General features: G+C 67.7%; 47 protein-coding genes (2 of these 47 only partly in view). 24 read left to right on the top strand and 23 right to left on the bottom strand.

Annotated elements, in window-relative coordinates; all coding sequences use genetic code 11:
• Positions 1–550, bottom strand: partial view of a hypothetical protein gene (locus SD37_RS23260; RefSeq protein WP_044855058.1) — the start only. The gene continues 791 nt to the left of window position 1, outside the view; the window shows 550 of its 1341 coding nt (coding positions 1–550); the start codon lies at positions 548–550; the stop codon falls past the left edge of the window.
• Between the two features lie 135 nt (positions 551–685).
• On the opposite strand from SD37_RS23260, the gene SD37_RS23255 reads away from it, so the two are divergent.
• Positions 686–1576 (top strand): SAM-dependent methyltransferase, encoded by an 891-nt coding sequence (locus SD37_RS23255; RefSeq protein WP_236725091.1) that lies wholly within the window; start codon positions 686–688, stop codon positions 1574–1576.
• A 149-nt stretch (positions 1577–1725) separates the two neighbouring features.
• On the opposite strand, the gene SD37_RS23250 is transcribed toward SD37_RS23255, so the two are convergent.
• Positions 1726–2304, bottom strand: coding sequence for a hypothetical protein (locus SD37_RS23250; protein WP_236725090.1), 579 nt, complete (start codon positions 2302–2304; stop codon positions 1726–1728).
• 188 nt (positions 2305–2492) lie between these two features.
• Positions 2493–3593 (bottom strand): winged helix DNA-binding domain-containing protein, encoded by a 1101-nt coding sequence (locus SD37_RS23245; RefSeq protein WP_044854914.1) that lies wholly within the window; start codon positions 3591–3593, stop codon positions 2493–2495.
• Between the two features lie 166 nt (positions 3594–3759).
• On the opposite strand from SD37_RS23245, the gene SD37_RS23240 reads away from it, so the two are divergent.
• The gene (locus SD37_RS23240) at positions 3760–4440 is read left to right on the top strand and encodes a hypothetical protein (protein ID WP_044854915.1); all 681 of its coding nucleotides are present in this window, start codon (positions 3760–3762) and stop codon (positions 4438–4440) included.
• 140 nt (positions 4441–4580) lie between these two features.
• Here SD37_RS23240 and SD37_RS23235 read toward each other — a convergent pair whose 3' ends face one another.
• Positions 4581–5906 (bottom strand): hypothetical protein, encoded by a 1326-nt coding sequence (locus SD37_RS23235; RefSeq protein ID WP_052675085.1) that lies wholly within the window; start codon positions 5904–5906, stop codon positions 4581–4583.
• A gap of 326 nt (positions 5907–6232) precedes the next feature.
• Positions 6233–6676, bottom strand: a complete 444-nt coding sequence (locus SD37_RS23230; RefSeq protein ID WP_044854916.1) for a histone-like nucleoid-structuring protein Lsr2 — start codon at positions 6674–6676, stop codon at positions 6233–6235.
• Positions 6677–7079: 403 nt separating this feature from the next.
• Here SD37_RS23230 and SD37_RS42770 point away from each other — a divergent pair, with 403 nt between their 5' ends.
• The gene (locus tag SD37_RS42770; protein WP_145926708.1) at positions 7080–7385 is read left to right on the top strand and encodes a hypothetical protein; all 306 of its coding nucleotides are present in this window, start codon (positions 7080–7082) and stop codon (positions 7383–7385) included.
• On the opposite strand, the gene SD37_RS43875 is transcribed toward SD37_RS42770, so the two are convergent.
• Complete coding sequence (locus tag SD37_RS43875; protein WP_236725089.1) at positions 7348–7500, bottom strand: hypothetical protein; 153 nt, start codon at positions 7498–7500, stop codon at positions 7348–7350. The genes SD37_RS42770 and SD37_RS43875 overlap by 38 nt on opposite strands.
• A 187-nt stretch (positions 7501–7687) precedes the next feature.
• Between SD37_RS43875 and SD37_RS23225 the strand changes: the two genes are divergently transcribed.
• Positions 7688–9961, top strand: a complete 2274-nt coding sequence (locus SD37_RS23225; RefSeq protein WP_145926707.1) for a WD40/YVTN/BNR-like repeat-containing protein — start codon at positions 7688–7690, stop codon at positions 9959–9961.
• A gap of 126 nt (positions 9962–10087) precedes the next feature.
• The gene (locus SD37_RS23220) at positions 10088–11701 is read left to right on the top strand and encodes a PHP domain-containing protein (RefSeq protein WP_065912939.1); all 1614 of its coding nucleotides are present in this window, start codon (positions 10088–10090) and stop codon (positions 11699–11701) included.
• Between the two features lie 22 nt (positions 11702–11723).
• Here the strand turns inward: SD37_RS23220 and SD37_RS23215 are convergent, their stop codons facing one another.
• Entirely contained in the window at positions 11724–12581 is an 858-nt protein-coding gene (locus tag SD37_RS23215; protein ID WP_044854917.1) for a LysR family transcriptional regulator, read from the bottom strand.
• 95 nt (positions 12582–12676) lie between these two features.
• Between SD37_RS23215 and SD37_RS23210 the strand changes: the two genes are divergently transcribed.
• Positions 12677–13216, top strand: coding sequence for a cysteine dioxygenase family protein (locus SD37_RS23210; protein ID WP_044854918.1), 540 nt, complete (start codon positions 12677–12679; stop codon positions 13214–13216).
• A 130-nt stretch (positions 13217–13346) separates the two neighbouring features.
• Positions 13347–14555 carry an FAD-dependent monooxygenase gene (locus tag SD37_RS23205; RefSeq protein WP_174567849.1) on the top strand — a complete coding sequence of 403 codons (1209 nt, stop codon included), beginning with the start codon at positions 13347–13349 and terminating at the stop codon, positions 14553–14555.
• 44 nt (positions 14556–14599) lie between these two features.
• Here the strand turns inward: SD37_RS23205 and SD37_RS23200 are convergent, their stop codons facing one another.
• Positions 14600–15025 carry a nuclear transport factor 2 family protein gene (locus SD37_RS23200; RefSeq protein ID WP_044854919.1) on the bottom strand — a complete coding sequence of 142 codons (426 nt, stop codon included), beginning with the start codon at positions 15023–15025 and terminating at the stop codon, positions 14600–14602.
• A gap of 105 nt (positions 15026–15130) precedes the next feature.
• Between SD37_RS23200 and SD37_RS23195 the strand changes: the two genes are divergently transcribed.
• The 5 genes from SD37_RS23195 (at position 15131) to SD37_RS23175 (ending at position 20345) form a co-directional block, all read left to right on the top strand.
• Positions 15131–16372, top strand: coding sequence for a sensor histidine kinase (locus SD37_RS23195; protein ID WP_044854920.1), 1242 nt, complete (start codon positions 15131–15133; stop codon positions 16370–16372).
• Entirely contained in the window at positions 16369–17031 is a 663-nt protein-coding gene (locus tag SD37_RS23190; RefSeq protein WP_044854921.1) for a response regulator, read from the top strand. Before SD37_RS23195 ends, SD37_RS23190 begins: the two co-directional genes overlap by 4 nt.
• A gap of 103 nt (positions 17032–17134) precedes the next feature.
• Positions 17135–18280 carry a glycosyltransferase 87 family protein gene (locus SD37_RS23185; RefSeq protein WP_044854922.1) on the top strand — a complete coding sequence of 382 codons (1146 nt, stop codon included), beginning with the start codon at positions 17135–17137 and terminating at the stop codon, positions 18278–18280.
• Positions 18281–18285: 5 nt separating this feature from the next.
• Positions 18286–18672: a VOC family protein gene (locus SD37_RS23180; RefSeq protein ID WP_044854923.1), complete on the top strand. Its 387-nt coding sequence runs from the start codon at positions 18286–18288 to the stop codon at positions 18670–18672.
• A gap of 275 nt (positions 18673–18947) precedes the next feature.
• The gene (locus tag SD37_RS23175) at positions 18948–20345 is read left to right on the top strand and encodes an RICIN domain-containing protein (protein ID WP_236725088.1); all 1398 of its coding nucleotides are present in this window, start codon (positions 18948–18950) and stop codon (positions 20343–20345) included.
• Positions 20346–20414: 69 nt separating this feature from the next.
• Here SD37_RS23175 and SD37_RS23170 read toward each other — a convergent pair whose 3' ends face one another.
• The 3 genes from SD37_RS23170 to SD37_RS23160 form a co-directional block, all read right to left on the bottom strand.
• Complete coding sequence (locus tag SD37_RS23170) at positions 20415–21443, bottom strand: LacI family DNA-binding transcriptional regulator (RefSeq protein WP_037305644.1); 1029 nt, start codon at positions 21441–21443, stop codon at positions 20415–20417.
• A 585-nt stretch (positions 21444–22028) separates the two neighbouring features.
• Positions 22029–23525, bottom strand: a complete 1497-nt coding sequence (locus SD37_RS23165; RefSeq protein ID WP_083255056.1) for a glycoside hydrolase family 43 protein — start codon at positions 23523–23525, stop codon at positions 22029–22031.
• Positions 23526–23539: 14 nt separating this feature from the next.
• Entirely contained in the window at positions 23540–24577 is a 1038-nt protein-coding gene (locus SD37_RS23160; RefSeq protein ID WP_083255055.1) for a glycoside hydrolase family 10 protein, read from the bottom strand.
• Between the two features lie 354 nt (positions 24578–24931).
• Between SD37_RS23160 and SD37_RS23155 the strand changes: the two genes are divergently transcribed.
• From SD37_RS23155 to SD37_RS23140, 4 genes are all read left to right on the top strand, one after another.
• Positions 24932–26551: a glycoside hydrolase family 43 protein gene (locus SD37_RS23155; protein WP_044854924.1), complete on the top strand. Its 1620-nt coding sequence runs from the start codon at positions 24932–24934 to the stop codon at positions 26549–26551.
• A 26-nt stretch (positions 26552–26577) separates the two neighbouring features.
• The gene (locus tag SD37_RS23150; protein ID WP_083255054.1) at positions 26578–28977 is read left to right on the top strand and encodes a ricin-type beta-trefoil lectin domain protein; all 2400 of its coding nucleotides are present in this window, start codon (positions 26578–26580) and stop codon (positions 28975–28977) included.
• Positions 28978–29103: 126 nt separating this feature from the next.
• Positions 29104–30219, top strand: coding sequence for a substrate-binding domain-containing protein (locus SD37_RS23145; RefSeq protein ID WP_044854925.1), 1116 nt, complete (start codon positions 29104–29106; stop codon positions 30217–30219).
• A gap of 113 nt (positions 30220–30332) precedes the next feature.
• Positions 30333–31688 (top strand): extracellular catalytic domain type 1 short-chain-length polyhydroxyalkanoate depolymerase, encoded by a 1356-nt coding sequence (locus SD37_RS23140; protein ID WP_236725087.1) that lies wholly within the window; start codon positions 30333–30335, stop codon positions 31686–31688.
• Here the strand turns inward: SD37_RS23140 and SD37_RS23135 are convergent.
• The 5 genes from SD37_RS23135 to SD37_RS23115 all read right to left on the bottom strand — a co-directional run bounded on the left by SD37_RS23135 (position 31639) and on the right by SD37_RS23115 (position 35978).
• Entirely contained in the window at positions 31639–32499 is an 861-nt protein-coding gene (locus SD37_RS23135) for a class I SAM-dependent methyltransferase (RefSeq protein WP_044854927.1), read from the bottom strand. The genes SD37_RS23140 and SD37_RS23135 overlap by 50 nt on opposite strands.
• A complete protein-coding gene (locus SD37_RS23130) occupies positions 32492–32758 on the bottom strand; it encodes a MoaD/ThiS family protein (RefSeq protein ID WP_044854928.1) in 267 nt (88 codons plus the stop codon). Before SD37_RS23130 ends, SD37_RS23135 begins: the two co-directional genes overlap by 8 nt.
• Positions 32755–33924, bottom strand: a complete 1170-nt coding sequence (locus tag SD37_RS23125) for an acyl-CoA dehydrogenase family protein (RefSeq protein ID WP_044854929.1) — start codon at positions 33922–33924, stop codon at positions 32755–32757. The genes SD37_RS23130 and SD37_RS23125 overlap by 4 nt, the downstream gene beginning before the upstream one ends.
• Before the next feature lie 149 nt (positions 33925–34073).
• Positions 34074–34400: a hypothetical protein gene (locus SD37_RS23120; protein WP_044854930.1), complete on the bottom strand. Its 327-nt coding sequence runs from the start codon at positions 34398–34400 to the stop codon at positions 34074–34076.
• A gap of 357 nt (positions 34401–34757) precedes the next feature.
• Positions 34758–35978, bottom strand: a complete 1221-nt coding sequence (locus SD37_RS23115; protein WP_083255300.1) for a cytochrome P450 family protein — start codon at positions 35976–35978, stop codon at positions 34758–34760.
• Between the two features lie 344 nt (positions 35979–36322).
• On the opposite strand from SD37_RS23115, the gene SD37_RS23110 reads away from it, so the two are divergent.
• A complete protein-coding gene (locus SD37_RS23110) occupies positions 36323–37090 on the top strand; it encodes a dioxygenase family protein (RefSeq protein ID WP_044854932.1) in 768 nt (255 codons plus the stop codon).
• Positions 37091–37529: 439 nt separating this feature from the next.
• On the opposite strand, the gene SD37_RS43870 is transcribed toward SD37_RS23110, so the two are convergent.
• On the bottom strand, positions 37530–37691 hold the full coding sequence (locus SD37_RS43870) for a hypothetical protein (RefSeq protein ID WP_236725086.1): 162 nt from the start codon (positions 37689–37691) through the stop codon (positions 37530–37532).
• A 176-nt stretch (positions 37692–37867) separates the two neighbouring features.
• Here SD37_RS43870 and SD37_RS23100 point away from each other — a divergent pair, with 176 nt between their 5' ends.
• On the top strand, positions 37868–40174 hold the full coding sequence (locus tag SD37_RS23100; protein WP_236725085.1) for a PQQ-dependent sugar dehydrogenase: 2307 nt from the start codon (positions 37868–37870) through the stop codon (positions 40172–40174).
• A 196-nt stretch (positions 40175–40370) separates the two neighbouring features.
• Complete coding sequence (locus SD37_RS23095) at positions 40371–42794, top strand: glucan 1,4-alpha-glucosidase (RefSeq protein ID WP_044854934.1); 2424 nt, start codon at positions 40371–40373, stop codon at positions 42792–42794.
• Positions 42795–42816: 22 nt separating this feature from the next.
• Here the strand turns inward: SD37_RS23095 and SD37_RS23090 are convergent, their stop codons facing one another.
• Positions 42817–43374: a cupin domain-containing protein gene (locus SD37_RS23090; protein WP_044854935.1), complete on the bottom strand. Its 558-nt coding sequence runs from the start codon at positions 43372–43374 to the stop codon at positions 42817–42819.
• A gap of 105 nt (positions 43375–43479) precedes the next feature.
• Here SD37_RS23090 and SD37_RS23085 point away from each other — a divergent pair, with 105 nt between their 5' ends.
• The 3 genes from SD37_RS23085 (at position 43480) to SD37_RS23075 (ending at position 47322) form a co-directional block, all read left to right on the top strand.
• Positions 43480–44046, top strand: a complete 567-nt coding sequence (locus SD37_RS23085; protein ID WP_044854936.1) for a TetR/AcrR family transcriptional regulator — start codon at positions 43480–43482, stop codon at positions 44044–44046.
• 99 nt (positions 44047–44145) lie between these two features.
• A complete protein-coding gene (locus SD37_RS23080; RefSeq protein WP_236725480.1) occupies positions 44146–46965 on the top strand; it encodes an AfsR/SARP family transcriptional regulator in 2820 nt (939 codons plus the stop codon).
• A 123-nt stretch (positions 46966–47088) separates the two neighbouring features.
• Positions 47089–47322: a hypothetical protein gene (locus SD37_RS23075; protein WP_044854938.1), complete on the top strand. Its 234-nt coding sequence runs from the start codon at positions 47089–47091 to the stop codon at positions 47320–47322.
• Between the two features lie 365 nt (positions 47323–47687).
• Here SD37_RS23075 and SD37_RS23070 read toward each other — a convergent pair whose 3' ends face one another.
• A complete protein-coding gene (locus SD37_RS23070; RefSeq protein WP_236725084.1) occupies positions 47688–48197 on the bottom strand; it encodes a VOC family protein in 510 nt (169 codons plus the stop codon).
• A 51-nt stretch (positions 48198–48248) separates the two neighbouring features.
• Between SD37_RS23070 and SD37_RS23065 the strand changes: the two genes are divergently transcribed.
• On the top strand, positions 48249–49607 hold the full coding sequence (locus SD37_RS23065; RefSeq protein WP_044854940.1) for a hypothetical protein: 1359 nt from the start codon (positions 48249–48251) through the stop codon (positions 49605–49607).
• A 43-nt stretch (positions 49608–49650) separates the two neighbouring features.
• Here the strand turns inward: SD37_RS23065 and SD37_RS23060 are convergent, their stop codons facing one another.
• From SD37_RS23060 to SD37_RS23040, 4 genes are all read right to left on the bottom strand, one after another.
• Positions 49651–49998 (bottom strand): hypothetical protein, encoded by a 348-nt coding sequence (locus tag SD37_RS23060; protein ID WP_044854941.1) that lies wholly within the window; start codon positions 49996–49998, stop codon positions 49651–49653.
• Positions 49999–50059: 61 nt separating this feature from the next.
• Positions 50060–51034 (bottom strand): helix-turn-helix domain-containing protein, encoded by a 975-nt coding sequence (locus SD37_RS23055; RefSeq protein ID WP_044854942.1) that lies wholly within the window; start codon positions 51032–51034, stop codon positions 50060–50062.
• Positions 51035–52022: 988 nt separating this feature from the next.
• Complete coding sequence (locus SD37_RS23045) at positions 52023–55133, bottom strand: NACHT domain-containing protein (RefSeq protein WP_044854944.1); 3111 nt, start codon at positions 55131–55133, stop codon at positions 52023–52025.
• Positions 55134–55668: 535 nt separating this feature from the next.
• Positions 55669–57060 carry a serine/threonine-protein kinase gene (locus tag SD37_RS23040; protein WP_052675087.1) on the bottom strand — a complete coding sequence of 464 codons (1392 nt, stop codon included), beginning with the start codon at positions 57058–57060 and terminating at the stop codon, positions 55669–55671.
• A 428-nt stretch (positions 57061–57488) separates the two neighbouring features.
• On the opposite strand from SD37_RS23040, the gene SD37_RS23035 reads away from it, so the two are divergent.
• Positions 57489–57671, top strand: partial view of a helix-turn-helix domain-containing protein gene (locus SD37_RS23035; protein WP_052675088.1) — the beginning only. Its footprint extends 483 nt past the window's final position; only the first 183 of its 666 coding nucleotides appear in the window; its start codon is at positions 57489–57491; its stop codon lies beyond the right edge, outside the window.

Genomic DNA, 57671 nt, shown 5'->3' with positions numbered 1-57671 from the left:
GCCAGCGACCGGCCCGCTCTCGCAGTTCACCGGCCCTGCGCACGTCCCAGAGGTGACGATGGAGGTCGAGGCGGAATCGGCGATCGGGGCGGGGATGCGGATGGAGACCCGCTCCGGCTCCACGCCGGGACGGCATCCACAGCGCCAGGCTGATCCGCTGACCGGCATCCGCCCACGCCGGTGGTGTCCGCGCCACCAGGTGGATCGCGCCGCCGCTGTCGGCCGTCGAACGGTACCGGGCCAGGGAAACCGTGAGCCCGGGTCTCAGCAGGCCGTCCGGAGCGATTCTCGGAAAATGCCAGCGAAGCAGGTCCGGGGCCAGATGACGAAGATCGGCGCGGATCTTTGCCGCCAACTCGGTGCCGTGGGCGCGACCCACGGCCCGGAGGTTCAGATCCACGTCGACACGCGCCGCTGCGCAGGCGCCCGCCCAATCACCCACCTTCCGGCGGGCTGTCGCTGACCCGATCATCGACGGCGGCACGGCGAACTCGCGCACGCGCGCCCAGAAAAGGAGGCGGAAATCCTCATTCGCGGTCAAAGGGTGCATCAGCACTCACCTTGGGCGAAGAGAACCTCCGATCGGCTTGAGTAGGTGATCATCGCGCCAAGCGTAGCAGTACCGGCACGATCCAAGTAACCGAAAGAGAGGACAACGCATGACTTCCAGGCAGGATGGAGACTCGTGGGATCTGGCGTCCGGTGTCGGCGCGACCGCCACCCTGGCCGCGGTGGCGCGGGCGATGGCGGCGCGCACGATCGTCCGCTCATCGACGACCCGTTCGCCGAACCGCTTGTCCGGGCGGTCGGCGTGGACATCCTCCCCCGGCTCGCGACCGGGGAAGCCGAACCCGGCGATCTGGTCGCGCAGATGGTGATCGACGGAGCCAAGGCACGGACCAAGTTCTACGACGAGTTCTTCGTCGAGGCGACGAACGCGGGCATCACGCAGGCCACGATTCTGGCCTCGGGACTGGATTCCCGCGCGTACCGGCTGCCCTGGCCGGCCGGGACCGTGGTGTACGAGGTCGACCAGCCACAGGTCGTCGAATTCAGGACCCGCACACTGGCCGGGCTGGGGGCCGTGCCCACCGCCGACCGGAGGGTGGCCGCGGTCGATCTGCGCGACGACTGGCCCGGCGCCCTCCGCGCCGTCGGATTCGACCCTGCCCAGCCGACCGCGTGGAGCGCCGAAGGCCTGCTGGGCTACCTGCCGCCCGAGGCACAGGATCGCTTGCTGGACACCATCACCGACCTCAGCGCGCGGGGAAGCCGAGTGGCCACCGAAAGCAGGCCCAATCCTCGGCCTGGCGACGACGACAAGGTGAAGGACGGCCTGAACCGCATCTCCGAACGCTGGCGTGCGCACGGTTTCGATCTCGACCACGCGAGCCTGCGCTATTTCGGCGAGCGCAACGAAGCGGCTCCTTATCTGACCGATCGCGGCTGGACGCTGAACACCATCACCATCCTGGACCTGTTCGCCGCCAACGATCTCTTGCCGATCAAGGATGACGTCCTGCGCCCGGGCGGCGTGCTCTACGTCAGCGGCGTCCTCGACGAGACCACGAAATAGCGGTTCACCGGGCCGGTCCGTCCAGCCATGTCACCGGACTGGACGGAAAGCCACGCGAAAACCGATGTCCACCACGGAAAGGGCTCGACCGCGCCGAATCGCTGAGCGGTCGGCCTCGTGGTGTCGTTCGCGTTGGCCGCGTGCGTTCCTCACACCGTGACGCCCGGACTCCACCCACTGGCGGACACCACGAGAGTGATCGGACGGCGAACCTCGTCGGTCTCGTCCGAGGTTCGCCGTCGCGAGACGATGTCCCGCTGCTCGTCCGTCAACCGCCCGCCGGTGGCGATGCAGGCTCGCACGATGGACCGCACCTCGGGGTCCGCCGAGTCCGGCCGCACATCCCGCTCCCACAGTTTGAGCGCGTGCAGCGCGGCGCGGCGCGACACGTCCGGGGTGGAGGCATACCAGTGCCCACCCATCCCGCTCGGTGGTGGCTCACCGGGGGAGGGCGCACGCCGGCCGCGTCGCTTCTGCCTCAGGCGCGCGTCGATGTACGAATCGAGCTCCTCGCGCCACACCGCGCGGCTGGCCTCCAACGCCTCGATCGCCCGCAGCAGAGCCGATTCGTGGTGCTGATACGGCCCGGCCAGCTCACTGAGGAAGCTCAACGTCGCCAGGTGGCCGATCGGGTGATACATGCCCACGCACGAACACAACGCCGCGACCCGCCGACCATGCGCCAGCCGCCCATCACGCACCCTGCGTGCCCGCTCGGTGAACCCCATCGGCAGACAGTACCGGCCACAGTGTCCCTCTGGTGTCGTTTCGCTGGGGCTGCCGCCCGCCCGATCCGGCGTCTCCCGGACCCGGCTGTCCGGGGTTCCTACCGGGCTGCGGCGACAACTGACGGGATCCCTGTCAGTGCCAGCGGCGCTCCAGGTCTCGGTGAACTCGGCGAACGGTGGGTCCGCGATCAGGAGGCCGCGACGATCAGCGCCTGATCGCCTTCACCGTCGGTGAGGAACGACGAAAGTGCTTGTCCCTCTTCGGTGACCGCGGTCTCCTCGGCTCGGGAAAACCGGCGCAGTGGCGTGACGATCACGGCCCCGGCGTCGACGTTCCAGGTCGCGGAGACGCGTCCGTCGACCAGGACGACGCGGGCGCCAGCGACCGACAGGCCGCGGTGTTCGTCGTCGATGATCCGGCCGCGGTCGTGGTAGCCGAGGATCGCGTTGTCGAACGCCGGCAGGAATCGCACCGGTGCGGGGGTTTCGGGGTCGGGCCGCGGTGCGTCCGGCAGGTCCAGCAGTTCCCTGCCGCGTTCGTCGCGGAAGCCGATCAAGTGGTCGCGCAGGGCGGCCACCGCGGACGGCAGTCCGGCGAGCCCGCTCCAAGCGCGGAGATCGGCCGTGGCAGCGGGGCCGAACGCCGCCAGATAGCGCAGGACGAGCGCTTGGCCGACCGGATCGGTGCCGTCGTCCGGTGAGGGCGGGTCGATTTCGCGGCCGAGCCACGAGGAGAGCAGCCGATAGCGGGCTCCGGCCTTGGTGCGCCACAGGCCGCGCGGCGGAAGCTGCGTCACCGGGAGGAGACCGGCGATGAGCAGTTCGCCCAGGGGGCGCGGTCCCGCTGACGGCCAGCGTTCGGCGAGCGTCCTCGCGAGTTCGGTCATCGTGCGGGGTTCGTCGTCGGCCAGCACCGCCCTGCCCGCCGCGGCGAGCTCGTCGAGGTCGATACCGTCGAGTTCACGGCGGTAGGTCCCGAGTACTCGCTGGCGCAACATGGCGTCGTGACGTGAACGCCAAGCCAGAATGTCCTCGGCGGTGACGAGGTGGACGGTGCGCCGCATGAGGTGCGTCCGCACCACGCGTCGCCCGGTCACCAGATCCGAGAGTGCCGCCGGCCGGAAACCGCTCAGCCGGGACCAAAGCCCGACGAACGGTTCCTGTGGTTCCTGCGCTTGCAGGCCGCACAGGTGCGTGACGGCGTCGAGTGCCGTCAGGTCGGCGCGACCGAGCAACAGCTGCCGGGCCAGCGTCGCGCGGTTGAGTGCCCGGGAGTCGAGAACGGTCATCGTGGCCCGGCGTGATCGGTTCGCATGGGAGCACTGTCGCAGGAGAAGCGGTCAGGAACTGTCCTCGTTTCCGTGGGACACACATCCGGGGGAACCGGGTCGTCCTCGACGGCGTCTGAGTGACACTCAATGTGACGGTGTCACATCACCTGACGGAGGGCATCACATGTCAACTCGGTTCTTGCCCGTACTCGCCGCGGGGCTCGCTCTGCTGGTCACCGCGTGTTCCGGCGGCGGTGGGGGAACGGCGGCGACCACCGGCGACCCGCCGTCCGACGCGTCGGCGACGGCCGAGTCCGGCCCGAAGTACACGCAGTTCGCCGACTTCCCCGGCCAGGCCGTCGTCACCACGGAACCGGGTTTGGACCTGGCGATACAGGTGAAGGCCATCGACGTCGTCTGGACGCCCGAACTGGCCGGCGTCTCGGCGAAGGCGGGAAAGCACTACGTCGCGGTGTATGTGGCCGTGACCGGAGAGCTCGCCGATCGTGGCGTGCAGCGGGCCAAGATCAGGTATCTGCAGCTTCGTCGTAACAACACGGCCGGGGAGAAGTGCGACCCGTACGAGCCGGACAAAGTCCCCCAGTACTGCTTCACCGAGGCCTATCCCGCCAGCGACCTCAAGGTCAAAGTCGTGGACAAGACCTGGCGTGAAGCCAGCTGGTCGGCGGACTCCCTGATGGGCAGGAACCTCGATCGGGGCGAGACCGCGATCGGCGTGGTGGGATTCAGTCTGGAGGACGGCGCGAACACCGACGGTCTCCAACTCTGCGGGCCGACCAAGGAGATCGAGGTCGACGTCGATCGTTTCCCGTGCGTCCCGATCCCGAAGCCGGAACGCGTGTGAAGACGGCCACCGGCCGTTCGGCCCAGGCGCTCGAGTGAGTGCTCGGCTGCGTGTGTCATGAGGGGTCCCCATAGGACACTTTTCGTCCTATGGGGACCCCCTATGACACACCGCTGCCGTTGTTTTTCCTGGCCTATCCGTCAGCAGGTGCAGACGCCGCCGTTGTTGATACCGGCGACACCGTTGCCGCCCGCGAGACCGCTGGCGCCGGACGGCGTGGAGATGGTGTCCGCGCCGTCGTTGATGGTTCCGGAGTTCCCGAGACCACCGGCGCCCGCGGCGCCGCCGAGTCCACCGGGACCACCGGGGCCGTTGCAACCGGTACCGCCGTTGCCGCCGCCGGCGCCGTTACCGCCCTTGCCGCCGGTGGCGGTGATGGTGTCGATGCCGGTGCCGCCGGTGAGCGTGCCGGAATTCCCGATCCCGCCTGCGCCACCCGCGCCGCCGACACCGCCGGCTCCGCCTGGCTGGACAGCGGCGGAACCGTTGCCGCCCTTACCACCTGCACCACCGTTGCCGCCGAGCCCGCCATTGGCCTTGAGCGTGTCGACTCCGGCACCACCGCTGATGGTCCCGGCGTTCCCGACGCCTCCGGCGCCACCCGCGCCACCGACCCCGCCGGCTCCGCCGCCGTGGCCGCATCCACCGACGCCCCCGGCCGCGCCGGTACCACCGGCACCGCCGTTGGCGGTGACACTGTCGAGCCCGGAATCGACGAGATCTCCGGTGAAGGTTCCGGAGTTCCCGGCGCCACCGGCCGCACCCGCACCACCGATACCCCCGGCGCCCGCGCCACCGGCGACGAGGCCGCTGTTGGCGCCGACCCCACCGAGACCGCCGTTGCCGCCCCTACCCGCGGTGAAGACGGCGGTGTCGTTGCCCGGGCCACCGGTGACGTTTCCGGCGTTGCCGGCACCGCCGATCCCGCCGACGCCACCGTTACCACCGGCGCCGCCGGCTCCGCTGGCGAATCCGGCCCCGCCCTTGCCGCCGTTGCCTCCGTTGCCGCCGGCACCGCCGGTGACGGTGATGCTGTCCGTGCCGGCACCGCCGTCGATGACACCGGTGGTCCCCACGCCGGCCCCGCCGACGCTTCCGGCCCCACCGTTTCCGCCCGCGTTGCCGGCGGGAGTGCCCGCGTTACCATCGGCTCCCGCGGGACCGTTGGTGCCCGTGGTACCGGCGACACCGGTGACCCTGATCGTGTCGTTGCCGGCCAGGCCGTTCACCGTGCCGTTCACGGCACCGCCGGTAATGGTGATGATGTTGTCCCCAGCGGTGCCGTTCAGTACCTGACCGGCGGGAATCCCTGCGGTGCAGGTGAAATTGGCGCCGCTCTGGGTACAGCCCGGCGGAAGAGCCCACGCCTGCGCGGGCACCAGAAGTGCGAATCCCGTCGCGGTACCCAAACCGATCAGGGCCCGGCCGACCCGGCCTGCCGTGCTGATACGTGCTGTCGATCTCATGATCAACCTTCCACCTGAGTGAGGGCCCGGGCTGATGCCACGGACCTGCGAGGTGGTGTGATGACCGAGAGTCTGGGGCCATTGCCCGGTGCCGCCTATCTGAAGGCACCGGATCTACCAATACCCTCGACCTGGCCGACCCTTCGCTCTTTCGGCTGTGCTGGCAAGGCAAACCACGTCCGGCCACCCATCCGTGGCCAGGTTCCCCCTAATGCCAACAGAAACCCGCAGCCCCGACGGAAGCGTCCCGACGTTCGGGGGCGACTCGCCACCCCACCCCAGAGACAACGAGCCCGCGTGGTGCCGGTCCCGCTCAGGAGGAATTGTCAGCTGTCGGTCTTCTTCTTCCGCGGCGAGCGTTTGCGGACGGGCTTCGCCGGTGTCTCCTCGACCGGTTCCGGTTCCACGTCATCGACCGCCCCGGCGCTGTCGAACGCCTCATAGATCTCGTTCGGGATCCGCCCACGGTCGGCGATCGCGTAACCGTTCGCCGACGCCCACGCCCGCACCTGCTGATTACGCTCACGATCCGTGGACGTCACGGCACGGGACGGTCCAGCCGTGGACTGGCCCGCGGCGACCCTCAGCTTGCGCCCGCCCGTGCGGGTACCCGCCGCGACATAACGCTCCAGCTCGCCACGCAGCGCCTGCGCGTTCTTGTCGGAGAGGTCGATCTCGTACTGCACACCGTCGAGCCCGAAGGGCACCGTCTGCGTCGCCTCACCGCCATCGAGGTCATCGATGATCTCGACACTAACCTTCTGAGCCATCCGCACAGCCTTTCACCGAATAGTGCGACGCCCCTACGCGCCACCGAACGTCCGCAGCCTAACCACACACCTAGCCAACGTGGCGGCCGGACACATTCTTGTCACAAAAAACAAAGCCAGTGAGACTCTTACCCATCAACTCGCGAAAGGAAACCTGGTCGATCTTGGGCCTCGGCATTCGAGGCGCCAAAACCGGAGAAGGCGGTTTTCCTGACGAGCGGTCGCGTTGAAGGTCTATTTGCGACGTTGGAGTGATTTTCACCCGGACGCTTTGCTCCAACGGCGTGGTGATGTCGGCTGGAACTCCCATTTCCGTGCTCGGTGGTGGAGGCTGCTCGCTGTCCTGGTGGCGGCGGCCGGACCCCCCGTCGCCAGTGTCCTGTCGCGTCGAGGAGTTCTGACGATGGCCGAACCCGCTCCACCCCGGAACGTGCTGTTCGAAACCCGCGACCACGACCGCGCGAGCGACTATCTGACCGGCATCTACGGTGGCAACATCCGCTTGGACGGACGCAAGAAGGGCACTTTCCGTCTCGCCCGGCTGGGCACCGAAACGTTCACCATCAGCACCGCCACCCAGCTGCCCGCCCTACCGGACCCTGCGACGCGACGGCCGCTGACCCGGGACACCCGGCCATGGGCACGGACGGCTGGCGCGGGATATGCGGCGGTCACGGCTGTTGTCCTTCCTGGTGGATGGTGTGGGTGAGCACATGGATCGGCACGCCGTCGCGTCCGAGTTCCTGGTCCGGTCGGTCGTCCGGCCCGGTGATGTACCCGTCGACCGACATGGACATGTACAGCCGTAGCGGTGTCCTGCGCATCTCGAACCCTTCCTCCGGTCAGCTCTCATCCGTACGTCGATCGCGCGGCGCCGGATTCGACAACCTCTAGTGGAAACCGCTTTCCTCAATCGAGCCTGAACGGCGGATGTGCCCGCCGGGCCGAAGGCTTACGGTAGGAGTGGGAGCGCTCCCATATCTGTGAACCCTGTCGATCGGAGGACTCTCGATGAAGAGGGCTCTAGCCGGGATACTCGCGGTGACGATGACGGCGAGCCTGATGGCCGTCGTGCGGACCTCGGCCGTCGCGCGACCAGCGGCGGATCCAGCCGCCTGGAGCAACGCCGAGATCGCGGGCGGCGGCTTCGTTCCGGGCATCGTGTTCAATCAGACCGAACGGGACTTGATCTACGCGCGCACCGACATCGGCGGCGCGTATCGATGGAACCAGGCGACCGGCCGGTGGATCCCGTTGCTGGACCACATCGGGCGGAGCGACTGGGGGCACAACGGCGTGGCCGCGCTGGCCACCGATCCGGTGGAACCGAACCGGGTCTACGTCGCCGCCGGGATGTACACCAACAGCTGGGATCCCGGTAACGGGGCCATCCTGCGGTCGGCGGACCGGGGGAGCACCTGGCAGAAGTCGGCCTTGCCGTTCAAGCTCGGCGGGAACATGCCGGGCCGGGGGATGGGCGAGCGCCTGGTCATCGATCCGAACCGCAACAGCGTCCTCTATCTCGGCGCGCCGAGCGGCAACGGGCTCTGGCGCAGCACCGACCACGGGGCGACCTGGAGCAAGGTGACCTCGTTCCCCAATCCCGGCAACTACGCGCAGGATCCCGGCGATCCCAACGGTTATCTCAGCGACAACCAGGGCATCGCCTTCGTGGCCTTCGATCCGCGCACCGGTTCCCGCGGGAACGCAACCCAGACGATCTACGTCGGGGTGGCGGACAAGGAGAACATCCTCTACCGCAGCACGAACGGCGGGACGAGCTGGGAGCGGGTGCCCGGGCAGCCGACCGGGTACGTGCCGCACAAGGGGGTTCTCGACCCGGTCAACCGTGCCCTGTACGTCGCGACGAGCGACACCGGCGGGCCGTACGACGGCGCCAAGGGCGACGTGTGGAAGTTCGGCACGGCGTCCGGGGTGTGGACTCGCGTCAGCCCGATTCCGTCGACCAGTTCCGACGACTACTTCGGATACAGCGGCCTGACCCTCGACAGACAGCGGCCGGGCACGCTCATGGTCGCCACCCAGGTTTCCTGGTGGCCCGACGTCATCTTCTTCCGCAGTACCGATGGTGGCGCGTCGTGGACGCGGATCTGGGACTGGACGAGCTATCCCAACCGTGAACTCCGGTACACACAGGACATCTCCGCCGTTCCGTGGTTGAACCTCGGCGCGAATCCGTCTCCGCCGGAGGTGTCACCGAAGCTGGGATGGATGACCGAAACGATGGAGATCGACCCGTTCGACTCGAACCGCATGATGTACGGGACCGGTGCGACGATCTACGGGACCACGAATCTGACCACTTGGGACAGTGGCGGGAAGATCACGATCAAGCCCATGGTCGCCGGGCTGGAGGAGACCGCGGTGCTGGACCTGATCAGTCCACCGGCCGGGGCGCCCTTGCTCAGCGCGCTCGGCGACATCGGCGGATTCCGCCACGACCGGCTCGACAAGGTGCCGTCGAAGGTCTTCCTCTCACCGGCCTTCACGACCACCACCAGTCTCGACTATGCCGAACTCGCCCCGTACTCGATCGTGCGGGTCGGTGATTTCGACAAAGCCGCGCGCCCAGGCGACAACCGGGTCGCGTTCTCCACCGACGGCGGATCGAACTGGTGGCAGGGCGCGGAACCGGCGGGTGTCACCGGCGGCGGTACGGTCGCCGCCGGGGCCGACGCCAGCCGGTTCGTCTGGAGCCCCAAGGGAACAGGCGTGCATTACGCGTCCTGGTACGGCAGCTCGTGGACCGCGTCGACCGGGATACCCGCCGGTGCCGTCGTCGAGTCCGACCGGGTCAACCCCAGGAAGTTCTACGGTTTCGCGGCCGGACGGTTCTACGTGAGCACCGACGGCGGAGCGAACTTCACGGCGAGCGCCGCCACCGGGCTTCCCGCTGCCGCACGGTTCAAGGCGGTGGCCGGTCGCGAGGGCGACATCTGGCTCGCCGGGGGAGCGGGGATCTGGCACTCGACCGACTCCGGCGCCTCGTTCACCAAGGTGGCCGGCGTGGCGGAGGCGGACAACATCGGGATGGGCAAGGCCGCACCGGGCAAGACCTATCCGGCCCTCTACACGATCGCCAGGATCGCGGGCGTCCACGGCGTGTTCCGTTCGGACGACGCCGGGGCCAGCTGGGTCCGGATCAACGACGACAGGCACCAGTACGGCAACATCGGCGACGCGATCACCGGTGATCCGCGGGTGTACGGCCGGGTCTATCTCGGCACGAACGGGCGGGGGGTGGTGGTCGGGAACCCCGTGTGACGGCACGTCATGGCCTCGCGGCGTTCATCTCCTGGTCGCGCGATGGTTCATGAATAGTTCTCATGTTGACTAACGTGGTGCCGACGGGCGATCGCTCGCATCTGATCGTCGAGGAGCCTTGTGAACATGGGAAACACCGGCAGGCGCGGGGTTTTGATCGGCACCGGGCTGGCGGGTGTCGGCGCCGTCCTCGGCGCCGCGCCCGCCTCGGCCGAGAACGGGCGGCGCGAACCGCGTGACGGCTATCTGTGGCTGGCCGGTGACCACCACATCCACACGCAGTACAGCAACGACGCCATGTATCCGGTGGCGACGCAGGTCCAGCGCGCGATCGCCGGGAGCCTGAGCTGGCTGACCATCACCGACCACGGCAACGTCCCGTTCGCCACCCACAGTGTCCCGCCGCTGGTGGCCGACATCGCCGCGGCGCGACGCGGGCACGGCGAAGACATCCTCGTGTTCACCGGGCTCGAATGGAACATCCCGGCGGGCGAGCACACCACGCTCATGCTCGCCCCGGGGCGCGGCGAGGCGGCCCTGTTGCAGGAGTTCGTGAACCGGTACGACGCGCGGGTGAACGGTACCCGCGACGGCACGCCCGCCAACGAAGCGATCGCGTTGCAGGCCTTGAGGTTCTTGAAGGACGCCGTCGCCGCGGGACGGGTCGACGACGCCTTGGTGCTGCCGAACCACCCGTCGCGGCTGGGGATCAACTCGCCGCGCGAGACACGCGACTGGCGTGACACGGCACCGGGAATCGTGATCGGCATGGAGGGCGCGCCCGGCCATCAGGCGGCCGGGCTGCCCGCGCCGGGGATGGCGCGGGGGCGGGGGTTGTACGACTCGGCACCCGGGACGTTCTCGTTCCCGGGGTATCCGTTGGAGAGTTACCGCACCTGGGGTGGATTCGACTGGGCGACCGCCACCGTGGGCGGCCTCTGGGACAGCTTCCTGGCCGAGGGCAAGCCGTGGTGGATCACCACGACCTCGGACGGGCATCAGGGTTGCGGGGATTGGGTGAAGAACCCGGTCGACCCGCTGAACCAGACGTCCTACGACACCATTCCCTACGACGACGCCGGGCACACGTTCGCCACCACCGGCCGGTTCCCCGATCCCGTCCACGCCGGTCGTCCGGTCACCGAGTACAGCTCGTTCCCGCCCGGCGCCTACAACAAGACCTGGGTCGGCGCCACCGGCTATGGCCACCGCGAGGTGATGCGGGCGATGCGGGCCGGCCGGATGTGGGTCTGCCTCGGCGATCTCGTCGCCGGTCTGGACGTGCGGCTGCGCCCGGCCCGGTCGCATCGGCCTGGCGTGCCCATGGGCGGCACGATGACGGCCCGTCCCGGCGACGTCGTCGAAGCGGTGATCAAAATCGACCTCGCGGACCGTGCCAACTTCGCGGGCCTGGTCCCGAAACTGGCGCGGGTGGACCTGATCGTCGGCAAGGTCACCGGCCCGGCCGCGGACCGCGCGGTGTTCCACACGCCGCACACCAAGGTCGAGAAGTCGTGGGAAATCCGCGAACGGACCGGCACGGTCGAACTCGTCCACCGGTTCACCGTCGACGGGCCGTGCTATCTCCGGGTGCGCGGCACGGACGGCAAGCGTGTCGCTCCCGGCTACCACGGCTCCGCTGTCGACCCGGCAGGTCCCGCGCTCGACGTCGTGGGCCAGGCCGACCCTTGGGAAGACCTGTGGTTCTACTCCAACCCGATCTTCGCCACCACGGGATGAGCCGCGTTCGTCACATGCGGGGTCAGACGCTGGCCTGGATGGCGTGGATGAGGGCGGTGGTGGCGGGCGGGTCCGGCGGGTCGCCGTAGGTGACGGCATAGATCTGGCGGGGGTATTCGGGTAGTTCGGTGGTGTGGATACCGGGCGTCCGGTGCGCGCGGAGGGCGAGCCCGGGCAGGGTGGTGACGCCCATACGCGCGGCGACCAGCGCCTGCATCACGACGATGTCGTCGCTGACCAAGGTGATACGCGGCGTGAAGCCGGCGCACCGGCATACGGTGATCAGTTCCTCCTGACATCGGGCGCATCCGCCGATCCAGGTGGAGTCACGGTGGTCCGCGATGGTCTGCCCGGGCTCGTAGGTGGCCAGGTAGATCGGGTCGTCGAACAGATGGACCAGCCGGAGCCCCTCCTCCTCGCGCGGAGTGTCGTCGTACCGGAAGATCAACGCGACGTCGATCTCGCCCGCGCGCAGCATGCGCAGCGCTTCGACCGGGTGGACGTCGACCAGGCCCAGCTCGATCCCGGGATGGGCACGGGCCAGCGTCGCGGCCGCCTTCGGGACGACGGTGCTCAGGATCGACTGGAACCCGGCCATCCGGACCCGCCCGGCCCGAAGTCCGACCTGTGCGGCGAGTTCGGTCGCGGCGGCGTCGACCCGGCCGACGATCTCGGCGGCGCGGGCGGCCAGCAGCCGCCCTTCCGGGGTGAGGCGGATGCCCCGGCCGATCCGCTGGATCAGCTTCGCGCCGGTGGCCGCTTCCAGCCGAGTGAGGTGATGGCTGACCGCCGGCTGGGTGTAGTGCAGTTCCTTCGCCGCTTCGGTCACCGACTCGTGCCGGGCAACGGCGGCCAGCACCGTCAGCTGGGTCAGGTTCATTCATAAAGAATACTTATGTGAAGCCGAAAACCTTGGCATTGGACGGCATGACAGCGGTGGCGCCACGATGAAAAGCCTGCGACGGAAGGAGAAACATGACCACCGCATCGGAGACCACCGGCACGCGGTCCAGACCCGGTCTGGCGGAACTGATCGACCGGATCCGCCAGTGCACCCGGCGGGGAGCCGACCCGGGCACGACCGCTCGTCTGGTGGCCGACGTCCTCGGGGAACTGCGCCCCAGCGCGCGACTGCTCACGGCCGCGGAACGAGCGGGTTCCGCCGACGGATACACCCGTCATACGCTGCACGCCGAATCCGCGTTTTCGATTTCCGCCGTGGTGTGGCGTCCCGGCCAGCTCACCGAGATCCACGACCATCTGGTGTGGTGTTCGTTCCTTGTCCTGCAAGGCGCCGAAACCGAGAACATCTTCGACATCGACGGCGACAGGCTGGTCCAGCTCGGTCAGCGGCAGCGCCCCGCCGGTTCGGTCAGCGGCGTCGCGCCCCCCGACGACATCCACCAGGTGCACAACACCGGCGACACGGTCGCCATCACCCTGCACGTGTACGGCGCGGACCTCAGCCGGGGGACCAGCGTCCGCCGCACTTACCGGTTGAGCACCGCCTCGTGAGTGGTAATGACGGTTAAAACCGTCATTACCACTCACGACTCTCTGGTGCCGGAAGCCGCGAGATCATCCGCGAGAGGCGGAGTTCGCCGTACACTCCACCGCGTTGTCCGGATGGTGATTGGGGGCCGCGGTGAGCGGTTGCAAGGTGTTGGTGGCCGGGGCGAGCATCGCGGGGCCCGCGCTGGCCCATTGGTTGCGGCGGCGGGGAGCCGAGGTGACCGTGGTGGAGCGGGCCCCGGGGCTGCGTCCCGGCGGCCAGGCGGTGGACGCGCGCGGGGTGACCAAGGAGGTCATCCGGCGGATGGGGCTGGACGCGGCGGTGCGCGCGGCCTGCACCGACACGGCGGGCGCGTACACCGTGGACGCCGACGGGAACGTGCTGGAGACCTACCGCGCCGAGGACGACGGCGGCGACGGATTCATCGCGGACATCGAGATCTTGCGCGGAGACCTGTCCCAGGTGCTCTACGACGACACCCGTGACGGCGTCGAATACCTTTTCGGCGACCGGATCGCGGAGCTCGCCCAGGACGCGGACGGGGTCGACGTGACCCTCGCGAGCGGCGGACGGCGGCGCTTCGATCTGGTGATCGGGGCCGACGGCCTGCACTCGGCGCTGCGCGGGATGGTCTTCGGGCCGAGGGAGCGGTTCGTCCGCCACCTCGGGCTGGTGCTGGCTTTCTACAGCGTGCCCAACGAATTCGGGCTGGATCGCTGGCTGATCGAGTACCAAGACAAGGAGTCCGGACGCTCCGCCTTGCTGCGGCCCATCCAGGACGCCACCCGGGCGATGGCCATGTTCTCCTTCCCCGCGGCCGATTTCGACGTCGACTACCGCGACATCGAGGGCCAGAAGCGCCTGCTGCGTGAGCAGATGGACGGGCTGGGCTGGTCCACCCAGCGCATCCTCGCGCAGCTGGACGACACCCCGGACTTCTACCTCGACCAGGTCGCCCAGGTGGTGATGGACCGCTGGTCGGACGGACGGGTGGGCCTGATCGGCGACGCGGCGTTCAGCTCGTCGCCGATGTCCGGACAGGGCACCGGGCTGGCCATGGTCGGCGCCTACCTGCTGGCGGGAGAACTCGCCGCAGCGGACTGGGATCCCAAGGCAGGGTTCGACGGCTATGAGTCGCGGATGCGCCCGTTCGTCGAAGCCAACCAGGAGATCGGCCGGATGCACGTGCAAGTCCTCAACCCCTCCGGGGCGGACGCCGAGCCGGGCGCGGAACCCGACATGGAGGCGTTCATGCCGCTGATCGAGCGCGCGCTCAACGGCGTCGAACTGCCCGACTACGCCGGCGTGCCGGACTCCGGGGCCACGTCGGCGCGGACATAAAGAAGCGCGGATGTCCCCTGCGTCTCGCAGGGGACATCCGCGTCTCAAGCGTGGCCCTCGCCGAAGACCATGCGGTGCCCGCGAGCGGTGTCCATGTACTCGCGGACGCGGTGGACGAGGCCGTCCCGGAGTTCGAAGACGAAGCAGTAGTCGTTGGCGTAGTGGTTGCCGTTGGCCAACGTCGCCGTCATAGTCTCCTCCACGATCACGCGCTCGCCGTCGGCGTGGAACCCGTGGAAGGCCACCGCGACGTCACTCACGAAGAAGCGCGGGAAGTCTTCGGCGAGGAACTGCACGATCGCCTTCCTGCCCACCAAATGGGCCGGGCCCTCCAGCGCGACGGCGGTGGCGTTTCCCGGGGGCGCCTTCCACTCGGCGTCTTCGGTGAAGACTGCGGAGATCTGGTCGGCGTCGTGGCTGGCGAAGGCCTTCCAGGCGTTCTGGACGATCTCTCGGCTCTGCTGTGACATGCCGCGACCCTATGCGGGCAGGAACGGGAGGGGCTGGCGGATTTCCGACGCCACCACAAGCGCGACTACGCAGCGTGAGTCGATCCAAGGGTAGGGTCATACCCGATGATCGACCGAAAGCGCCTGCGGGTGTGGTGGGACGCGCTGCTCTACACGGCGTTCACGGGGACGGACAGCGCGCCGAAGCGCTCGGCGGCGTTGCGAAGGCTGCGCGGTCTGGCCATTGTCGGATGTGGACTGTGGGCGGCTTTCATCACGTTCTCCACGGTTTCGGCGTCGCCGCCGGTGAAGGCGTTCAATGTGGTCGTCACCGCGGTGCCGTGCTTTCTCGCCGTGCGCTCGTCCCTGTGGGGATGGCGCGCGCTGATCCTGGGCCTCACGATCACCCCGCTGACCTTGACGGGCATGGTCGAGTCCTGGGGCTGGCCGTGGTCACCGGGCTTCGCGCTGACGGCGGCCCTCGTCCTGTACCTGGTGGGCGAGAGTACCGATCAAACGGAGCTGACCTGGGCGGCGCTGATCTCGCTGGGTGCGGTGACGCCGTTCCTCCGGGATTGGCGGGATGCCGCACTGCTCGTGGTGCTGGGCGGAATACTGTTCTTCGTCGGGAACACCGTGCGTCAGCGGCGGCTCGCCGAGGAGGAGCGCGTCGCCCAGCAGGAGCGCCGGATCGCCGAGGAAACCCGTGCGACCCTGCTGGAGGAACGCGCGGGAATCGCCCGTGAACTCCATGATGTGGTCGCTCATCACATGTCCGTGCTCGCGTTGCGCGCGGACTCCGCGCGTTTCCGCTTCGCCGGTCCGGAGAAGGCCGAACTCGACGACGGGGTGTGGCGAGAGTTCGCCGATCTCGCCCTGACCGCCCGTGAAGGTCTGACCGAGTTGCGCAGGCTGCTCGGCGTTCTTCGTGCCGGGGACGGAGAACTGCCGGTGGTTCCGCAGCCGGGACTGGCCGGGGTGGTGAAACTGGTCGAAGGCGTCGAAGCCACGGGTACCCGGTGTGAACTCGAGCTGCACGGCGACCTGGACGACGTTCCGGTGGGGGTCGCGCTGTCGGTGTTCCGGATCGCGCAGGAAGCGCTCAGCAACGCGATCCGGCACGCGCCCGGAGCCCCTGTGTCGGTCGAACTCGCCAAGCAGTCCGGTTTTCTTCGCCTGGTCGTTCACAATGGCCCCGGCAACCGTCCAAAGCGGACTGAACAGGCCCGCGGCGGGCACGGCTTGATGGGTATGAGGGAACGGGCCGCTATGCTCGCGGCGGATCTTGAGGTGGGGGAGAGGCCGGACGGCGGTTTCCGGGTCGCCCTGATCGTTCCGCTTGATCGGGAGGGGCAGCTGAAGTCGTGATCTCGGTGGTCATCGCCGACGACCAGACAATGGTCAGGCAGAGTTTCCGCGCGGTGCTCGACGCGCAGGCCGACATGCGCGTGGTCGGGGAGGCCGCGGACGGGACGGCCGCCGTCGAGCTGTGCGCCGAACTCGAACCGGACGTCGTGCTGATGGACGTGCGTATGCCCGAACTCGACGGACTCGAGGCGACCCGGCGGATCGTGGCGGGGCGCGAAGAGATCCGCGTGCTGATCCTCACCACCTTCGACATCGACGAGTACGTGTTCGGCGGGCTGCGGGCGGGGGCCAGCGGGTTCCTGCTGAAGGACGCCCCGCTGGACGATCTGGTCACCGCGGTGCGGGTGGTCGCCGCGGGCAACGCGCTCTTCGCGCCGACGATCACCAAGCGGCTGATCGGTGAGTTCGTCCGCACGAATGCCTCGGCGCACGCGGGCCGCTCCCGCCTGGCGGAGCTGACGGCACGCGAGACAGACGTGCTCCGGCTGGTCGCGCGGGGCTTGTCCAACGCCGAGATCGCCGAAGCGCTGGTGATCGCCGAGCAGACGGCGAAATCCCATGTCAGCAGGGTTTTCGCCAAGCTCGGCGTGCGGGACCGCGCACAAGCCGTGATGGTCGCGTACGAGGTGGGACTCATCGTGCCGGGGAACACGACCTGATACCGGGGTACGGGGTGCGGGGCGCTCGGGATACCCGGGTAGTGGTGCCAAGACGGTTCCCGCGGGTGATGTGTCCCGGGGACGAACCGGAGATCGTTTCCCCATGGAAAGGGAACCTCGCGCCACCACGGTGCTGATCATCGTCGGCGGCGCGATGGCCGTGTTCGCCATGACCGCGCTCGTCTGGTGGATTTCGGGTACGCCGCTGGGGATCGATTCCTCGGTCTACCGCGCCGGCGGGCTCGCCGTGGTCCAGGGGGACGATCTCTATTCGTCCCTGGCCGGGCTTCCCGATTGGGCACCGGAGCTGCCGTTCACTTATCCGCCGTTCGCCGCGTTGCTCTTCACGTCGCTGACCGTGCTGCCGGCACAGCTGTGCTGGGGCGTGCTCGCGATGGCCGCCGCACCCTCGCTCTACTGCGCGCTCCGGCCGTTCACCGACCGGGCGTACCTCCCCGTCTCGCTGCTCGGCGCGTTCGCGCTGCAGCCGGTGTGGCAGAGCATCGGGCTCGGCCAGGTCAATCTGATCCTGATGGCGGCCGTCGTGGCGGACGTACTTCTCCTGCGCGGTTCGCGCGGGTGCGGTGTCCTGATCGGGATCGTCGCGGCGGTGAAGCTGATTCCGCTGATCTTCATCGCCCATCTCCTGCTGGTCCGGCGGACCGCGGACGCGGCACGTGCGGCGGCGGCCTTCCTCGGCGCGACGGTGCTCGCGGCGATCGTCCTGCCGGGGGACTCCGTGCGCTATTGGACCTCCGCGATCTTCAACGACCACTTCGCGGAGATGAAGGGCTGGGTGGGAAACCAGTCATGGCAAGGTTTCGTCGCGCGGATGATGCCGGACGGGCGTTTCGCGACGGCGGCGACCGTGGCGGGCAGCGCGGCGTGCGCGGCATCGGCGATGTGGCTCGTGCACCGGCTCCACCGCGCGGGCGACGGTCGCGCCGCGCTCCTGGTCACGGCCGGATGTTCCCTTCTGGTCAGCCCGATCTCCTGGACCCACCACTGGGTGTGGGTGGTGCCCGCACTCGGATACCTCGTCACGAGGCGGCCGCGGGTGGTGGCGCTGGTGGTCGCCGTCCTGTTCACGGGGTGGACGGTCGCCGTGGTCCCCGGTGGTGGAGGTGCCGAACGAGGGTGGAACTTCGCGGAAGCCCTTGTCGGCAACGCCTATCTGTGGGTCCTCCTGATCGCCGGCGGCCGGCTGACCTGGCGGTTGACCTCCAGCAAACTAGAGGTTCTAGGTTGATTTTCATGACAGTACAGTTGAACCACACCATCATCAACGCCACCGACCGGGCCGCCACGGCCGACTTCCTGGTCTCGATCCTCGGATTTCCCGCCCCCGCCGAATTCGGTCCGTTCCTGGTGGTCCAGACCGGCAACGGCGTCTCGCTCGACGTCATGCACAGCACGGAGGAGTTCTCCAGGCAGCATTACGCCTTCCTTGTCGAAGAGGACGAATTCGACACGATCTTCGGGCGGATCAGTGAAGGAGGCCTGCCGTACTGGGCGGGGCCGGGGCACCGCGGCGCCGGCGAGATCAACACCAACGACGGCGGCCGGGGCGTGTACTTCGACGACCCCGACGGTCATGTGCTGGAGATTCTGACCCGCCCGTACGGATCCGGCGCTTCCTGATCGCCCTGAGGGAAGGTCCAGGTGGTCGTGAGTGGTAAGTGTCGTTCTAACGACACTTACCACTCACGACCAGCTCGGCCGAAGCTGAACGTTGTTGAGTGTTTCTGTCCGCTTTCTTGCGCCCGATCGGCGATCAGCTTGATATTGATCCTGCCGATACCGATCTTGCCACACCGCCGTGGTCAAGGCGGCGGGCCAGAAGGGAAGAACCCATGAGATCGCCGAATCGACCGGGTGCTCACCGAGCGCTGTTCGTGGTTTCCAAGCTATTGGCGGTGTTCACTCTGGTCGCCGGAATGCTGACCAGTGTGCCGATGCAGGCGCAGGCTTCCACTTCGCAGTTCCGAGGGGTGAACTGGGCGGACCAGCGCGACAATTTCGTCAACGGAGTGCTGTACGTCTCCGGTCTCAGCGCGTCGGACACCTACGCGTCGGCCGCCACCGTCGCCGATCAGGTCGTCGGGCAGATGTACGCCATGACCGGCGCGAACACGGTCCGCATGCCGATCAACGAGCCCACTGTCGCGAGCTACTGGAACACCTACACCGGCGCGATCGACAAAGCGCTCAGCAAAGGCAAGGTGATTCTGGCCTACTGGGCCTACACCGGCGGAAAGCCGCAGAACAGTTCGGCTTTCACGCAGATGTGGGATCGCGTCGTCGGCAAATACGGCGGTAACCCGAATGCCTATTTCGAGGTCATCAACGAGCCTGCCGGTTACGATATCGGCAGCTTGAACAATATGTACAACGACTGGCTCAACAGGTATCCCAGTGTGCCGAGAGGCCGGGTCATCCTCGACGGTGGCGGCCTGGCCCAGAATGTCGCCGGTGTCGGCGGTGACAGGCGTCTCGACAACACACTGCTCGCGGTGCACGATTATTCGTTCTTCGCCGGTTATGAAAGCGAGAACGAATGGGCGAACCATATCGGCGGCTATATCGGGGGCTACGCCGATCGCACCATCGCGACCGAGTGGGGCGGGCCGATGGGGCCGGGCAGCAAGAACGGCGTCCACTACGACCCCATCGACTACAACATCCCGAGCGGCTCGTTCTTCGCCGACTACACCCGGGGTGTCAGCAGCAAACTGCGGAGCCTCGGGATGGGCAGCGTGTACTGGCCGGGGCTGCGCGACGGCGATTGGTACAGCCTGACGACCAGGACCGGAGCCGGTGCGGACATCAAACTCTCCCTGGTGAACGCGTCCGGCCTCGCCCGGTTGCGGTACGCGTGGGGGCTCGGCGACGCCGGCGGGACCTATGTCCGGATCGTCAACGCGGCCACCGGTCTCTACGCCGACGGTGCCGGGCGCACCTCCTCCGGCGGCAACGCCGCCCAGTGGGGTGACAGCGCGAGCCGTGCCGAGCAGCAATGGGTCATCGAGAACTACGGGAACTCCGTACGGATCAAGAACCGGGCCACTGGTTTGTACCTCGACGGCGCTGGGCGCACGGCCAACGGTGCCGCGGTGGCCCAGTACGCGGCGAGTACCGCCACCAGTCAGCAGTGGCTGGTGACGACCGACGCCAACTACGTGCGCGTCAAGAACCGCGCCACCGGCAAGTACATCGACGGAATGGGCAGCACCGGCAACGGTGCGGATCTGGGCCAGTACGCCGACAGCACCAGCAAGAACCAGCGCTGGCGGATCATCGCGGCCACCGGCTGACCCGGCATCCCACGCAGGCGTGGCCCGGGATGGACTCCATCCCGGGCCACGCCTGTGCGATGGGGAAATTCAGGCCGACTCGCGCACGATCAGTTCGGTGTCGAACACCAGGCTGGGGGGAGTGGCAGGCCCGTTGATCATCGCGAGCAGTTCGCGGGCCATCCGGGCGCCCATCTCCTCGATCGGCTGGCGCACCGTGGTGAGTGGCGGCTCGGTGCGGCGGCCGACCGGCAGATCGTCGAAACCGATCACGGCGACGTCCTCGGGTACGCGCCGCCCGGCCCGGCGCAGCGCCCGGAGCGCACCCGCCGCCATCAGGTCGGAGGCGGCGAAGATGGCGTCCACGTCGGGCCTCCGCTCGAGCAACCGTGCCGTGGCGTGGTCGCCGGAGGCCAGCCCGAAGTCGCCGAACACCACCAGGCTGTCGTCGATGCCGTCCGCTTTGCAGATGGCCTTCCGGTAGCCGAGCAGCCGGTCGATACCCGCCACCATGTCCTGCGGCCCCGCGATCGTCGCGATGGTGCGCCGCCCGGACGCGAGCAGATGCCGGACGGCCTGTTCCGCGCCGCCCCGATTGTCCGCGTCCACATAGGAGTATTGCCCGGAATCCTCGTCGCACACCGGGCGTCCGCCGAACACCACCGGGATGCCGAGCCACGCGAGGTCGAGCGGGTACCGGCCGTGCATCCCGATCACCAGCGCGCCGTCGACATGCCCGTCGGCGAGATAGTGCACGATCGAGGCCGGGTAGTCCTCCGTCGACGACATGGGGATCAGCACGAGCTGCGCACCCGCGGTGGCCAGTTCCTTGGTCATCCCGGCCGCTATCCGCGCGACGTAGGGGTCCGCGAACACCTGCAGCATCTTCTCGCAGACCACCAGCGCGATCGATCCGGTGCGCCGCACGTCTTTCAGGCTCGCGGCGCGACGGCGGGCGTAGCCGAGCGCGATCATCGCGGATTTGACCTGGTCGCGCGTCTCCGGCCGGACCTTGGCGAATCCGTTGAGCACGCGGGACGCTGTCGCCGTCGACACGCCGGCGACCCTGGCCACATCGGCCAGCGTGGGGCGGATATCGGGCAGCTCGACTGCGGACACTTTCCACCTTCCCAAGACAACCCTGTCCGGTGGGCGGCGTTTGCCCAAAACCGTATGGTGACCCGACGATAGCGCCTCTTCGGCGCGAACGGAAGTGTTCGGCGAATGGTTACACGGGCAGGAAACCCTTGGTGCCCTTGGGATTGCGCTCGTCTCGGCACGAAACCACGAGCCGGATGGCGACCGTTCCCTTTATGTGGAAAAGGAGCATGCATTTGTTCGTGCGAGGACTACGGCAATTCGGGTGCGTTCACCATGCCGGTGAGGTGAATGAAGTCTTCTCGCACAAGCACGTCGATACGCGGGGACCCTGGCCGGTGGCGACTGGGCGGAGGGGCGGACGTGTGTGGTCATGGGTGCTCCACTGCGTTGTGGGCCGGTCTTCGCACGGCGGTCGCGTCCACGATGTATGCGACTCATTCGCGGCATCGGGACGCCTTCGGTACGGGGACGGATGGTCGGGGACGGCGGGGGTTCGATTCTCATCACATGACAGCGTCTTGTTACATCCCAGTCAAGAGCCCGTAGACGCTCGATTCAAGATACTTTCCCCGGAATCCTGCCGATATCGCGAATTTCATCCATTCAGACCACCGTGGCCACGCCGCGTGGATGAGTACTACTCATCCCGGCCGCCGAACGGGCTGACACGCCACGGCGCCCGCCCCCGGGAACGGGGCGGGCGCCGCGGCGCAGGACGGGGCAACGCGGACCGAACTGCCACCAGTTCACGTTGAACAGGTACCCGCCTCCGCCGGTGAACCGGAGGTACAGATCGTGGGTACCGGACGCGCCGTTGACCGGGCACGAGACCGTGGTCCAGTTCTGCCAGCCGCCGGTACCTCGCACGCCGCATTTGCCCACCAGCGTGCCGGTGGGGCTGTCGAGCCGGAGTTCGACGTCACCGCCCCCGGTCGCCGACGCCACCCGGGTGGTGAAGGTGGCCGCGCCGGCGCCGAACGCGGCACCCTTGACCTTGATCCAGTCGCCGTTTTCGAGATGCGACACGTTCATGCCGCCTTCCGCGGCGACCTCGGTCTCGATACCGGAGCCCCACGCGATGGTTTCGGCCTCTTGGCGGGTGTACGGATCCAAGGTGCCGACCTGTGGGGCTCCCGTGCCGGTCATCATGATCGTCGGGATCGTGCCGTCGGGCCGGTAGTCGAACTTCTCGACGGCGACCGAACGCGTGTAGCCACCGCCGCCGGGCAACGCGCCGTTGTGGTAGAAGAAGTACGAATTGCCCTTGAAATCGATGATGCCGGGATGGTTGGTGAAACTGCTGCCCTGCGTCGGCATGACCGTTCCGCGATAGGTCCACGGACCGGTCGGGCCGGGCGCCGTCGAGTACCCGATGAACTCCGAGCAGCACTTGGCCGCGAAAACGTTGTAGTACAACCCGTTCCGTTTGTAGACCCAGGGGCCCTCCTCGTACAGCGTCGGCCGGTTCCCGCCGTTGGGCCGGGTGCCGAACCCCGCGGTGGTGAGCGGGATCTGGGCCGGGCTGCCGTTGAAGGAGATCATGTCGGGGTTCAGCTTGGCGTACCACAGGTTCGGGTTTCCCCAGTAGAGATACGCCTGTCCGTTGTCGTCGATGAAGACGGTTGGGTCGATCTCGCCGTTTTCCGCCAGCGGGTGGCCGAGCGCGTCCCTGAACGGGCCGGTGGGGCTGTCGGCGACCGCGACCCCGATGGCGTAGCGCCCGGTGGCCTTGCTGGTCACCGGGACGTACCAGTAGAACTTGCCGTTGCGCTCGATGGCCTGGCCCGCCCACGCGTCGGACTTCGCCCACGTGAAGGTGGCCAGGTTCATCGGGGAACCGTGGTCGGTCCAGTTCACCATGTCCGCGGACGACCACACCCGCCATTCCTTCATGGTGAACCAGGTGGAGTTGTCCTCGTCGTGCCCGGTGTAGAGGTAGATCCGGCCGTTGTGCACCAGCGGGGCGGGATCGGCCGTGTGGATGTGCTGGATGATCGGGTTGTCGGCCGCCGCCGTCGCCGGGAACAGTGTGACGGCGCAGAGCGTCGTGACCAGCCAGGCGAGTCCGCGCCTGAACCGGGTCCGTGGAGACGATCGCATCGGTACCTCCGTGGTCAGTGCGTCGCGGCTGTCGGATGCGGGACCACCGAGCCGCCGTTGAGCGCGTTCAGCACGCTGTTGTACGCGGCCTTCTTGTTGCCGGCGCCGTCGAAGAGCAGCGGGGTTTCCCGTGCGCGCCAGGAATCCGTGTCGCGGATGCCCCAGACGGTGATGCCGCCGCAGCGGGCGACGCTGAGGCAGGCCTGCGTGACCCGGCGGTAGTTCTCGGCCTGCTGCGTTCCCGACCCGGCGATGTCGAGCTCGGTGATCTGGACGTCGACACCGAGTTCACCGAAGCGCTGGATCGTGGTCTGGTAGTCGCCGGGAATGCCGGTGCCGAAATGCGACTGGAGCCCGACGCAGTCGATCGGGACGCCGCGCGCCTTGAAGTCCTTCACCATCCGGTACACGCCTTGTGTCTTCGCGGCGGACCAGCTGTCGATGTTGTAGTCGTTGTAGCAGAGCTTGGCACCGGGGTCGGCGGCCCGCGCGGTGCGGAAGGCGACCTCGATCCAGTCGTTGCCGGTGCGCTGGAGGTTCGAGTCGCGGCGGCCACCCGAGCCGCCGTCGGCGAACGCCTCGTTCACCACGTCCCAGGCGTAGAGCTGGCCCCGGTAGTGGCCCGCGACCTTGGTGATGTGGTTGACGAGCGCGGAACGCAGCGAGGGGCCCTCCATCCGCTGCATCCAGCCGGGTTGCTGGCCATGCCAGGCGAGGGTGTGTCCCCGTACGCGTTTGCCCTGGCTCCGTGCCTGGTTCAGAATCCGGTCACCGTTGCCGAAGGTGAACTGGTTCGGATTCGGCTCGGTGGCGTCCATCTTCATCTCGTTCTCGGCGGTGACCATGGAGAATTCCCGGTTGAGAATCCCGACGTAGGTCCCGTCGCCGAGCCTGCCCGCGGCGACGGCGGTGCCGAAGTAGCGGCCACTCTGCGCGGCGGACGCGCCGAGCGTCGAGGCGGCGCCCGCCGGGGTGGCCGCCAGGAGCGCGGTCGTCGTGAACAAGGTGGCCACGAGTGCCGCTCGTGACACCGACTTCGCTGTCAGTTTCATAGGGTGACACCTTCTGGAAGGGGAGGTCCGGGAACTCCGGCTGCGCGCTGGGAGTTTCCGCAGTGTCGCATCGCGATGTTCACGCTCACAAGAGCGTCAGGGAATTGCGTCGACGGCGATGGCCTGAATGGGGTATTCGCGGTGAAAGTTACATCCCCGCGCGACTGAAGTGACGGAACTTCGAAAGTGTTCGTTTGTTTCGAAACATTGACTCCTGTGTCGCGCACTGGTTCCATTGCTCGAAAAGTCCCTGCTGGAAAGAAAAACGCCTCACTGTCCTCAGTGGACAGTTTCGGAGTCGACGTGGATGACTTACCTCCCGGCTCGTGAGCGGGAAAAGGCGAAAGGACCGTGATGGCACGTCATCGACTGTTGAAAGCGGTACTGGCGTTGGCCGCCGCCGTCGGTCTGCTGTTCGGCGGGCTCACCGCGAGCCCCCGCCCGGACGCCGGCGCGCAGCCCGCTCCGCGCGGCGCGGCGATCACGAACCCGATCCTCTGGCAGGACTTCGCGGACGTCGACATCATCAGGGTCGGCGACGCGTACTACTACTCGGCTTCGACCATGCACTATTCGCCCGGTGCGCCGATCCTGCGGTCGTACGACCTGGTGAACTGGGAGTTCGCCGGGCATTCCGTGCCACGGCTCGACTTCGGGGCCAAGTACGACCTGAACGGCGGACGCGGATACGTCCGGGGGATCTGGGCGTCGTTCTTGAACCACCGCAAGAGCAACAACACGTTCTACTGGGGCGGGTGCGTCGATTTCGCCAAGACCCACATCTACACGGCGGCTTCCGTCGACGGGCAGTGGACCAAGCACACGACGATCGACAAGTGTTACTACGACGCGGGGATGCTGGTCGATGACGACGACACGATGTACGTCGCGTACGGCAACACCACCCTCAGCGTCGCCCAGCTGTCGAAGGACGGCAAGACCGAGGTTCGCTCGCAGCAGGTGTTCCAGACGCCGTCGAACATCGGCACGCTCGAGGGTTCGCGGTTCTACAAGCGCAACGGCAGCTACTACATCTTCGTCACGCGGCCCGCGAACGGCCAGTACATCCTGAAATCGACCTCGGGCCCGTTCGGGCCCTACACCGTGCAGCAGGTACTGCTGAACCTGCCGGGGCCGGTGGCCGGTGGCGGTGTGCCGCACCAGGGCGGCATGGTGCAGACGCAGAACGGCGACTGGTACTACATGGCTTTCGTCGACGCCTATCCCGGCGGCCGCATCCCGGTGCTCGCGCCGGTCACCTGGACCGCCGACGGCTGGCCGCGGCTGCAGACGGTCAACAACCGCTGGGGTACGAACTATCCGGCGCCGAACCTGCCACCGCCGCCACGGCCGGTCAAGCCGATGCTCGGCACCGACACGTTCACCGGCACCGCGCTCGGGCCGGAGTGGGAGTGGAACCACAACCCGGACACCACCAGGTTCTCGGTCGGCAACGGCCTGCGGCTGCAGACAGCGTCCGTCACCGGCGATCTCTACGCCGCGAAGAACACCTTGACCCATCGGATACCGGGGCCGACGTCCACCGCGACGATCTCGCTCGATCTGAGCGCGATGCGGGACGGTGACCGGACGGGACTGGCCATGCTGCGTGACTCGTCCGCCTGGCTCGGGGTCAAACGGGACGGCGGCCGCAACCGGGTGGTGATGGTGAACAACCTCACCATGGACGGCAACTGGAACACCAAGACGACCGGGACGGAGGTCGCCGGAGCCGGCTTCACCGGCAACCGGATCTGGTTGCGCGCCAACGCCGACATCCGGCCGGGTGCCGGGCGGCAGGCTCGCTTCTCCTGCAGCGCGGACGGCGTCAACTTCACCTCGTTCGGGCCCGGTTTCACGCTCAACAGCGACTGGCAGTTCTTCATGGGTTACCGGTTCGCGGTGTTCAACCACGCCACCCAGTCGCTCGGGGGAGCCGTCACCCTGCAGCGCTTCGATCTGACCACTCCGTAGCCGGGTTCCCGCCGAAGGAGAGCACCATGTTCGGTATCAGGAGACCGCGCCGGTGGCGCGGCTCGGCGGTGGCCGCCGTCGTCATGGCCCTGTGCGCGGCGAGTGTCGTGAGCCCGGCCCCGTCGCCGGCGCTGGCCGCCACCTCGATCACGATCAACGGAGCGTCGGGTGGCCGCACCTTCGACGGCGTCGGGGCGGTCAGCGGCGGCGGTGGGAATAGCCGCCTGCTGATCGACTATCCCGAGCCGCAGCGCGGGCAGATCCTGGACTACCTGTTCAAACCCTCCTACGGCGCGGCCCTGCAGATCCTCAAGGTGGAGATAGGTGGCGACACCAACTCCACCAGCGGGGCCGAACCGAGCCACGCCCACTTCCGCGGCGATCTCGACTGCGACCGCGGCTACGAGTGGTGGATCGCCGAGCAGGCGAAGGCCCGCAATCCCGGCGTCAAGCTGGTCGGCCTGCCCTGGGGAGCGCCAGGCTGGATCGGCAACGGGACCTTCCTCTCCAAGGACATGATCGACTACCTGCTGACCTGGCTGGGCTGCGCGAAGAAACACAACCTGACCATCGACTACCTCACCGCGGCGCAGAACGAAAAGCAGTGGAGTCCTCAGTGGACTGTCGACCTGCGCAACGCGTTGAACGCCAACGGCTACAGCGGCGTCAAGGTGATCGTGGGCGATTCGTGGCCCGGTGACTGGGGACCGGCGGGACCGCTCGCGACGAACCCCGCCTACCGCGACGCGACCGACGTGCTGAGCGCCCACTACACGTGCGGCTACCTCAGCGCGCAGACCTCCTGCCCGGTACCGGCGAACGCCGCGAACTCCGGCAAGGTGCTCTGGTCGAGCGAGAACGGCTCGCAGGACTACAACGACGGCGCCAAACCGCTGGCCCGCGGCATCAACCGGGTCTACATCGACGGGAAGATGACCGCCTACCTCAACTGGGACCTGATCGCCGCGACCACGCCGAACATCCCCTGGCCGACGGTCGGCCTGATCCTGGCCAACCAGCCGTGGTCCGGCAACTACTCGGTCGGCAAGGACACCTGGGCGCTGGCGCATACGGCGCAGTTCACCGCACCCGGCTGGAAGTACCTGGACACCTCCAGCGGCTACCTCGGCGGGAACCGGGCCAACGGCAGCTTCGTCTCGATGAAGTCGCCGGACAACACCGACTACAGCACCATCATCGAGACGATGGACGCCACTTCGGCCCAGACGCTGGACTTCACCGTCGCGGGCGGCCTGTCCACCGGCCAGGTGCGGGTGTGGTCGACCGACCTGAACTCCAGCGACACCGCCCGCCACTTCGTGCACAGCGCGGACCTCACGCCCTCGGGCGGCCGGTACTCGCTCACCGTCCAGCCGGGATACCTGTACACCCTCACGACCACGACCGGACAGGGAAAGGGCACCGCCGTCAGCCCGCCACCCGGCTCGCTCGGCCTGCCCTACAGCGACGACTTCGACGGCTACGCGCTCGGCAAAGAGGCCAAGTACCTGATGGACATGGAAGGCGCGTTCGAGGTCGCCGGCTGCGGTGCCGGCCGCACGGGCCGGTGCGTCCGCCAGGCCTCACCGCAGAAGGCCATCCCCTGGAAGACCGAGACGGCTCCGTACGCGTTGCTGGGCAACGTGAACTGGAACAACTACACCGTCTCGGCCGACGTGCTGCTGGAAAAGCCGGGGCATGCCGAGCTGATCGGCCGCGCCGGTGGGCAGAAGACGACCGACCAGGGCGCGCTGGCCGCCTACTACTTCAGGGCGGGTGACAACGGCGCGTGGTCGATCCTGCGGAACAACACCGAACGCCAGGTCACGACGTTGCGCAGCGGCACGACCACCGCGCTGGGCACCAACCGCTGGCATACGCTAGCGCTCGGCTTCTCCGGCGGCACCATCACCGCGAGTATCGACGGCGTTGTCGTCGGCACGGTGAACGACACGACGTGGACGGCCGGTCAGGCGGGACTCGGGACCAGTCAGGGCGAGACGGCGCAGTTCGACAACTTCAGTGTCGTCTCGGCTTCGGGCGGGCAGTCGTCGGCGTTGCGCAACACCGGCTCCGGCCGCTGCCTCGACGTCTTCGGCCAGTCGCAGGCGAACGGCACCCGCGCGGTGGTGTGGGACTGCAACGGGGGAGCGAACCAGTGGTGGACGCTGACCGCCGGCAAGCAGCTGCAGGTGTACGGCACCAAATGCCTCGACACGGACGGGGGCGGCACGGCCCCCGGCACCCGGATGCAGATCTGGGACTGCGGCGGTGGGGACGGCCAGCAGTGGACCGTCAACGCGGACGGCACGATCACCGGGGTCCGCTCGAAACTGTGTCTCGACGCCGGTGGCGGCGGGAACGGCACGCAGGTGGTACTCGCGACCTGTACCGGCACGAACGGACAGAAATGGACCCGGAGCTGACCGGGGACGCGCGAATTCCGTCCATTGTGCACAGAGCGATCGGTGATCAGCTGACGGTTGACACCGGTCCGGCCTCTCCTTACCCTCGCCTGGGAGCGCTTCCAGGATAACCGGGAGGGGTGCGCGATGATGCTCGCCTCGGAGCGCCACGGCATCATCCTCGCCGAGCTGCGGCAGCGTGGCACGGTCCGGCTCAGCGAGCTGGCCGTCCGGCTCGGCGTTTCCGCCGTGACCGTGCGACGTGACGTGACCGAGCTGGAGGATCAGGGCCTGCTGGCGAGGGTGCACGGCGGTGCGACGCTGCCGCGTTCCCGTGCGGGACAGCAGAAGAACAACCGCAACGGCGTGCGCCCGTCCTATGGTGTGGTCGCGCCCGGCACCCTGGTCGGCATGGTGGCGCCGTCGGTGGAGTACTACTGGCCGCCGGTGATCCAGGGCGCGCAGACGACCGTGTCCGCCGCCGGTGGGCGGCTGATCCTTCGCCCGTCGAGCTACGACCCCGCCGAAGATCGCCGCCAGGTGGGTAACCTGCTCGACCGCGGCGTCCACACCCTGCTGATCGCGCCGACGACGAACGGCCGGGCCGGGACGGAGCTGCTCCGCTGGCTGGGCTCACTCGCCGTGCCGGTGGTACTGGTCGAACGCCTGCCGCCACAGGAACTCCCGATGCTCGGCCTCGACGCCGCCACGACGGCGCACGCGCTCGGCGCCGGTCTGGCACTGCGTCATCTGATGAGCCTCGGACACCGGCGAGTCGGGCTGGTGACCTCACGGTCCAGCCCGACCAGGGACGCGCTGCGCCGCGGCTGGCGGGAGGCGGGCTCCTCGCTCGGTCTCGACCCGGGCCATACCGCGGATCTGGACGTCCCGCCGTATGGCTCCGCCGGGTGGCCGCACGCCTACGACGAGATGCTCACGCGCCTGCGCGCCGAAGGTGTCACCGCGCTTCTCGTGCATTCCGACCGGGAAGCGATCGGGCTCATCGCGCTGGCCCGGCATCGCGGCATCAGTGTGCCGGGGGACCTCGCGATCGTCACCTATGACGACGAGGTCGCCGCCGCGTCCGATCCGCCGTTGACCGCGGTCTGCCCGCAGAAACACCGCCTGGGTGTGCTCGCCGCGGAACTGGCGCTGGCCCGGGTGGCCGACCGTGGTGACCGGCCGGTCCACCGCGTCCAGCTGTGGCCCACCCTGGTCGTGCGCGAATCGTGTGGGGCACACGCGATCCCCGGGGCGTGCTGACACCGGCCATGGAGCGGTCCACAGTGGACGATCCCTGTGTAACTTGCACTGCTCGTGAATCAAGTGTTGACGTGATCACGCGGCGTCCTTACCGTCGGATTTCGAGGTGATGTATGAGACTGTCCCGGTCGATCAAGTCCTGCTCATCGATGAAACTCCTGCTGGCGCTGATGATGGTGCTGCCGCTCATGGCGGGCACGGCACTGCTGACGGCCCGCCCGGCCAGTGCCGCGGGATTGACGAAGATCGGTGCCTTCGGCGCCAACCCCACCAACCTGAACATGTACCTGTACGTGCCGGCCACGGTGGCCCCCCGGCCGGCGTTGCTGGTGCTGGTCCACTACTGCGGTGGTTCGGCGGGAGCGATCTTCAACGGCAACGGGCACGACTACGCGACCGCGGCCGACCGGTACGGCTTCGTCGTGGTCGTGCCGGAGGCCACCCGTGACGGGCACTGCTTCGACGTCTCCACGAAAGCGGGGCTCACCCGCGACGGCGGCAGCGACTCCACGGGCATCATGTCGATGGTCGCCTGGGCGCGGCAGCGTTATCCGGTGGACCCCGGCCGCATCGTGGTCAGCGGCTTCTCGTCCGGTGCCATGATGACGAACGTGCTGGCCGCCGGATACCCGGACGTGTTCTCCGCCGGAGCGGCGTTCTCCGGAGTGCCCGCCGGCTGCTTCGCTACGACCAATGGTTCGCTGTGGAACAGCCAGTGCGCGGGCGGGAACGTCATCAAGACCGCGCAGCAATGGGCCGATCTGGCTCATGCCATGTATCCGGGCTACCCCGGCGGCTACCCGAGAATGCAGCTGTGGCACGGGAACCAGGACACCACCCTGGCGTACCCCAACTACGGCGAAGAGATCAAGCAGTGGACGGCCCTTCGCGGGCTGAGCCAGACCCCGTCGTTCACCGACCATCCACAACAGACTTGGACACGGACCCGCTACGGCGACACCGGTACTCGTGCCACGGTCGAAGGAATCAGCATCGCGGGCACCGGCCACACGTTGCCACAGGCCGGGATGCTCGCGTACGCGATCTCCTTCCTGGGGCTCGACGGCGGGAGCGGCGGCGAGACGACCGGTCCGGTGCGCGCGGTGGCCGCCGGCCGATGTCTGGACGTGCCGGGCCTCTCGCAGGCGAACGGCACGCAAGTGGCGTTGTGGGACTGCAACGGCGGGACGAACCAGCAGTGGACGGCCACTTCCGGCAAGCAGCTGCGGGTATACGGGACCAAGTGCCTCGGCGCCGAGTCCGGCGGGACCGCGCCCGGCACGAAGGCCGTCATCGGCGACTGCACCGGCGCGGATTCCCAGCAGTGGACGTTCGGCGCGGACGGAACGGTGGTCAATGTCCACTCAGGACTGTGTCTGGCCGCCTCCGGCGGCGGGACGGCCAACGGCACCAAAGTGATCACCTGGAGCTGCGACGGCGGCGCTCTGCAGCGCTGGAGCCGCGGCTGAGGATCTCGGCGCGGGGGACTCGGGGAAGGGCGGCGATCACGGTGAAACAGGTGTTGTGCAGGAGGTAGGAGCCGTCGGGACGCCGGTAAGGCGAGATCGATCCGGTGATGGTTTCCGCGACCCGCTCCAGGCCGGCGTGGCTGACCGCGGCCGTCGCGGGTCCGGTGGAGAGCAATCCGCGGAGGGCGGTCGTCAGGTCGGGGTACTCCCAGGGGCAGGACAATGTCCGCGTCGGGCCGACGGCCAGGCCGGCGCGGGCGAGCAGCCGCCGCACGGCCGCCGGATCCGTGAGGTCCGCGGCGGATTCGGCGTGGCTCGGGGCGGGCGGTAGCAGCCCGCCGAGATCGAGGAAGTACGCCATCGCGTCACAGTCCAGAAGCGGTCCCCACGCCGTGACGGCGATCCGCCCTCCCGGCCGGGTGACCCGGATCGCCTCCGCGACGACCCTGGCCGGGTGCCGCGCGAAGTGCAGGCTGTTGAACGCCGTCACCGCGGTGAATTCCGCGGTGGGGAAGGGAACGCGCTCCATGTCGCCCACCAGGAACGGCCCGGCCGGGTGGCGGGTCCGGGCGATGTCGACCAGCGCGATGGAGGCGTCCAGACCGGTGACGCGGGTGTGGTGTGCCGCGGCCAGCCGGGCGAATCCGCCGGCGCCGCAGCCTAGGTCCAGCAACGAACGTGACGGCGAAGCCGGCAGCTCGGTCAGCACGGCGTGCCACGCGGGGTGGATCGTTCGCTCCTGGATCTCCGCCCAGTCCCGGGCGTGGCCGCCCCAGCGTCTTCCCTCCGCGAGTACCGCGTCCTCAGCCACCGGCGACCGCGGTGAAGAACTCGATCCGGTCGTCGTCCCCCAGCGGCATGGTCTCGTCGGGATGGGGGACCAGTTCGCCGTTGAGGAACACGCGGTGCGCCTTCCGCAGGCTTCCGGTGTTGTCGAGCAGCACCCGGCCCATCGAAGGGAACATGCCGGACAGTTCGGCCAGGGCACCGGCGAGCGTGGTGGCTTCGACCGACACCGAACGCTGGTTGCCCGCCGTGCGCAGAAGGATGCCTGTGAACTCGAAGTTCATCCTCGGTCTCCGTTCTCGTGGTTCCGGCCCGCTCGCGCGACGACGCCCGCGCCGAGGTTGGTTTCCAGGATGTCGTTGGTTCCCGCGACGAGGGTGAGTCCGCTGAAGTCGCGCATGTACCGGCCCAGGTGCGGGGTGCCGTAGAAGCCGTAGCCGCCCGACACCCGGAACGCCGATTCGAGCACGGAGCGGATCTGCTCGGCCGCGAAATGCTTGGCGGCGGACAGGATCGGGTCGAACACCGGCTCGGCGAGACCGGCGCCGACATGGGTGAGCGCGTGGTAGAGCATCGCCCTGGCCGATTCGATCGCCACGTACATGCGGCCCAGGGTCGCTTCGACGTTCTTGAGCCCGGAGACCGGCTCGCCGTAGCGGATACTGGTCGACAACCGGGCCGCGCAGTCCTCCATGACCCGCTGCGCGCGGCCGAGCGGGGCACAGGTGATCCACAACCGCTGGTTGCTCAAGAACCGTTGCGCGTGCGTGAGTCCGTCGCTGGCCTGGAGTATCCGGTCCGCGGGGAGCAGGACGTCCTGGAAGGTGAGCGCCGCCGCTCCGGCCGTGCGCATCCCCAGCGGTCGCGCCGGGGTCACCGTCACCCCCGGGTCGTTCCGCTCGACCAGGCACGCCACCATGTCCCCGGCCTCGTCCAGCGGATAGGTCAGGAAGACGTCACTGATCGTCCCGGCCGTCACGTAGGACTTGTAGCCGGACAAGGTGAAGTCGTCGCCTTTGCGCCGCAGTACGGTCCGGAACGACCACGCGTCCGCGTCTTCGGTGTAGGCGATGCCCGCGCCGATGGTTCCCCTGCCGATGGGGACGGCGTACTTTTCGATCAGGTCGGTGCGACCGGATTCGTGCACGAACCGGGCGATGTCGATGGTGTGATTGATGATCATCGGAAGTGCCGAGTCCAGGCACCGGTAGCCGATCTGTTCCAGCACCATGCCCCACGTCAGGACATCGACACCTTCGCCGCCGATCTCCGGGTCCAGCGACAAACCGTGCAGCCCGGCCGCCGCGAGCGCGTCCAGCAGCTCGGCTGGAGGTGGCTGCCTTGCCTCGTCCCGCTCGACCACGGTGCCGCTGACTTCGTCGAGCAAGCTTCCCCACCGGGTGTCGACCAGCTCCGAGATCTCGGCCTGTCGGGCGGAAAGGTCACGCACGGCGTTACCTCCAGCAGCGCTTCAAGGGTGACCGCCAGTACAGCTCTCGGCCGTTGTGATGTGCTAGCCGGTCCGCGCGTGCTGGGTGTTGAACATGTTGAACGAGCGCTTGACGTTCAACATGTTCAACACCTGGGCCGCTTTCGCGGTCATGACCCGGACCACCGGCAAAACCCGGCGTGGCCGGCCCCCGCCGATCCACGAAGCTCCCGAGCCCGGGCGAGCAGAGACATCCCTTGGCCTTTCAGTTCGAGTTTCGCGGTATGCGGCGGCTCGAGCGAATCGACCGCGTGGTCGTAGCGCTGGATGCTCGTGACTCGAAGATCGATCGGCGCGTCGGCGTCATGTTCCAGGGTCGCCAGCTCGAAGACATCTCCCACGGACACCGGCCCGCCCAGACATCGGACAACGCAGACGACCGTCCCGGCCAGCGCGGGCTCGGCACTCTCGACACTGACCCGAATCCCACTCTCCATGGCCGTGTGCCTCCTCGATGAACCGCCGAACCTGGGTAGGGAGTCTGCACCACGGCCGCTCCGTCGCGCGAGGAGCGGGGGATCCGGGAAGGTGCTGCTCGTCGGTGCCGCGAGAAGGAGCAGGACGGCAACGGCGGCTAGTGAGGTGTGAGGCACGGCTGTCGGTCACCGAGAGCGCGCGTTGTCACTCAGAGTAAGGGGTGTGTGGAAATAGGGACAGTGAATGTCTCTATTTCCACACACCCCCACATCTCCACGAGTTCGGCCGGTGTGGCCGGACGGTCACGCGGGACTGTGTGGATTTTTGTGCGTCCAACGGTACAAAATCCACACAGTCGCCGATCGGTGCCGCCCGGGTTAGCGCGCGCCGTGCAGCAGGACCGGCAGCACCCGGTGTCCGTTGGAAATAAAGGACTCGAGATGCCGCAGTTCCGCCGGGGAGGTCGCGAGTGTCAGATCCGGGAAGCGTTCGAACAGGGCGGGCAGCGCGATCGCCGCCTCCATCCGCGCCAACGGGGCGCCGAGACAGTGATGCACTCCGTGGCCGAACGCGACATGCGATTTGTCGGGGCGGGTGACGTCGAAAGCGTCGGCGTCCTTCCCGTGCAGCGCCGGGTCCCGACCGGCGGCGGCGTAGCCTGCCAGGATCGCCTCACCCTTCCGGATGACCACATCGGCGACGTGGATGTCGTCGACGGCGTAGCGCAGCGGCAGGTGCGCCACCGGTGCCTGCCAGCGCAGCGTCTCCTCGATCGCGTCCGGCCAGGACACGCGGCCGGTACGGATCCCGGCGAGTTGCTCCGGATGGGTGAGCAGCGCGGTGATGGCCTGGTCGAGAAGGTTCACGGTGGTTTCGTGACCGGCGGAGATGAACAGGATCAGGGTGTCGATCAGTTCGGTCTCGTCCAGCCGGGCGCCGCCGTCCTGGCTCTGCGCGGCGATGAGGGCGGTGGTGAGGTCGTCGCCGGGGTTCGCGCGCTTGGCGGCGACGAGATCGGTGAAGATCGAGTGGATGTCCTGGTACGCGGCCAGCATCTCCGCCTGGCTCGCCGACGTCTGGAAGAAGACGTCGACGGACTCGCGTAGCCTGGGGCGGGCCGAGTCCGGAACGCCGAACAGCTGGCAGATCACCTCGATGGGCACCGGGTAGGCGAAAGTCTCCCGCAGGTCGACGGGTTCGCCCGCGGGTTCGGCCGCGAGCTTGTCGAGCAGGTCGGTGACGATCGCGGTGATCCAGGGCCGCAGCATCGCGATCCGGCGTGCGGTGAACGCCTGCGCGACGAGCGAGCGCAGCCGTCGGTGGTCGGCGCCGTACGCGGTGAACATGTTCCGCACCGAAACCCAGACCAGCAGCGGCCAATCCGCGCTGATGTCGGCGAACGCCGGCCAGTGCCGCCGGGCGTCCTTCGACACCCGCGGATCGTTGAGCAGACCGCGCAGCAATTCGTAGCTCGTCACCGACCAGGCCACGACACCGCCCGGCAGTTCCACCCGGGTGAGCGGGCCGCGCTCGCGCAGCCGTTCGTTCTCTGCGTGGATGTCGTGGCCGTTCGGGTCCAGCACCAGCGGACGCGTCACCGGGACCATCCTTTCGTCGGGGAAAGAAGTGATCTCAGCGTGTCAGCAAGGACCGTCGCCCGGGTACCGGCCAACCGGTGACGAACCGGTCTTGATCCGGCCGGGGTGCGACGGCGATGGCGGGCCGGACCGCCCTTCGATTGTCGTGGGCGAAATGCCGTAACGCGATTCGAGAATTTGGTCCATCAAAGGGTACTGCTCGCTTCGAAGTATGATGCGCGCGAGTGAACCGTCTCGACACCGGGACGAGCCGGGGCGGATGATCGAATGCGCGCGGCACCCTGCAGGGAAAGCCCTTGTTGCGCTCAGTTCCCTGTTCCCGTCATTTGGCGAAAAGGAAACCCATGCATGACGATGATGAGCCGGTAGGCCGGGTGCTCGGCAGGCGGCAGGCGTTGATTCTGCTCGGCGCCGCCGGTGCGACACTCGCCGCCGCCGGATCCGCTACGGCGAGCGCGACCACCTCCACCGCGGGCACACCCGAGGTGTGCGCCCTGGATTGCGTGGTCAAACCAGAGCAAATGGAGGGCCCGTACTTCGTCGACGAGCGGCTCAACCGCTCCGATATCCGCAGTGAACCGGCCACCGGACAGCTGGTTCCCGGCACCGCGCTGGCGCTCAATTTCACTGTTCAGCAAATTCGCCAGCAGCAGTGCACGCCACTGCCGGGGGCGATGATCGACCTCTGGCAGTGCGACGCGTTCGGACTGTACTCCGACATTCCGTCCCAGGGCAGTTCCGGCCGCCGTTTCCTGCGCGGTTACCAGAACACCGACCAATCCGGGGTGGCCCGGTTCACCACCATTCTGCCGGGCTGGTATTCGGGACGCACGCTGCATATCCACATCAAGATTCGCACCGTCGGAACCAACGGCCGTCCGTACGAGTTCACCTCGCAGCTTTACTTCACGCCCGAGTTCGGCGCTGCTTATCTGCGGACCGAACCGTACCGGCGGAAAGGGCCGGCCGACACGACCAATAGCCGGGACTCGATCTACCGCAGCGGCGGCTCCCAGATGCTGCTGCGTCCCCAGCAGGCCGGAAACGGCTACACGGCGGACTTCGCGATCGGTCTCGACCTGTCGAACACCCAGGTCGGCAGGCCCGACTAAAGGGCAGGCATCCGGACCGGCCGGCACCTGAGGGGTGCCGGCCGGTCACGTACAGGGGCGCAGGGGAGTCCCTGGCAGGTACCGGTTCCGTTCGTCGTCAGTCAGGAGACGCCGGGCCAGGCGCGCTCCTTTGCGCGTGCTTTTCGCCGTGCCCGGTGAAGGCCAGGACATCCCGGAACCTTTCGCGCTTGTCGGCGACGGAGAGCTGCGGCGGAGCGGAGACACCCGTCGCCGGAAGCGACGGCGACCTTGTTCCTGTCCGCGCTCGAGGCGATCGCCGACACGGAACCCTTCGCCGCGGTGAACGCGGTGCCGGGCAAATCGGTGAAGAGCACCTGGCCGTCACTGAATCCGACGGCCACGTTCCCCCGGCTGTCGGCGGCGAGACCGACGACGGAGCCCTCGAAGGTACGAGTGTCCATTGTGGATCTCTCATGGGTCACCATGACCACGCCGTCCGCACCTCCCGAAGCGACCGCCTGCCGGTGAGGTCCCACGAGATCACCCGGCCGTCGTGATCCGCCCCCACCACGAAGTCGCCTCCGCTGCCGAGCACGACGACACGGTCGACGAGGCCGGGCCGGGTGGGTTTCGCCGTCACCGGACGCTGCGACTTCCGGGTGAAATCGGTGATTCTTTCACCGGTTTCGGCAAGAGAACGAACAGGTCCCGATGGCGGCCGACGAGCGCACGTGCGTAACAACTTCCGGTCTTCTCACGCCATACCGGACAGCTGTCTTCTTCCTTTCCGGTCCCTGCGCAGGAGGAGTTCGCGTGATGAAGTCTCGACGTCCGCTGTTCCCACGAAGATCACGACGTGCGCTGGCGATGGGCGTGGTCGGTCCGCTCGTCGGCGCCCTCGCGGTCGCGGTCGCCGCCGCGGCGCCGGCCACGGCCGCGGTACCCACCGGTTTCACTGACACGGTGGCGATCGGCGGGCTCAGCTCGCCGACAGCCACCGCGTTCGCGCCGGACGGCCGCGTCTTCGTCGCGGAGAAGAGCGGCGTGGTCAAGGTCTTCGATTCGCTCGCCGACCCGACGGCGACGGTCTTCGCCGATCTGCGCCCGCAGACCCAGGATTTCTGGGACCGCGGTCTGCTCGGGCTGGCCGTCGACCCCGATTTCCCTGCCAGGCCTTACGTCTACGTCTCCTACACACTCGACGCGTTGCCCGGCGGCACCTCGCCGCAATGGGGTGACGCCTGCCCGACCCCGCCGGGCGCCACTGCCAAGGGCTGTGTGGTCACCGGCCGCGTCTCCCGGCTGACCATGGGCTCGGCCGGTATCGCGGTCAGCGAGAAACCACTGGTCACGGGCTGGTGCCAGCAGTTCCCCAGTCATTCGGTCGGCGCACTGGCCTTCGGGCCGGACGGCGCGTTGTACGCGGGCGGCGGCGACGGCGCCAGCTTCAACTTCGCCGACTACGGCCAGGTCGAGAACCCGTGCGCTGATCCGCCTTCGCCGGCGGGGACCAACCTCACGCCCCCGGCGGCCGAGGGCGGCGCGCTGCGTTCGCAGTCACCGCGACGGCCGGCCGGGGAGCCGGTCCTGCTCAACGGAACGTTGCTGCGCCTGGATCCCGATACCGGCGAAGGCCTTCCTGACAACCCCTTCGCGAGCAGCGCCGACGCCAACGCGCGGCGCGTGATCGCCTACGGCGCCCGGAACCAGTTCCGGTTCGGCTTCCGGCCGGGTACCAGCGAGCTTTGGGCGGGCGACGTCGGCTGGAACACCTGGGAGGAGATCAATCGCGTCGCCGACGTCGGCGACGCGGTGGCGGAGAACTTCGGCTGGCCCTGTTTCGAGGGCGCGGCCAGGCAGGCCGGATACGACGGCGCGAACCTCGACATGTGCGAGTCCCTGTACACCGCGGGCGGGCAGGCGGCGCCGTACTACGCCTACAACCACGGCGCCAAGGTTGTGGCGACCGACCCCTGTCCCACCGGCGGTTCGTCGATCAGCGGTATCGCCTTCGAGTCCGGGAGCAACTACCCGGCGGAGTACTCCGGCGCGTTGTTCTTCGCCGACTCCTCCCGAGGGTGCATCTGGGCCATGCAGACCGCCGGCGGCCTGCCGAGCGCGAGCCGTCTGGTGCCGTTCGTGACCGGCGTCGCCACTCCCGTGCAGGTTCTCACCGGTCCGGGCGGCGATCTGTTCTACGTCGCGCTGGGCAGCGGCGAACTCCACCGGGTGAGCCGTCCCGGCGGTGACAACCGGCCACCGACCGCGGTGGCGACGGCGACCCCGTCGAGCGGTCCGGCGCCGCTGACGGTCGAGTTCGACGGGACCGGGTCCACCGATCCCGACACGGGGGACACGCTGTCCTATGCCTGGGACCTCGACGGTGACGGCGCCTACGACGACTCCTCGGCCGCACGCCCCAGCTGGACCTACACCGCGGCCGCCGCGGTCGACGTCGGACTGCGGATCACCGACTCCCACGGTGCGAGCGCGACCACGACGGTGTGGGTGACCGTCGGGAACCCCGTGGGTCTCGATCCGGTGCCGGTCATCGACAGTCCGGCGGGCACGCTGACGTGGTCGGTCGGCCAGACCGTGGAGTTCTCCGGCCGCGCCGTCGACGCCCAGGACGGCGCGCTCCCGCCGTCGGCGCTGTCGTGGCGGCTCGCGATCCGGCACTGCGCGGCCAACGGCACCTGCCATACGCACAACGTGCAGGACTTCCCCGGCGTCGCGGCCGGCTCGTTCATCGCACCGGACCACGAGTACCCGTCCTATCTGCAACTGACTCTCACGGCGACCGACTCCACCGGCCGCACCGGCAGCAAGACCGTCGACCTCCAGCCGAAGACGGTGTCGCTGAACTTCACCTCCAACCCGAGTCAGGCGCTGCTCACGGTCGGCGGGACGCAGGAGCGCACGCCGTTCTCCCGGACGGTGATCGCCGGGTCCATCAACTCGATCAGCGCGGACAGCCCGCAGAAGCTGCCGCCGCTCAACCTGAAGTACGCCTTCACCGACTGGGCGCACGGTGGTGCGAGGACGCAGAACATCGTCGCGCCCGGGGCGTCCACGACGTATCAGGCGAACTACCGGCTCTGCTGGCTTTTGCGACCCTGCTGAAAGCGGTAGCGCGTGAAGGCCCCCTTCCCTCGGCTCAGCCGAGGGAAGGGGGCCTTCACGCGCAGCCGGGCCGGACCACTGGCCCTGAGTGGTCCGGGTTACTCCGAACGGACCTGGCATCCGAGACGGCCGGTGAATATGTTGCGGCTAACAACAAATCCTGCCGTCGACGATGCCTGTGGGAAGGACTCCCGTCATGAAGTCTTCGAAGCGACCTCGAACGACCGTCGCGCTACTGGCCTCGGTCGCGCTGGTCCTGCCCGCTCCGGCGGTCGCCGCGCCGATGGCCGGCGCACCCGGCGCACCGGGCACCGGGGCGGCCTGGACGACCGGGGGCAAGGAGGGTTTCGGCACGTCCGCCGATGCCCGGTCGAAGGTGTGGTTCACCCTGGGCGAGGGTGTCAGCCACGAGATCTACTACCCGACCGTGGACGTCGCCAATGTCCAGGATCTGCAGTACGTCGTCTCCGACGGCGCCGGGTTCACCCAGCTCGAACGCGATCACACCACCAAGCAGCTGGTGCTGACCGATCCGCGCTCGCTGAGCTACCGGCAGATCAACACCGCGACCGACGGCCGGTACCGGATCACCAAGACCCACACCGCCGACCCGGCCCGCTCCACCGTGCTGATCCAGACCCGGTTCGAGGTGCTCAGTGGCGGACCGTTGCAGCTTTACGTGCTGTACAACCCTTCGCTGAACAACAGCGGAATGGGGGACACCGGCGCCACCTCCGGCGGACAGCTCGTCGCTTCGGACGGCCCGGTGTCCAGCGCCTTGGCCGCCTCCACCGGCTTCGTCAAGGCGACCAGCGGCTACAGCGGCACCGCCAGCGACGGCTATGTCGATCTGAGCGGCGATCATGTTCTCGGCACGCAGTACGACACCGCCTCGACGCCGGGGAATCTGGTTCAGCTGGGGCAGATCCCGGTGGGCACCGACACCACCTTCACCCTCGCCCTCGGGTTCGGCGGCGACCGCGGCGCCGCGTCGGCGAACGCTTCCGCCTCGCTGGCCGGAGGCTTCGCGGCGGCCGACAGCGCGTACCGGTCCGGCTGGAACGGCTACCTCTCGTCGCTGGCCGCGGTGCCCCGTTCGATCACCGATGCGGGACTGACCACGCAGTACAACGTGGCGCTGATGACCCTCAAGGCCCACGAGGACAAGACCTACGCCGGGGCGAACGTCGCTTCGCTGACCAATCCGTGGGGTGAGGCGAAAGACGCGAACGGCACCGGGGACTGCGGTTACCACGCCGTCTGGTCCCGCGATCTCTATCAGGTCTCGACCGCGCAGATCGCGGCGGGCGACTCGGCGGCGGCCAACCGCTCCGTCGATTACCTGTTCACCGTCCAGCAGCGCCCCGACGGTTCTTTCCCGCAGAACACCCGGCTCGATGGCACGAACTGCTGGACCAGTCTGCAGATGGACGAGGTCGCCTTCCCGATCGTGCTCGCCTGGCAGCTGGGGCGGTTCGACGCGGGGATGTGGGCGAAGGTGAAGAAGTCGGCGGACTTCCTGGTCGCGCGCGGCCCGTCGACCCCGCAGGAACGCTGGGAGGAAAACGGTGGCTACTCGCCCTCCACGATCGCCGCGGAGATCGCCGGGCTGATCTGCGCCGCCGACATCGCCGAGCGCAACGGGGACACGGCCGCCGCCGCGGGCTATCGCGGCGTCGCCGACCGATGGCAGGCACAGGTCAGCGCCTGGACGTTCACCACCTCCGGACCGCTCGGTGACGGCCGGTACTTCCACCGCATCGACGGCAACGGCGATCCCGACGACGGCCAGAACGTCTTCCTGCAGAACGGCGGGGGGAACCACGACGAGCGCGCGATCATCGACGCCGGTTTCCTGGACCTCGTGCGCCTCGGCGTCAAGCCGGCGGCCGATCCGGACGTCGCGGCCTCGCTGCCGGAGGTGGATTCGACGCTGAAGGTGAACACCCCGAACGGGCCGATGTGGTACCGCTACAACCACGACGGCTACGGCGAACCCGCTTCCGGTGGCCCGTACACCGGCGCCGGGATCGGCCGGTTGTGGCCGCTGCTCACCGGCGAACGCGGGGAATACGAACTGGCCAACGGCAGGCAGGCGACCACGCATCTGGCCACCATGGCGGCCTCCGCGAACCCGGGTCACCTGATCCCGGAACAGGTGTGGGACCGGCCGGACGCCCATGGCTTCACGTTCGGCGAAGGTACCGGCGCGGCGACCCCGCTCGCCTGGTCTATGGCGCAGTTCGTCCGGCTGGCGCATTCGATCGACGCGGGCGCGCCCGTGGAGACGCCGTCGGTGGTCAAACAGCGCTATGCCAACGGGTGCGCCGGTGTCTCGGCGAACTTCTCGGTGAACGCCACCACCACCTGGGGGCAGAACATCTTCCTCGTCGGCGACCGAGCCGAACTCGGCGCGTGGAACCCGGCGAACGCCGTCCCGATGTCCTCGGCAAACTATCCACAATGGACAACGACGGTGGCACTGCCGCGAGGGACCGCGTTCCAGTACAAGTACATCCGCAAGGAGGGAAGCACGGTCACCTGGGAATCGGGTGCCAATCGCACAGCTACCGCCTCCGGCGGCTGCACCATGGCGTTGAACGACACCTGGCGGCCCTGACCCTCGGCGGCTCACCCTCCTGTCAGTCCGGAACCCGGTCCGGCGGGGTGCGGTCAGCGCCGATGGCGACACCGACGATCATGCACGGCTCGGTCCCGTGGTTGCGCCAGGCGTGCCGCGTGCCGTTCTGGACGACCACGTCGCCCTCCCGCAAGAGCCGCTGTTCCCCGTCATCGAGTTCGAGCGTGATCTCGCCCGAGATCACCAGGACATAGTCGATGCTGTCGGTGGTGTGCGTCCCCGCCGAGCCGGGTTCCATCGCCGCCATCGCGCCCGGCATCAGTTTCTCCAGCTCGTTCAAGGCGGCGGCCTGATCGAGATCGGGGGAGGGAACCAGCTCGCCCGGCGCGATCGTGTTGACCATGAAGCGCGAACCGTCCGGTGGCGGGTAGTAGGCCTCGGCGGACCGCGGCGAGCCGTCGTCGGGGAACGTCGGCCGCTCATCGCGACCCCACAATCGGTAGGCCGCACAGCCGGGCATCAGCTCGGACGTGATGGGCTCGACGGCGCGGTCGTCCACCACGCGAGCCCTGCCCGCGGTGTCATGACCGGTGACCACCCGCCGAATGCTCTTGTGCATCGGAGCCTCCCTGATACTGGACCGTATGGATACGCTTGCGTATCCATACGGCAGCGTATCCTCGCGCCGGGCGCACCGTCAATACGGTGCCGTATCCTGCGGTGCGTGACGAGTGAGGCGACCCGGCTGTCCGCCGGGGACTGGGCCCGGGCGGCGCTGAAGGCGATCGCGGAAGGCGGTCTGGCCGCGGTCGCGGTCGAACCGCTGGCGCGGACGCTCGGCGTGACCAAGGGAAGTTTCTACGCGCACTACCGGAACCGGGACGAGCTGATCACGGCGGCACTCTCGGAATGGGGGAGAAGCCACGGCGAAGACGGACTCGCCCGATTCGCCGCGATCGCGGATCCCGCGCAGCGGTTGCGCGAGCTGCTCACCGTTGTCGTGCGAGCCGTCCAGCCGCTCGCACCGTCGGTGCACCTGAGCCTGCTCGGTGACCGCAACGACCCACGGGTCAAGGAAGCGATCGGCCAGGTGAATCGAGCCCGGCTGGACCTGTTGACCCGGACCTATCGGGAACTCGGCCTGTCACCGGACCGCGCGGCATCACGGGCGCGAGTCGCCTACGCGGCCATCCTCGGTCTCCTGCACCTGGCGCAAACCGATCCGGACGCCCCGGAACCGGCGGTACTCGCCGACGAAGCAGCTGCGATCTTCCTTGCCTCCCGGGTCTGATCGTTCGGTCTCGTCACGGTGCGCCGGGGACATGGGCCTTGTACGAGTGACGGCGATCCGCTACCCCTGAAGACGAGGAGGGCAGAGGCCGTGCTGGAAATGGGGGTGCTGGGGCCGGTCGAGGTGGTGGCCGACGGGATCCGGCTCGATGTCGGGCACGCGCGTCAACGTGACGTTCTGGCGGTGTTGCTGCTCGAAGTCGCACGAGTGGTACCGGTCGACACGCTGGTCGACCGCGTATGGGGCGAGCGGCCGCCCGCACAGCCGAGGAACGCGCTGTACGGCTACGTGTCCCGGCTGCGGCGGGCGTTGGCCCCGGTGGACGGTGTGACGATCGAACGTGACCGCGGTGGCTACGTCCTCTTCGCCGACCCGCGGACGGTGGACGTTCACCGCTTCGAGAACTTGCTCGGGCGCGCGCGGACGACGGTGGAAGACGACGCCGCGCTCGCGCTGTACGAAGAGGCGCTGGCGTTGTGGCGGGGCAGGCCGCTGGGCGAGCTGGAGTCCGAATGGGCGGACGGCGTTCGCGGCGAGCTGGCGTACAAGCACGAAGCGGCCGTGCTGGACCGCAATGACCGTCGGCTGCGGATCGGTGCCCACGCCGCCGTGCTGGCCGAGCCACCACCGGACGGCGTGGCCGGGGAACGCGCGGCGGCGCAGCGGATCGAGGCGCTGTACCTCGACGGACATCCGGCCGACGCGCTGCGGGAATACGAAACGTTCCGGTCGCATCTGGCGGAGGAGCTCGGCACCGACCCGGGGCCCCGATTACGCGCGCTGCACCAGCGAATCCTGACCGGCGCAGGGCCGGATGGCGACCTGTCGGCCCCTCGGCAGCTGCCGGCCGCGCCTCCCTCGTTCGTCGGACGCACGGAGGAGTTGGCGGCGCTCGACCGGATGCTCGCCGACCGGGGCGCGGTCGCGGTGATCTCCGGCGCGGGCGGTCTCGGGAAGACCTGGCTCGCCGTGCGGTGGGCGACCGACAACGTGACCCGGTTCCCCGACGGGCAGCTCTACGTCGATCTCCGGGGCTTCGACCCGGCCCACGAACCTGTGCCCGCGGCCGGTGTACTCCGCGGTTTCCTTGGCGCGCTGGGTGTTGCCGGGAGGTCGATTCCGTCCGAGCCGGACGAGCTGGCGGCGCTGTACCGGAGCCTGACCGCCCAGCGACGGCTGCTCGTGCTGCTCGACAACGCCCGGGACACCGACCACGTCATCCCGTTGCTCCCGGGCGGATCTTCGTGTTCGGTCCTCGTCACGAGCCGTCATGGATTCAGCGGGTTGCTGACCACCCATGGTGCGAGCGCGCTGCCGCTGCGAACCCTCGACGAGCGTCAGGCGCGGGAGCTGCTCGCGCACAAGGTGGGCGCGGCCGCCCTGGCCGAGGAACCCGAAGCAGGACAGGAAATCCTGCGCCACTGTGGTGGCTTGTCCTTGGCGCTCGCGATCGCCGCCGCACGGATCGCCGCCCAGCCGGGCAGGCGGATGTCCTCGGTGGCCGCCGAACTGCGCGAAAGCCGGCTGGACGCGCTGGACACCGGGGAGCTGTCCGCGAGCGTGCGCGCGGTGTTCTCCGCCTCCTACCGTTCCCTCGACAGCCAGTGCGCGTCGGCGTTCCGCCTGCTCGGGCTCTTGCCCGATGGTGGCATCGACCGAGCGGCCGCGGCCGCCCTCTTCTCGGACACTCGGCCACTGCGCGCCTTGTGCGCCGCCCATCTCCTGGAAGAGAATCCGCCGGGCCGGTTCCGGATACACGACCTCGTCAAGCTTTACGCTGCCGAACTCCTCGCCGAGACCGACACCCCCGCCGACCGCCTGGCCGCGTCGACCCGGTTGTTCGATCATTACCTGAGCTGGGCATCGGCCGCCATGGACCGGATGTCACCCCACGAGCCCTACCTTCGGCCGCGGACAGCACGTTCGGCCGGGCCACAGCCGAACTTCGCCGCCCACGAGGACGCGCGTGCGTGGCTCGACACCGAACGCGCCACCATGCTGGCGCTGGCCGCCGACGCGGCGGAAACAGGCATGGCAGAGCAAGTGATCCGGCTGTCCGCGATTCTCTGGCGATATCTGGACGTAGCCGCGCACTACCACGACGCACTCACCCTCCACACGACCGCTCTCGCACTGACCGGCACCGGCACGGCGGAACAGGGCTTCGCCGGGCAGGCCGTCGGCATGGCCCTGTTCCGGCTCGGCCGCTACGACGAGGCCGCCGGTCATTTGGAGCGGGCCCTGTCCATAGCCCTGGACCGGCGAGACGACCTCCTTGAAAGCATGGTCCGCAACGGTCTCGCGTCGGTGGATGACATGCGCGGCTGGCGGAAGGCCGCCCGGAAGCAGTACAAGCTCGCTCTCGCCGCCGCTCGCCGCACCGGCCATGCGCTGCTGGAAGGTATCGCGCTGTGCAACCTCGGCGAGCACTACAGCTGGTGCGGCCATCATCAGGCCGCGATCGGCTTCTTGGAGCAGAGCGGCAGAATCGCGCAGGACCTCGGTTCAGCCGGTCTCGGTGCACCGGTGCTGGCCGCGCTGGGCAGCGCCTACGCCGGCCTGGGACAGGACGACAAGGCCACACGGCACTTCCAGCGAGCCCTCGAGTTCGCCCGTACCGGTGGGAACACCAACGTCGAAGTCGCCACCCTCAACGAGTTCGCCGCCACGAAAACCGGTGCCGAGGCGATCAAGCTGTACGAGGACGCACAAGTCCTCGCGCAGCGAATCGGTCATCTGCACGAACGCGCCAGAGCCCACCATGGCATCGGCAAAACCCACCACACCGGCGGGAACCACAGCGAGGCAAGGCCGCATCTGGAGGCCGCCCTCGCCGCGTACACCGAGCTTCGCGCACCCGAAGCCGATGACGTGCGCGCACTGCTCAGCGCGGTTCGGCGACCGGGCCTCACCTGCTGATTCAAGGATTCTTCAAGGTTCTCTCCCGGCTCCGCCGTGATCCTGATGGCCGGTCGCCCACCGTCCACGGGTGGGCGTGGCGGATCACTCCGCCGACGGTGAATTCTTCTACGGGGAGCGGACATGGTCGGAATCTGGGTAGGGCTCGGCGTTCTCGTTGTGGTCATCGGTCTCGCCGTGGTCACCGATCTGCGTGATCGCGGGCGCGGCGGGACACGGAAGTTCCTGTTGCCGGGCTGGGCGTCCCGGCGCGCGGACTACACGGAGCACGACCTTGTCCACGGACGTCCGCTGACGAAGTCGCCGCGCGAGGAGGCCGAGGAACACCGTCGGCGCTACCGCTCGGGCGATGAGTGACGCGGCGCCCAGGAGTAGCCGGGCGCCGATCCGGGTACTCGCTCGGTGACGGTCGGCACGAGCGGGGAACGGGGCGATGGGGGATCACTGGTGGTGGGGAGCGGTGGGTGCCGCGTTGGTCGTCCTCGGCGTGTCGGTGCGGCCTCGGGTGAGAGGGAGGTGGCGGTCGTTCGTTCTCGAGATCGTCACTCTGGCGGGCTGGACGCTCGTCGTGGTGTTCCTGATCAGGCCCTTGGTACCGGCGAACGTTCTCGGGATCGCGATCCTGGTCGTGATCGCGCTGTGCGTTCTGGCGGTTCCGCTGATCGCTCGGCGCAAAGCCGGACGAGAGGGCTCTCGGGAGCGACCGCACCGGAAGGAAAACGTCAGTTCTTCTTCAGCGCCTCGGCGAGCATCACGATGATGCCGCTGGGGCCGCGGACGTACGTGAGCTTGTAGAGGTCCTCATAGGTCGCCACGCCACGAAGCGGGTGGCAGCCGTGTTTCGCTGCTATCTCAAGGGCTTTGTCGATGTCGTCGACTGAGAAGGCGACGCGGTGCATGCCGATCTCGTTGGGCTGGGTGGGCTCCGACTCGATCGCCTTCGGGTGGATGTACTCGAAGAGCTCAAGGCGGCCGTTGCCGTCCGGCGTCTGGAGCATGGCGATCTTGGCGTGGTTGTCGTCAAGGCCGACGGCGGTGTCCGTCCATTCGCCACTGACCGTGTCCCGGCCGATGACCGTGAGACCGAGGTCGGTGAAAAAGGCGATCGTCGCTTCGAGGTCGCGAACGGCGATACCGACATTCTCAAGTTTGATGGTCATGCGTCGCATGCTACCGAGCCGGACCGACAATCTCCGGATGCCGAAGTCGTGCACAGTCTTGACGCTCGTCACGGTACTGCCTAATGTCGGATCCGATCGGTTGGCCCTCGGAAGGTGACGGCAATGGCTGGCATGCGGAATGTCCTGGTGGCCGCGATGATCGTGACGTCGGCTTTGGTCGCGCCGGGCAGTGTGGCGGCGCAAACCCCGTCCGCGACCCGTCATTCCGGCGTCCTGCCGAACGGCACGACGTGGATCGCCGATGTCCCGGCACCCTGGAACGGCACGATTCTGCTCTACAGCCACGGTTACGACCCGAGTCCGGCGAACCCGCCGCGAAACGCGCCGGATCCGGCCACCGCCGGGGCGCTTCTCGCGCGAGGTTACGCCTTGGCGGGTTCGTCGTACTCGCGTGCCGGATGGGCCCTCGGCACCGCGGCGCGGGACCAGCGGGACACTTTGCGCGCGGTGGCCGGACTGACGGGCGCCCCACGCCACGCGATCGCGGTCGGCAGTTCGATGGGAGGACTGGTCACCGGGGAACTCGCCGAGTTCCCGGGCGTGCGGCTCGATGGCGCCGTGGCCACCTGCGGTCTGATGGGTGGCGGCGTCGACCTGCTCAACTACCAGCTCGACGGCGCGCACGCCGTGGCCGGATTGCTGCTCCGTGGACAGTCACTGAAACTGACCCGCTTCGAGAGCGCCGCCGAGGCGACGGCGACCGCGCAGCGGATGGTCGACGCGCTGGATCAGGCCCAGGCCACGGCGGAAGGCCGGGCGCGGGTCGCCCTGATCACCTCGCTCTTCCTTGAACCCGGGTGGGTCCCAGGACAGCCGAACCCGTCGCCGGACGATCGGCAGACGCGGCAGGCGGGCCAATATCGCAATCTCCGCTCCATCCTTCCCTTCATCCTGCCCGCGCGGTACGACATCGAGCAGACCGCCGGTGGGAATCCCTCGTGGAACACCGGCGTGGACTATCGCGGACTGCTCGCTGAGTCCGGCAGGCTCGGCTTCGTGTCGGATCTCTACCGGCAGGCGGGCGCCGACCTGAACGGGGACCTCACCATGCTCACCCGCACCGCCGATGTGAAGGCGGATCCGGCGGCCGCGCGCTGGATGGCCTCGACTTCAGTCCTGAGTGGACGGTTGGCGATCCCCGTGCTCACGATGCACACCACCGACGACAACCTCGTCCCGGTCGAACACGAGGACGAGTACGCCGAGGACGTCCGTATGGCGGGTGCCGGCGGGCTGCTGCGCCAGTCCTACGCCGCCCACCCCGGACATTGCACCTTCACCACCGCCGAACTGGTGGCCGCCGTGGAGACCGTCCACCGCCGAGTGGACACCGGGGGCTGGGGCACCTCGACGCGACCCGCGCGGATGCAGGCGCTCGCGGAGTCTCTCGGACTCGGCTCCGCCGCCTTCCTCGAGTTTCGCCCGCAAGGCTTCACCGGAGACCGCCGGCCACGACAGTAACCGGTCTAGCCTCGGGGTTCGGCCCACATCATCGATGTGGCCGTCAGAGCACGGTCTCGATCAGCGCGAGAGCGTCCCTGCACAGCTGGGCCGACTTCGCGTCGTCGAGCCTTTCGTGCACAGGAATGCTTTCGCGGGCGTCATCGGCGGCGAACCGCCATTGAGACCGGGTCAACCGGATGGCGATGACCTGGTCCAACGGCGGCCAGTTTCCCTCCACCCAAGGGACTTGGTTCCATCCCGCCTTCCTGATGCTCTCTCCGACGCGGACAGCGTCCTCGTCCCCGTCTTCGGCGGCAAGCGACACGACGTTGTCGATCCCGGCATCGATACCCGCCCAAATCCCGGCAGGCATTCGCAGGGTGATCGGCTCGTCCGGAAGATGTTCCATAGGGACATCCTGCGTCCGGTCTCGTGACTGTTCGAGATCGGCCGCCGCGCCGGGCTCTCGGTCAGTGTCCGTCTCGTCGCAGGGTCTGGTAAGGCGGGCAGGCGTACACGGTGCGGTAGTAGGCCGCGAAGCGACCGGGGTGGAAGAAGCCCCAGCGGGCGGCGATCTCGGTGACGGTGACGCCGGTGTCCGGGCCGGCGGCCAGTAGTTCCCGGTGCGCTTGGTGGAGGCGTGCTTGGCGGAGGTATCCCATGGGGGTGGTGTCGCGATGGCGCCGGAAGGCGTATTGCAGGGCGCGGATGGAGACGTGTGCGGCGGCGATGTCGGCGGCGTTGATGTCGCGGTGGGCGTTGTCGTCGATGAACGCCATCGCCCGTCGCAGGGTGGCCGAGTGCGCGTCGTGGCGGTCTTCGATGGTGGGCTCGACCAGTGCCGTGTTCGGGAAGGTGTGCAATACCGTCGCCGCCAGCAGCCGCCCGGCCGTACCGGCTACGAGGGGTTCGGCCATGGTGCGGGGCCGGTCGCGCAGGCTGGCTTCGAGGTAGTCGATGGTCGCGGCCAGCTGCCGCGCGGCGGCACGGGTGCCGGGACGGAGGTCGGTGAACAGCAGCGGGGCGGGGCGGCGGGTTTCGGCGGTGGCGGCGACCTGGCCCAGCACCGGGAAAGGGACGGAGATGCCCTGGAGGCCACCTTGGGGTGTCCGCAGCCAGTACGGGGTGCCGACCTCGCTCCTGGAGAGAAGGAACATCTCACCGGGACCGAATCGATGCTCGGCGCCCCCGGACCGGTACTCGAAGGTCGCGGTGCGGTGGCGGCTGATCATCAACGTCGGCAAGGACTCCACGGCGTAGGTCATGTCGATGGTCTGCACGGTGTCGATGGTGAACGTGTCCACCGCCAGCCGGGTGTGGCGGAGCAGATGACCGTCCCTGGGGCTGCCCAGCCGGATACTGCTGCCGTAGGCACCGCTGATGTACTCACCCCAACGCTCGTGATCGCGGGTCTCGAACAGCACAGGCTGGGACGGGGCGGCCATCTCATGTCTCCTAGGCGCAGAAGAACGTCGGCGACCCGGGGTCCGGCCGCCACCAGTACGGCGAGCAGCCTCCTCCTGCAGAAGGGGAAACACGGCGGCTGCCAGAAACGGCCACGCGGATGGCGCATATTTCGACGAATTTCCACCGGACGGGCCGATCGACGGGCGCAGCGCATGGCTGGCCGAGGACAGCATCCCTGGGTCGACCGCAGAGCACGGTTGGATCAGAAGATGAAGGAGTCGCGAGGGTCGACGACCACGTGACCCCACTCCTGCGCCGTCGGATTCTGAAAGCGCTCGAGACCCGCTGGATCGGGTTGGCCGCGCTCATCCCGAGCGAGCGGACAAAGCTGGGGGAGGAGTACTCACATCGACACGCCGCCTTTCGTGACAGGCAGCTGGAGACCGCACCGAAGGGCATCGCCTTTTTGACGCCATTGAAACGACTGAAGCCACGCCCCTCCGAGCAGGTGTAGCGCTTCTGACCTGCTAAAATAGATAGTGCGCGATTCTGGAATTGCACCAGTGACCTCTTCCGGGTCAGGGAAGATGAACCAGCAGCCGGCGAGGTGTTTCCTGTGTTTCCGCAGGCGGCGGTCTCCCGTGCCTCCTCGTTGGGGAGGCTTCGAACGCGTTTCGATGGGTTCCAGTAGCTGGACATCGCCAGTTGATCTTAGATTGCTGGTTACGGGGAGTTACTACGTGTCTCAAATCTGCGAATACCGGCAGGTCGCGTTCCGGCCCCCGCAGGCCAGCTGCCCATCGACGGCCGGTAGTGCACAGTGAAGGCCGGAGTCGTGTCCAACTGCCGCGCGTTGGCGGAGGGGCGGAGATGAAGCTTGGTGCCACCCTGATGCCGCGCAGACATTTGCGCAGCATCTCGGCGGCAAGAAGCTGACCTTCGTCGACCTGCCGACCGATGCGGACTCCGATTACGTCCACACCTGTCGGCCTAAATCAAGGGGCTGCTGTGCTGAACGCTATTGCGCTACTCCGACATTAGTTGTCGAGCGATCTCGTCGAGACCGCCGTCTTTGAGTAGTTTGCTCATGCGTGTGTCTTTTTGATGGATTTCGTTGCTTGCGGTGTTCGTGAGTCGGCGGAGTGTATCGATCAGCCATTCTCGGGGTAGTCTGGAATGGTGAAGGGCAAGTTGGTGTAGTACCAGGGTGCGGTACTGGTGTCGCTGGTCTGTGTGGGGTGGCGCGAATCCGTGCGATGCAATCTGCAGGCATACATCGAAGGCGGCGGTTAGTTCAGTGTTGTCCGGCTTCGCGGTCGCTAGCCAGAGCGTGAACAATGCCTGCGCCGCTGAGACAGGTTTTTTCCAGTTGGCCACGACATGAAATGTGAATATTGCGGAATTCAGCTGTGGATGAAAAGGGTCGAGAGCGTGAATGATTACGTCATCGTCGGGAACACATTGGAATCTGCTCTGGTTGCGGAGGTAGCCATACGTTCCGCCGGACCAACCTCGCCATTTCGAGACGTCGGGTGGTACTAGATCCTCGGTCAGGCGCTGTGTGTCGTATATCCAGTATGTGTCTGGTTCCCAAGCGTTCGATGGTTCCAGTGGAACGATCTGCGCGGTTCTTCGCCCGTTTTTCCATGCGCGCTCCACCGTGAAGACATGGATCAGCTCTTTCCAGCCTGTATCGGGCAACTGGGAACGCCAGAACTGGGTGAGGCGTCGCCATTGATCGACCGGGTCCGGAACGCATGGGAAGATTTCGTCGACATCGAGCCGTCTGCTTGCCAAAAGGATAAGGATCACGAGGTTCGCGGAGTAGTTCGCATGTAGGCCGGGCTGGGTGATCTGGTCCGGCCTGTAGTCGCCGTAGTTGTCAGTTCGTCTTGGTAGGAATGCATGCTGGAGCAGTGACACCAAGAGTTCGCGCAGGACATACAGACGGGTTTCGTTCATCCCGTTCAACCGCTCGCTGACAAAGGAGATCGCAGTCTCCCGCATTGTCAACGGCGCGAACGACAGCAGTGCATGAAGAAAAGAATCATCGACCTGGTTCGGCCTGCTGCGGTGGACGTCGGCTCCTGCGACCATTTCTCCCAGTTCCACGGAAATCAGCCGAGCGACGAGATACTCACCGAAGGTCGCGTGAAGGAATTCGTACGTGCGGAGCTGCTGGTCATCCTGGAGCGCCTGCGTCTCATGGACGAAGAAGAAGCGTCCGAACAGCAGCTGTGCCGCAGTCAACTGGGCGCGCAGGCCTGCCAGCTGCTGAGTGTGCGCCGCCAGCAGCACGCCGAGATCGGCATCGAGCTCCGCCTCGGTGACCCATTGCCGGGTCCGATTGAACATAGCGAAGGCTGCGACCGAAAGTCGCAGTAACTGTTGTTCGATCGCGTGTGCGAACTCATCGGCCGACAGTGCGCTCCCAGACTTCGCGACCTCACGCCCTGCGAACCGGATCAGGAGCGCCTCGTACAGTTCGGCCTGACCGAGTGCGACATCATGCTTCTGCAACGAGTTCTCGTCGGCGTCGTAGAGTGCGAGCATCATTAAGAGCAGCGGCTGGCAGGCGAGATCACGGTGGGCCGCGACTGCTTCGGCGGTCAAGGGGACGATTCCGTGTAGGGAAAAATAATGCTGGTTAACGGTGTTCCACACTTTGAGCCATCGTGCGATCTGGTCTTTCGAGAACGGTTCCAGTCGGACAGCTATCATCCCGGCTGCAGGCCGTGCTCGGTCTGCGACCGCCGTCCGGCTGGTCACGATCACGACCAACGGGCGCCCGAGCGAGGCTTCTCGTCGTTGGAAATCGGCGACCCGTTCCAAATAGTCGGACTGACTCACGCCTGTGGCCTGCAGTAGCTCGTCGAACCCGTCGAGCATGACAACTGGCAATGCCGTTCCAGCATTCCTCGCCAAAGCGGGCCAGGAGGTCTCTTCGCCGGTGGCGGACCGTACCGCCTGCTCGATGTGGCTTTGTAGGTCCGACTCGGCGCGGACTTCGCGCAAGACGACGCGGACAACGAGGTAATCCGACGATGTCAACCGGGCCGCGAGCACCTGAGTCAGCACTGATTTCCCGGCGCCAGGCTGGCCGAGAACCAGTAGTGGTGCCTCGGTGGCGTGCGGCGCGGTCAGATATCGGACGAGAAACGCTGGAAGGTCTGTGCGTATCTTTTGCTCAAGCCACCACTTTTCGGCTGCTATAGGATCGGAAGCCGTCACCTCGACAACGCGGAATTTCGGGGTGATATAGGCTTCGCCCAGTTTCGGGATCTGGAGTCCTGCGGGCACATCGCGTGCTGTGAGAACCGGTCGATCGAGAACATTTCTGTAAGCACTCTTTAGCGGGTGCGCTGCTGACTCCGCAGACGTCATCGCCGTCAGGGCGCGCTCCACCTCGGCCAATCCTATCCTCAGATCATGGACTGCGGCGCGGGTTGCTTGATGATCAGTCAGGTTTGCCCAGAATGCGAATTCAGGGAACTCGCCCGCAATCCTCCGAAAATACTGCTCGTACCTGTTTATCGCTTCAGAAGGGAGGTTCCACAGGTTCGTGGCGAGTTGTCTCTGCTGGGTTTCGTTCAGGAGATCCCATCCTGCGAGTCCTGTTAAGAATGCGCGAGTAAGGCTAGCTAGCTTCTCGAAGTAGTGGTGCACAGCGCCGAGCGTCTGTTCATACGGCCAGTGCGGAGTGGGCATAGGGAGTTCTTCGTCGATGACCGCTACAAGCAGGTCGCGCACCCGTCGCGCCCCCTTCTTGTCCCCGAGTGCCAACCTGATTTGATCGGCTCGCCCTAGCCTCAGATCCGAGCATTCCTTGGGCAGCGGCAACTTTAGGAGCACGTCAAAATAGGCTGATAGAACCAACACTGCGTGCGCTGCCACGAGCCGGTTGGTACGGTCGAACCTGCTCAACCCGGTTACGCGATCTTTCAGTTCGATCATCAGTGTATTGGTGAGCCTTGCGAGCTCCGCTTTTGGCCCGAACAGGCCGAGCAGGAAATCCGCGCCCCCGGCCGCGGCGGTCAGCATCGCCCCGCCAGTCATCTTCTCCAATGCTGCGATGATCTTGCTGTCGGTACCGCCGAGCATACGGACGGCATCGCGAAAACTCAGACCCCGAGCCACTTGTGCTCCCCTCGTTGAATACTTCAACTGAGTGGATCGAGAGAGACAGGGCAGTCGCAACGCGCGTCACCTGAACGTACCAGCTGGAGGCGCCGCAACACCTTTCCAAAATCGTCGAGTGCGTCGAGGCTGAGCAAGTTTCCCTCCGTCACATAGTCGGCCATGGCCTTAGCGCGAAAGGGGCGTGGGTGACCTGAGGAGGTGCGTGAAAGTTGCTCTTTGCGACATTCGGAAAGTGCGCGCTTGGTCAGGGGGACGAACCTGGCGGGCGCCTGTGCAGCCGCGTCCGCTCTGGGGATGCGCGGCGTCAGGTCTTCCGGGGGGGCGTTGGCAGATGTGGCGACCGGGCGGGGCTCGCGGTGCGGTCGTCGATCTGCGAAGGTCCCGCGACCTCGTGCACCACTCGGTCGACCTCAGTGCCACTCCCCGACCTTTCTTTCTCGTCGAACTACCGCTCTACGGCTTGCCGACGTCGGTCCGGGTGGTGCGCCATTTTGCGGACGGCACATTGCGAGAGCGCCGCCCAGGCGGCCGTTCAGCCGATGAGGTCGACGACCAGGACGACGGTGTCGTCAGCGGGCCAGGTCGAGGTGTCCGGCGGGGAGTTGTGCAGGGTGGACCAGTACGGGTGGTGGGGTGGGACGACGATGATGCGCCGACCACCGGGTCGCATTCCGGCGAGGCCGTCACCGGCGCTATGACCCTGCAAGATCTGTGGTGCGGTCTGTAGGTTCCAGGTGGACCAGACCAGTTTTCCGGACCAGGACAGAGCTTCGGTTCTGATGGTGAGCTGGAGCTGGTCGTCATCGTGTTCAGGAACCGGGTTGCCGCGTTTACCCGTGGTGATGTCGTCGACAGCAAGCGAAGAGGGCGGCGCGCAGTCGCGAGGAATGGTGATGCTGGGCCGCTGACCGGCCGATCCGGAGATCTCGATCCGGTCGCCGGGGCAGGGAGGTTGGACGGTCGGTGGTGTCGAGGACTTCGTGGCCGATGCGGGTGGTGTCGTTGGGTCAGGTGCGGCGGTCCGCTGATCATCACCTCTGGGCCAGAAGACCGCTGCCGCGACGACCACTACCGCGATGGCGGTGATCGTGGCGATCCTGAGCACGGGTGCCCGACGCCGACGTTCAACGACCTGCCCGTCGCGAGCCTGCTCGAGGAGAGGGCGCACGGACTCGGCGTCCAGCCGGTTCTTCGCTGGGGCGAGCAGACCGTTGATGACATCGGCGAGAGGCCCTCGGGTGCGGTCGAGGACTGGTTTCTCGGTGAGAACGGCGGCCATGGTGGCTTCGAGGTTGGCTCGCTGGAACGCAGGCCGTCCTTCCGCCGCGTAGAACAGGGTGACGCCGAGCGCCCACAGGTCGGATGCGGCCGTGGCGTCATCGCCGTTGAGGCGTTCGGGTGCCATGTAGGCGGGCGAGCCGATCAGCAGGCCGGTGCCGGTCAGCCGAGTGTCATCCGCCGAGTGGGCGATGCCGAAATCGGTCAGCTTCGCCGACTCCGAGGTAAGCACCACGTTGGCAGGCTTGACGTCCCGGTGGACGATCCCGGCGGCGTGGGCGGCGGTCAGTGCCGAGAGCAGGTCCAGCCCGATCTGGGCGACGCGGTGCATCGGCAGCGGACCGACCTGTTCGACGTGCTCGGCGAGATCGGTACCGTCCAACAGTTCCATCACGACGTGCGAGACGCCGTCGTGATGGAAAACGTCGTAGACGGTGACGATGTTGGGGTGGCTGAGCTGGCCCGCGAGTCGTGCCTCGCGGATGAAGCGCAGGGACGCGACGTGACCACCGTCGAGCGTGTGGAGCTGTTTGATCGCGACCAGGCGTTCCAGTACCTGGTCGTGGGCGAGCCACACGACTCCCATCGCGCCGCGGCCGAGTTCCCGGACCAAGGCGTACCGGTCCTGGAGCACTTCGTTCGTCATCCCGCGCCCTTCTGCCGCCGAACTCGTCGCGCAGCTTAGGGGGAGCGGCACTCGTGTGGGTTCCGTCGTGGCCGGGGAAATCCGGGACATGCCGTAACCTCAGCGCCCATTTCCGCCCCGAACGTCACGGGAGACAGGACCTAGTCGGATCCCGACTTCCGCGCACGCTGGACGGGGTCCGCTCGTAGCGGCACTCCGGTCCCGAAGCGTCATGAGGGGTCCCCATAGGACAAATTTCGTCCTATGGGGACCCCTCATGACACAAGGGCGCCCGACCACCCCAACCCGCCCCTGCCCCGAACCCGACGGCCCGAGCCGCTTCTCGAGGAGGTATCGATGGGCCGTTCGCCGTAACGGCCGGTCGGGAGCGGACGACAACCCAGGCACGAAGAGCCGTTCGGTGAGTGCGACCGCGGTGGAGGACACTGATGCTTACGGACGATCTGAGCGGGGTGGCCGGCACCGGGGGAGGCATGCCGATCGGCATGACGCGCGTGCCCGGCCGCTCGGTGCTCGAGGGTGCGTTCGCGTTGCTGGAGGTGCTCGCCGCGGCCGACGCCGGCGCGGGTCTCGGCCTCACAGAGGCGGCTCAGCGGGCAGGGCTGCCGAAA

This window comes from Amycolatopsis orientalis (assembly GCF_000943515.2).
GTDB lineage: Bacteria > Actinomycetota > Actinomycetes > Mycobacteriales > Pseudonocardiaceae > Amycolatopsis > Amycolatopsis orientalis.
Note: the sequence above shows the minus strand (reverse complement) of the source record. Positions and strands in the feature narration are given on the sequence as shown.

Bases quoted from the DNA above. Each gene is read 5' to 3' on its own strand.
- SD37_RS23250 (WP_236725090.1), bottom strand. From the start codon at position 2,304: ATGGGGTTCACCGAGCGGGCACGCAGGGTGCGTGATGGGCGGCTGGCG.
- SD37_RS23245 (WP_044854914.1), bottom strand. From the start codon at position 3,593: ATGACCGTTCTCGACTCCCGGGCACTCAACCGCGCGACGCTGGCCCGG.
- SD37_RS23240 (WP_044854915.1), top strand. From the start codon at position 3,760: ATGTCAACTCGGTTCTTGCCCGTACTCGCCGCGGGGCTCGCTCTGCTG.
- SD37_RS23235 (WP_052675085.1), bottom strand. From the start codon at position 5,906: ATGAGATCGACAGCACGTATCAGCACGGCAGGCCGGGTCGGCCGGGCC.
- SD37_RS23230 (WP_044854916.1), bottom strand. From the start codon at position 6,676: ATGGCTCAGAAGGTTAGTGTCGAGATCATCGATGACCTCGATGGCGGT.
- SD37_RS42770 (WP_145926708.1), top strand. From the start codon at position 7,080: ATGGCCGAACCCGCTCCACCCCGGAACGTGCTGTTCGAAACCCGCGAC.
- SD37_RS43875 (WP_236725089.1), bottom strand. From the start codon at position 7,500: ATGCGCAGGACACCGCTACGGCTGTACATGTCCATGTCGGTCGACGGG.
- SD37_RS23225 (WP_145926707.1), top strand. From the start codon at position 7,688: ATGAAGAGGGCTCTAGCCGGGATACTCGCGGTGACGATGACGGCGAGC.
- SD37_RS23220 (WP_065912939.1), top strand. From the start codon at position 10,088: ATGGGAAACACCGGCAGGCGCGGGGTTTTGATCGGCACCGGGCTGGCG.
- SD37_RS23215 (WP_044854917.1), bottom strand. From the start codon at position 12,581: ATGAACCTGACCCAGCTGACGGTGCTGGCCGCCGTTGCCCGGCACGAG.
- SD37_RS23210 (WP_044854918.1), top strand. From the start codon at position 12,677: ATGACCACCGCATCGGAGACCACCGGCACGCGGTCCAGACCCGGTCTG.
- SD37_RS23200 (WP_044854919.1), bottom strand. From the start codon at position 15,025: ATGTCACAGCAGAGCCGAGAGATCGTCCAGAACGCCTGGAAGGCCTTC.
- SD37_RS23195 (WP_044854920.1), top strand. From the start codon at position 15,131: ATGATCGACCGAAAGCGCCTGCGGGTGTGGTGGGACGCGCTGCTCTAC.
- SD37_RS23185 (WP_044854922.1), top strand. From the start codon at position 17,135: ATGGAAAGGGAACCTCGCGCCACCACGGTGCTGATCATCGTCGGCGGC.
- SD37_RS23180 (WP_044854923.1), top strand. From the start codon at position 18,286: ATGACAGTACAGTTGAACCACACCATCATCAACGCCACCGACCGGGCC.
- SD37_RS23165 (WP_083255056.1), bottom strand. From the start codon at position 23,525: ATGCGATCGTCTCCACGGACCCGGTTCAGGCGCGGACTCGCCTGGCTG.
- SD37_RS23160 (WP_083255055.1), bottom strand. From the start codon at position 24,577: ATGAAACTGACAGCGAAGTCGGTGTCACGAGCGGCACTCGTGGCCACC.
- SD37_RS23155 (WP_044854924.1), top strand. From the start codon at position 24,932: ATGGCACGTCATCGACTGTTGAAAGCGGTACTGGCGTTGGCCGCCGCC.
- SD37_RS23150 (WP_083255054.1), top strand. From the start codon at position 26,578: ATGTTCGGTATCAGGAGACCGCGCCGGTGGCGCGGCTCGGCGGTGGCC.
- SD37_RS23145 (WP_044854925.1), top strand. From the start codon at position 29,104: ATGATGCTCGCCTCGGAGCGCCACGGCATCATCCTCGCCGAGCTGCGG.
- SD37_RS23140 (WP_236725087.1), top strand. From the start codon at position 30,333: ATGAGACTGTCCCGGTCGATCAAGTCCTGCTCATCGATGAAACTCCTG.
- SD37_RS23130 (WP_044854928.1), bottom strand. From the start codon at position 32,758: ATGAACTTCGAGTTCACAGGCATCCTTCTGCGCACGGCGGGCAACCAG.
- SD37_RS23120 (WP_044854930.1), bottom strand. From the start codon at position 34,400: ATGGAGAGTGGGATTCGGGTCAGTGTCGAGAGTGCCGAGCCCGCGCTG.
- SD37_RS23110 (WP_044854932.1), top strand. From the start codon at position 36,323: ATGCATGACGATGATGAGCCGGTAGGCCGGGTGCTCGGCAGGCGGCAG.
- SD37_RS23100 (WP_236725085.1), top strand. From the start codon at position 37,868: ATGAAGTCTCGACGTCCGCTGTTCCCACGAAGATCACGACGTGCGCTG.
- SD37_RS23095 (WP_044854934.1), top strand. From the start codon at position 40,371: ATGAAGTCTTCGAAGCGACCTCGAACGACCGTCGCGCTACTGGCCTCG.
- SD37_RS23090 (WP_044854935.1), bottom strand. From the start codon at position 43,374: ATGCACAAGAGCATTCGGCGGGTGGTCACCGGTCATGACACCGCGGGC.
- SD37_RS23080 (WP_236725480.1), top strand. From the start codon at position 44,146: ATGGGGGTGCTGGGGCCGGTCGAGGTGGTGGCCGACGGGATCCGGCTC.
- SD37_RS23075 (WP_044854938.1), top strand. From the start codon at position 47,089: ATGGTCGGAATCTGGGTAGGGCTCGGCGTTCTCGTTGTGGTCATCGGT.
- SD37_RS23065 (WP_044854940.1), top strand. From the start codon at position 48,249: ATGGCTGGCATGCGGAATGTCCTGGTGGCCGCGATGATCGTGACGTCG.
- SD37_RS23060 (WP_044854941.1), bottom strand. From the start codon at position 49,998: ATGGAACATCTTCCGGACGAGCCGATCACCCTGCGAATGCCTGCCGGG.
- SD37_RS23055 (WP_044854942.1), bottom strand. From the start codon at position 51,034: ATGGCCGCCCCGTCCCAGCCTGTGCTGTTCGAGACCCGCGATCACGAG.
- SD37_RS23040 (WP_052675087.1), bottom strand. From the start codon at position 57,060: ATGACGAACGAAGTGCTCCAGGACCGGTACGCCTTGGTCCGGGAACTC.